This is a genomic window from Amycolatopsis sp. NPDC089917 (assembly GCF_040684635.1).
In the GTDB taxonomy this organism is placed as follows: domain Bacteria; phylum Actinomycetota; class Actinomycetes; order Mycobacteriales; family Pseudonocardiaceae; genus Amycolatopsis.
The window spans coordinates 64,306-113,463 of sequence record NZ_JBFBGL010000025.1 but is presented as its reverse complement, the minus strand read 5'-3'; the positions used below and the strand labels follow the sequence as shown (position 1 = coordinate 113,463).

The 49,158-nt window shown below is 68.7% G+C and carries 44 protein-coding genes, 2 tRNA genes and 1 pseudogene (1 of these 47 only partly in view); 23 read left to right on the top strand and 24 right to left on the bottom strand.

Annotated elements, in window-relative coordinates:
* Positions 1-194: 194 nt before the first annotated feature.
* The 3 genes from AB0N89_RS19960 to AB0N89_RS19950 are packed head-to-tail and all read right to left on the bottom strand — an operon-like array spanning position 195 to position 2,876.
* Positions 195-1,151, bottom strand: coding sequence for an ankyrin repeat domain-containing protein (locus AB0N89_RS19960; protein WP_364206450.1), 957 nt, complete (start codon positions 1,149-1,151; stop codon positions 195-197).
* Complete coding sequence (locus AB0N89_RS19955; RefSeq protein ID WP_364206448.1) at positions 1,135-1,971, bottom strand: TIGR03620 family F420-dependent LLM class oxidoreductase; 837 nt, start codon at positions 1,969-1,971, stop codon at positions 1,135-1,137. The genes AB0N89_RS19960 and AB0N89_RS19955 overlap by 17 nt, the downstream gene beginning before the upstream one ends.
* Complete coding sequence (locus tag AB0N89_RS19950; protein ID WP_364206446.1) at positions 1,968-2,876, bottom strand: TIGR03620 family F420-dependent LLM class oxidoreductase; 909 nt, start codon at positions 2,874-2,876, stop codon at positions 1,968-1,970. Before AB0N89_RS19950 ends, AB0N89_RS19955 begins: the two co-directional genes overlap by 4 nt.
* 95 nt (positions 2,877-2,971) lie before the next feature.
* On the opposite strand from AB0N89_RS19950, the gene AB0N89_RS19945 reads away from it, so the two are divergent.
* The 6 genes from AB0N89_RS19945 (at position 2,972) to AB0N89_RS19920 (ending at position 12,973) form a co-directional block, all read left to right on the top strand.
* On the top strand, positions 2,972-3,538 hold the full coding sequence (locus AB0N89_RS19945; protein ID WP_364206444.1) for a helix-turn-helix domain-containing protein: 567 nt from the start codon (positions 2,972-2,974) through the stop codon (positions 3,536-3,538).
* 101 nt (positions 3,539-3,639) lie between these two features.
* A complete protein-coding gene (gene serA, locus AB0N89_RS19940; protein WP_364206442.1) occupies positions 3,640-5,238 on the top strand; it encodes a phosphoglycerate dehydrogenase in 1,599 nt (532 codons plus the stop codon).
* Between the two features lie 294 nt (positions 5,239-5,532).
* Entirely contained in the window at positions 5,533-8,937 is a 3,405-nt protein-coding gene (locus AB0N89_RS19935; RefSeq protein ID WP_364206440.1) for a S8 family serine peptidase, read from the top strand.
* A gap of 236 nt (positions 8,938-9,173) precedes the next feature.
* Positions 9,174-10,217, top strand: a complete 1,044-nt coding sequence (locus AB0N89_RS19930; protein WP_364206438.1) for a 3-isopropylmalate dehydrogenase — start codon at positions 9,174-9,176, stop codon at positions 10,215-10,217.
* A gap of 337 nt (positions 10,218-10,554) precedes the next feature.
* Positions 10,555-12,180, top strand: coding sequence for a citramalate synthase (cimA, locus tag AB0N89_RS19925; RefSeq protein WP_364206436.1), 1,626 nt, complete (start codon positions 10,555-10,557; stop codon positions 12,178-12,180).
* A 19-nt stretch (positions 12,181-12,199) separates the two neighbouring features.
* The gene (locus AB0N89_RS19920) at positions 12,200-12,973 is read left to right on the top strand and encodes a fumarylacetoacetate hydrolase family protein (RefSeq protein WP_364206434.1); all 774 of its coding nucleotides are present in this window, start codon (positions 12,200-12,202) and stop codon (positions 12,971-12,973) included.
* Between the two features lie 72 nt (positions 12,974-13,045).
* Here the strand turns inward: AB0N89_RS19920 and AB0N89_RS19915 are convergent, their stop codons facing one another.
* A complete protein-coding gene (locus tag AB0N89_RS19915; RefSeq protein WP_364206432.1) occupies positions 13,046-14,284 on the bottom strand; it encodes an FAD-dependent oxidoreductase in 1,239 nt (412 codons plus the stop codon).
* Between the two features lie 543 nt (positions 14,285-14,827).
* Here AB0N89_RS19915 and AB0N89_RS19910 point away from each other — a divergent pair.
* From AB0N89_RS19910 to AB0N89_RS19895, 4 genes are all read left to right on the top strand, one after another.
* Positions 14,828-15,562, top strand: coding sequence for an HAD family hydrolase (locus tag AB0N89_RS19910; RefSeq protein ID WP_364206452.1), 735 nt, complete (start codon positions 14,828-14,830; stop codon positions 15,560-15,562).
* A gap of 51 nt (positions 15,563-15,613) precedes the next feature.
* A tRNA-Gln gene (locus tag AB0N89_RS19905) sits at positions 15,614-15,685 on the top strand.
* Positions 15,686-15,817: 132 nt separating this feature from the next.
* Positions 15,818-15,890, top strand: a tRNA-Glu gene (locus tag AB0N89_RS19900).
* A gap of 410 nt (positions 15,891-16,300) precedes the next feature.
* Complete coding sequence (locus AB0N89_RS19895; RefSeq protein ID WP_364206430.1) at positions 16,301-16,594, top strand: hypothetical protein; 294 nt, start codon at positions 16,301-16,303, stop codon at positions 16,592-16,594.
* A 60-nt stretch (positions 16,595-16,654) separates the two neighbouring features.
* Here AB0N89_RS19895 and AB0N89_RS19890 read toward each other — a convergent pair.
* The 6 genes and pseudogenes from AB0N89_RS19890 to AB0N89_RS19865 form a co-directional block, all read right to left on the bottom strand.
* Positions 16,655-16,759 (bottom strand): annotated as a pseudogene (locus tag AB0N89_RS19890) (hypothetical protein); the annotation flags it as partial.
* A 349-nt stretch (positions 16,760-17,108) separates the two neighbouring features.
* Entirely contained in the window at positions 17,109-18,788 is a 1,680-nt protein-coding gene (locus AB0N89_RS19885) for a hypothetical protein (RefSeq protein WP_364206428.1), read from the bottom strand.
* Positions 18,789-18,844: 56 nt separating this feature from the next.
* On the bottom strand, positions 18,845-19,717 hold the full coding sequence (locus tag AB0N89_RS19880; protein ID WP_364206426.1) for a hypothetical protein: 873 nt from the start codon (positions 19,715-19,717) through the stop codon (positions 18,845-18,847).
* 201 nt (positions 19,718-19,918) lie between these two features.
* Positions 19,919-20,920: a ferritin-like domain-containing protein gene (locus AB0N89_RS19875; protein ID WP_364206425.1), complete on the bottom strand. Its 1,002-nt coding sequence runs from the start codon at positions 20,918-20,920 to the stop codon at positions 19,919-19,921.
* A 312-nt stretch (positions 20,921-21,232) separates the two neighbouring features.
* A complete protein-coding gene (locus tag AB0N89_RS19870) occupies positions 21,233-21,448 on the bottom strand; it encodes a hypothetical protein (protein WP_364206423.1) in 216 nt (71 codons plus the stop codon).
* 10 nt (positions 21,449-21,458) lie between these two features.
* Positions 21,459-21,971, bottom strand: coding sequence for a hypothetical protein (locus tag AB0N89_RS19865; protein WP_364206421.1), 513 nt, complete (start codon positions 21,969-21,971; stop codon positions 21,459-21,461).
* 53 nt (positions 21,972-22,024) lie between these two features.
* Between AB0N89_RS19865 and AB0N89_RS19860 the strand changes: the two genes are divergently transcribed.
* The 3 genes from AB0N89_RS19860 (at position 22,025) to AB0N89_RS19850 (ending at position 24,000) form a co-directional block, all read left to right on the top strand.
* Positions 22,025-22,228 (top strand): hypothetical protein, encoded by a 204-nt coding sequence (locus tag AB0N89_RS19860; protein ID WP_364206419.1) that lies wholly within the window; start codon positions 22,025-22,027, stop codon positions 22,226-22,228.
* Between the two features lie 784 nt (positions 22,229-23,012).
* On the top strand, positions 23,013-23,459 hold the full coding sequence (locus tag AB0N89_RS19855; protein ID WP_364206417.1) for an SRPBCC family protein: 447 nt from the start codon (positions 23,013-23,015) through the stop codon (positions 23,457-23,459).
* A gap of 187 nt (positions 23,460-23,646) precedes the next feature.
* Positions 23,647-24,000, top strand: coding sequence for a hypothetical protein (locus AB0N89_RS19850; protein ID WP_364206415.1), 354 nt, complete (start codon positions 23,647-23,649; stop codon positions 23,998-24,000).
* 44 nt (positions 24,001-24,044) lie between these two features.
* Here the strand turns inward: AB0N89_RS19850 and AB0N89_RS19845 are convergent, their stop codons facing one another.
* The 3 genes from AB0N89_RS19845 to AB0N89_RS19835 form a co-directional block, all read right to left on the bottom strand.
* Positions 24,045-24,260 (bottom strand): hypothetical protein, encoded by a 216-nt coding sequence (locus AB0N89_RS19845; protein WP_364206413.1) that lies wholly within the window; start codon positions 24,258-24,260, stop codon positions 24,045-24,047.
* Between the two features lie 243 nt (positions 24,261-24,503).
* Positions 24,504-25,892: an ATP-binding protein gene (locus tag AB0N89_RS19840; protein ID WP_364206411.1), complete on the bottom strand. Its 1,389-nt coding sequence runs from the start codon at positions 25,890-25,892 to the stop codon at positions 24,504-24,506.
* On the bottom strand, positions 25,889-26,569 hold the full coding sequence (locus tag AB0N89_RS19835) for a response regulator transcription factor (protein ID WP_364206409.1): 681 nt from the start codon (positions 26,567-26,569) through the stop codon (positions 25,889-25,891). Before AB0N89_RS19835 ends, AB0N89_RS19840 begins: the two co-directional genes overlap by 4 nt.
* Positions 26,570-26,691: 122 nt before the next feature.
* Here AB0N89_RS19835 and AB0N89_RS19830 point away from each other — a divergent pair, with 122 nt between their 5' ends.
* The 3 genes from AB0N89_RS19830 (at position 26,692) to AB0N89_RS19820 (ending at position 28,051) form a co-directional block, all read left to right on the top strand.
* Positions 26,692-27,156, top strand: coding sequence for a hypothetical protein (locus AB0N89_RS19830; RefSeq protein ID WP_364206407.1), 465 nt, complete (start codon positions 26,692-26,694; stop codon positions 27,154-27,156).
* Between the two features lie 107 nt (positions 27,157-27,263).
* Positions 27,264-27,818 carry a hypothetical protein gene (locus AB0N89_RS19825; protein ID WP_364206405.1) on the top strand — a complete coding sequence of 185 codons (555 nt, stop codon included), beginning with the start codon at positions 27,264-27,266 and terminating at the stop codon, positions 27,816-27,818.
* Positions 27,815-28,051 (top strand): hypothetical protein, encoded by a 237-nt coding sequence (locus tag AB0N89_RS19820; RefSeq protein WP_364206403.1) that lies wholly within the window; start codon positions 27,815-27,817, stop codon positions 28,049-28,051. The genes AB0N89_RS19825 and AB0N89_RS19820 overlap by 4 nt, the downstream gene beginning before the upstream one ends.
* Here AB0N89_RS19820 and AB0N89_RS19815 read toward each other — a convergent pair.
* The 8 genes from AB0N89_RS19815 to AB0N89_RS19780 form a co-directional block, all read right to left on the bottom strand.
* The gene (locus AB0N89_RS19815) at positions 28,046-28,726 is read right to left on the bottom strand and encodes a helix-turn-helix domain-containing protein (RefSeq protein WP_364206401.1); all 681 of its coding nucleotides are present in this window, start codon (positions 28,724-28,726) and stop codon (positions 28,046-28,048) included. The two genes, AB0N89_RS19820 and AB0N89_RS19815, sit on opposite strands and share 6 nt — an antisense overlap.
* Positions 28,726-28,941, bottom strand: coding sequence for a hypothetical protein (locus AB0N89_RS19810; RefSeq protein WP_364206399.1), 216 nt, complete (start codon positions 28,939-28,941; stop codon positions 28,726-28,728). Before AB0N89_RS19810 ends, AB0N89_RS19815 begins: the two co-directional genes overlap by 1 nt.
* Before the next feature lie 1,406 nt (positions 28,942-30,347).
* Positions 30,348-31,145 (bottom strand): hypothetical protein, encoded by a 798-nt coding sequence (locus AB0N89_RS19805; RefSeq protein WP_364206397.1) that lies wholly within the window; start codon positions 31,143-31,145, stop codon positions 30,348-30,350.
* A 14-nt stretch (positions 31,146-31,159) separates the two neighbouring features.
* Positions 31,160-31,438: an acyl carrier protein gene (locus AB0N89_RS19800; RefSeq protein WP_364206396.1), complete on the bottom strand. Its 279-nt coding sequence runs from the start codon at positions 31,436-31,438 to the stop codon at positions 31,160-31,162.
* A complete protein-coding gene (locus AB0N89_RS19795) occupies positions 31,435-33,180 on the bottom strand; it encodes a fatty acyl-AMP ligase (protein WP_364206394.1) in 1,746 nt (581 codons plus the stop codon). The genes AB0N89_RS19800 and AB0N89_RS19795 overlap by 4 nt, the downstream gene beginning before the upstream one ends.
* Before the next feature lie 65 nt (positions 33,181-33,245).
* Entirely contained in the window at positions 33,246-34,040 is a 795-nt protein-coding gene (locus tag AB0N89_RS19790) for a hypothetical protein (protein WP_364206392.1), read from the bottom strand.
* A gap of 465 nt (positions 34,041-34,505) precedes the next feature.
* Positions 34,506-34,916 carry a hypothetical protein gene (locus tag AB0N89_RS19785; protein ID WP_364206390.1) on the bottom strand — a complete coding sequence of 137 codons (411 nt, stop codon included), beginning with the start codon at positions 34,914-34,916 and terminating at the stop codon, positions 34,506-34,508.
* Between the two features lie 122 nt (positions 34,917-35,038).
* Positions 35,039-38,281 carry a CHAT domain-containing protein gene (locus AB0N89_RS19780; RefSeq protein ID WP_364206388.1) on the bottom strand — a complete coding sequence of 1,081 codons (3,243 nt, stop codon included), beginning with the start codon at positions 38,279-38,281 and terminating at the stop codon, positions 35,039-35,041.
* A gap of 45 nt (positions 38,282-38,326) precedes the next feature.
* On the opposite strand from AB0N89_RS19780, the gene AB0N89_RS19775 reads away from it, so the two are divergent.
* Genes AB0N89_RS19775 through AB0N89_RS19765 form a run of 3 tightly spaced genes read left to right on the top strand, consistent with a single transcriptional unit; the run spans position 38,327 to position 41,825 of the window.
* A complete protein-coding gene (locus tag AB0N89_RS19775) occupies positions 38,327-38,677 on the top strand; it encodes a hypothetical protein (RefSeq protein ID WP_364206386.1) in 351 nt (116 codons plus the stop codon).
* Complete coding sequence (locus AB0N89_RS19770) at positions 38,674-39,567, top strand: hypothetical protein (RefSeq protein ID WP_364206384.1); 894 nt, start codon at positions 38,674-38,676, stop codon at positions 39,565-39,567. Before AB0N89_RS19775 ends, AB0N89_RS19770 begins: the two co-directional genes overlap by 4 nt.
* Positions 39,564-41,825: a LuxR C-terminal-related transcriptional regulator gene (locus tag AB0N89_RS19765; RefSeq protein ID WP_364206382.1), complete on the top strand. Its 2,262-nt coding sequence runs from the start codon at positions 39,564-39,566 to the stop codon at positions 41,823-41,825. Before AB0N89_RS19770 ends, AB0N89_RS19765 begins: the two co-directional genes overlap by 4 nt.
* A 27-nt stretch (positions 41,826-41,852) precedes the next feature.
* On the opposite strand, the gene AB0N89_RS19760 is transcribed toward AB0N89_RS19765, so the two are convergent.
* Together AB0N89_RS19760 and AB0N89_RS19755 are read right to left on the bottom strand one after the other, a co-directional pair.
* The gene (locus AB0N89_RS19760) at positions 41,853-42,725 is read right to left on the bottom strand and encodes a dienelactone hydrolase family protein (RefSeq protein ID WP_364206380.1); all 873 of its coding nucleotides are present in this window, start codon (positions 42,723-42,725) and stop codon (positions 41,853-41,855) included.
* A 486-nt stretch (positions 42,726-43,211) separates the two neighbouring features.
* A complete protein-coding gene (locus tag AB0N89_RS19755; protein ID WP_364206378.1) occupies positions 43,212-43,646 on the bottom strand; it encodes a cysteine dioxygenase family protein in 435 nt (144 codons plus the stop codon).
* Between the two features lie 198 nt (positions 43,647-43,844).
* Here AB0N89_RS19755 and AB0N89_RS19750 point away from each other — a divergent pair, with 198 nt between their 5' ends.
* On the top strand, positions 43,845-44,714 hold the full coding sequence (locus AB0N89_RS19750) for a LysR family transcriptional regulator (protein ID WP_364206376.1): 870 nt from the start codon (positions 43,845-43,847) through the stop codon (positions 44,712-44,714).
* On the opposite strand, the gene AB0N89_RS19745 is transcribed toward AB0N89_RS19750, so the two are convergent.
* Positions 44,690-46,006, bottom strand: a complete 1,317-nt coding sequence (locus tag AB0N89_RS19745) for an amidase family protein (protein WP_364206374.1) — start codon at positions 46,004-46,006, stop codon at positions 44,690-44,692. The two genes, AB0N89_RS19750 and AB0N89_RS19745, sit on opposite strands and share 25 nt — an antisense overlap.
* A 99-nt stretch (positions 46,007-46,105) precedes the next feature.
* Here AB0N89_RS19745 and AB0N89_RS19740 point away from each other — a divergent pair, with 99 nt between their 5' ends.
* The 3 genes in view from AB0N89_RS19740 to AB0N89_RS19730 are tightly spaced (each overlapping or abutting the next) and all read left to right on the top strand, a layout consistent with a single transcriptional unit that may run on beyond the window.
* The gene (locus AB0N89_RS19740) at positions 46,106-47,089 is read left to right on the top strand and encodes an ornithine cyclodeaminase (protein WP_364206372.1); all 984 of its coding nucleotides are present in this window, start codon (positions 46,106-46,108) and stop codon (positions 47,087-47,089) included.
* Positions 47,080-48,426: a Y4yA family PLP-dependent enzyme gene (locus tag AB0N89_RS19735; protein WP_364206370.1), complete on the top strand. Its 1,347-nt coding sequence runs from the start codon at positions 47,080-47,082 to the stop codon at positions 48,424-48,426. The genes AB0N89_RS19740 and AB0N89_RS19735 overlap by 10 nt, the downstream gene beginning before the upstream one ends.
* A protein-coding gene (locus tag AB0N89_RS19730) for a cysteine synthase family protein (RefSeq protein WP_364206368.1) crosses the window boundary here: on the top strand, positions 48,423-49,158 show its 5' portion. The gene runs 317 nt beyond the window's last position; the window shows 736 of its 1,053 coding nt (coding positions 1-736); it begins with the start codon at positions 48,423-48,425; its stop codon lies off the right edge, out of view. The genes AB0N89_RS19735 and AB0N89_RS19730 overlap by 4 nt, the downstream gene beginning before the upstream one ends.

Here is a 49,158-nt window from a genome sequence, read left to right as displayed (position 1 = left end):
GAGGCGGGTGTCATGAAAGGGTCGTTCAGGACGTTTTTCGTCCTGAACGACCCTTTCATGACATTCGGGGCGCTGCTGAGACTCGCGCTCCCGCCGCGACCCGGCCCGCGACCCCGCCGCGCCCCCTCCGGGATGGCATGAGGGGTCCCCATGGGACGAAATCCGTCCTATGGGGACCCCTCATGACACGACGCTCAGGCGCCCCGCAGCACCGCCGAGATCTCCGCCTGCCCGAAATGCTCGGCCCACCCCAAAGCCGACGACGAGTACAGGGAATCCTCCAGTGAGGGATCCGCTCCCGCCGCCAGCAACGCGCGCACCGCGTCCACGTGCCCGCCCTGCACCGCCAAGTGCAGCGCCGTGACGCCTTCCCCGTGCGAAAGCCCGCCGAAAGTCCCCTGACGGTCGACCGAAGCGCCCAGCTCGGCCAAGGTGCTGATCGCCGAAGCCTTCCCCTGCGCGGCGGCCCACGTCAACGCCGTACCCCGGTAGACGTCGGCGTCCACCTCCGCGCCGCGGGTCACCAACGTCCGCACCGCCGACGATCGGTCGTTCCGCGCGGCCCACGACAGCGCCTCGTTGACGATCTCGGCAGGGGTGTCGCTCGGCCGCCATTCCGGGAAACCGCTGTGCGGCCGGTGGAACTCGCGATGCGCGCCCGCCGCCGGGGAGAGCGTGCCGTCCGGCGCGAGCAGCTCGTCCAGGAGCTCGGCCCGGCCGAGTCCCGCCGCCACCCGGAGGTTGCCGGGGGAGAGGTCACGAGCGGCCAGGACTTCGGCGGCCTCGCTGTGGCCCCAGAAAAGCGCGACCACCAGCGGTGTCCCGCCGTCGCCGCGCGCGGGCACGTCGACCGGCGCGCCCGCGTCGAGCAGCATCGTGACCAGCGACGGCAGCCCGACGTACCCGGCCTGGTGCAACGCCGTCCAGCCGTGCACGTTGGCCGAAGCCGGATCGGCCCCGTGGTCGAGCAGGATCCGGCACAGCCGTTCGTCGCGGGTGGCCGCGGCCATGCCGAGCAGATCGTTCCCGTTCTTCCCGTGCGCGTGGACGAGTGTGGGCAGGTCGCCGATCAGGCGCGCGAGACCGGCGAGGTCCCGCGCGTCGATCAATTCCCGTGCCTGCTCGAAAGCGAGTTCAGCCGGTGACGTCACGCTTCCGCACGCTACCGCCCACCCCCGACAAAAGCCGCCATTCGGCCAGCGGGATCCGCTCGTCCTCGGTCAGGACCTGCAGGCAGACATGGTCGGCGCCGGCGTCCAGATGCTCTTGCACCCGCGCCGAAATCGCGTCCTCCCCGACGGCGACCAGCGCGTCCACGAGCCGGTCGGAGCCGTAATCCTCTTCGGTGAAACCGAATCGCCGCAGATTCGCCCGGTGATGTGCCGCCAGTTCCAGATACATCGAAACGTGCTTCCGCGCGATCTCCCGATCCGAGCCCAGTACGACGGCCTGCTCGACGGCGAGGAAAGCCAAAGGTCCCATGACCTCCCGCGCCTGTGCGGTGTGCTCGACGGGGACGAAGTACGGATGCGCCCCGTCGGCGCGTTCCGCGGCCAAAGAGAGCATCTTCGGTCCCAGTGCGGCCAGCAGCCGCCGGTGCGGGGAGTCCGGTGTGGACAGTTCGGCCGCGTCCATGGCGTCGAGGTAGCCGCGCAGGGCTTCCAGCGGTTTCGTGCCCTCACGGTGCCCGCCCAGCCCGAGGATGAACCGGCCCGGATAGGCCTCGGCCAAGGTCCGTCCGGCGGCCGCGGCGGTGGCCGGTTCGCGCTGGTCGAACCGCGCGATCCCGGTGGCGACCTTCAAGTGGGACGTCGCCGCCAGCAGCAGTCCGGCCTGGGTGAAAGCCTCGCGCCCCAGGTGCTCCCCGGACCACAAGGTGTCGTATCCCAGCTCTTCGATTTCCGCGGCGGCGTCCCGGACTTCGCCGATTTCCTTGCCGTCGAAGGAGAACGTCCAGATCCCGACGCTCATCGCGTCACCTCCGACAGTGCCGGTGCCAGCCGCTCCAGCTGATCCACGATGGCAGTCAGGTCGTCCCCGTCCGGAGTGACGAGCACGGTGTCCGCGCCGGCGTCGACGAGTTCCTGGATCCGCCCGGCGATCCTCTCCTCGTCACCCCAGGCTGTCAGCGCGTCCACGAGCCGGTCGCTGACGCCGTCGATGTCGGCGTCCGTGTAGCCCAGCCGTTTCCAGCCGTTGAAGTAGTGCGGGACGTCGTACCGTTTCATCATTTCGATGTTCCCGGCCACGTTCCGCCGCGCCTGCTCGCGGTCGCCGAGCAGGACCGAGTGGGTGGGGATGAGCAGCTTGTCCGGGCCGAGGATCTCCCGGGAGTACGGCGTGTGCTCGAAGGGCTGGGCGAACGGATGCGCGCCGTCCGCCCGGTCCCGCGCGAGTTCGAGCATCTTCGGGCCGACGGCGGCGAGGATCCGCGGGAACGGCACGGGCGCCGGGAATTCGGCCGCGGCCTCGTCCATCTCCGTGAGGTACGCGCGGGTCTGGTCGAGCGGCCGGTAGTCCACGCCGGATTTCGCGGCCTGGAAGGCGTGCCCGATCCCGATCCCCAGCACGAACCGGCCGGGGAAGGCGTGCGCGAGCGTCCGCGCGCCGCTGTGGGCGGTGCGCCCGGGGCGCGACCAGATGTTGGCGATCCCGGTTCCGATCACGACATTTCCGGTGGACGCGAGCGTGATGCCGCCGTGCGCGAACAGCTCCCGGCTTCCGGGGCCTTCGCCTGCCCACACGGTGCGATAGCCCAGCTCTTCCAGCCGCCGGATCGCCGCCAGTTCCTCGTCGGGTGGCGGATGGGCCATGCCGAGCGGTAGCCAGACGCCGACCGGTCCCAGCCGGTCACGGGTCTCTTCGATCAGGGTCATGCGGTTCTCCCCAGCTAACATGAGGCAGCCTCCGTTTACCGTCGCGACTATACGGAGGCCGCCTCCGATTTGTCGAGGATAGGCTCGGGAACGCGATGGACACCGAGAAGAAGCCGCTGCGGGCGGACGCCCGGCGCAATTACGAGCGCCTCCTCGAAGAGGCCAGGCGAGCCTTCGCCGCGCACGGGGTCGAGGCTTCGCTGGAAGAGATCGCCCGCCGGGCCGGTGTCGGCATCGGGACGCTCTACCGGCACTTCCCGACGCGGGAGGCCTTGGTCGAGACGGTGCTCCGCGACAGGTTCGACGGGCAGGCCGCCGCGGCCCGCGAACTCCTGGACTCGCCGGAGCCCCTCGCCGCGCTGAAGAGCTGGCTCACCGGGATGGGTGAGCAGTCGGCGCGCTATCGCGGGCTGCCCGAACTGATGGTCGACGTCCTCGACGACGAGACCTCGCCGCTGTACGCGTCGTGTCACGCCATGCGGGACGGCGTATCCCATCTAGTGGAACGGGCGAAGGCGTCGGGCGGGCTCCGGGCGGACGTCACAGTGGACGAACTGCTGGTGCTGCTGCACGCGCTTTCCTGGGCCAGTGAACACCTTTCGGGTGACAAGGGCCTCGAACGCCTCGTCGATCTCGTTTTCGCGGGATTACGGGCGAGTTAACAATCCCCTGTCACCAGGTCTAAACTGCGGCGCAACCGGGCACAACGGCGTGACCGTCAACAGTGAGTCGCAGGCACAGACCAGATAGTGGGAGCCGTATCGTGACCAAGCCGAACAAGCCCGTCGTCCTCATCGCCGAGAAGCTCGCGCCCTCCGTGCTGAGTGTCTTCTCCGACGAGGTCGAGGTCCAGCATGTGGACGGTACGGACCGCCCCGCGCTGCTCGAAGCCGTGAAGACGGCGGACGCGCTGCTCGTGCGGTCCGCGACGAAGGTCGACGCCGAGGTCCTCGCCGCCACCACCACGCTCAAGGTGGTCGCCCGCGCCGGCGTCGGGCTGGACAACGTCGAGGTCCCCGCCGCCACCGAACGCGGTGTCCTCGTGGTCAACGCGCCGACGTCGAACATCGTCTCCGCCGCCGAGCACGCCGTCGCGCTGCTGCTCGCGGTCGCCCGCAGGGTCCCGGCCGCGGACCAGAGTCTCCAGGGCGGCGCGTGGAAGCGCAGCGCCTACTCCGGCGTCGAGATCCAGGGCAAGACCGTCGGCGTGGTCGGCCTCGGCAAGATCGGCCAGCTGTTCGCGCAGCGGCTCGCCGCGTTCGACACCAAGATCATCGCCTACGACCCCTACGTCTCGGCCGCCCGCGCCGCGCAGCTCGGCATCGAGCTGGTCACGCTGGACGAGCTGCTGGAGCGCGCCGACGCGATCTCCATCCACCTGCCGAAGACCCCGGAGACCAAGGGCCTGATCGGCGCCGAGGCGCTCAAGAAGACCAAGCAGGGCGTCATCATCGTCAACGCCGCCCGCGGCGGCCTGATCGACGAGCAGGCGCTGGCGGACGCGGTGAGCTCCGGCCACGTCGGCGGCGCCGGCATAGACGTCTTCGTCACCGAGCCCACCACCGAGAGCCCGCTGTTCGGCCTGCCGAACGTCGTCGTCACCCCGCACCTGGGCGCGTCGACCGCCGAGGCGCAGGACCGCGCGGGCACCGACGTCGCGAAGTCCGTGCTGCTCGCGCTGCGCGGCGACTTCGTGCCGGACGCGGTGAACGTCGCCGGCGGCGGCACGGTCGGCGAGCACGTCCGGCCGTACCTCTCGCTCACCCAGAAGCTCGGCACCGTGCTGACCGCGCTCAACCCGAAGGCGCCCGCCTCGGTCACCGTCGTGGTCAAGGGCGAGCTGTCCACCGAAGACGTCAGCGTGCTGCCGCTCGCGGCCGAGCGCGGCGTGTTCTCCGGCGTCGTCGAGGACCAGGTCACCTTCGTGAACGCGCCGCGCGTGGCGGAGGAACTGGGCGTCCAGGTCGATCTGGTCACCGAGACCGAAAGCCCCAAGTTCCGCAGCCTGGTCACCGTCCGCGCGGTGCACGCCGACGGCACCACGCTTTCGGTGTCCGGCTCGGTCACCGGCAAGGACGAGGTCGAGAAGCTGGTCGAGGTCAACGGCCGCCACTTCGACCTGCGCGCCGAGGGCAACGTGCTGCTGCTGGAGTACCCGGACCGCCCCGGCATCATGGGCCGCGTCGGCACGCTCCTCGGCGAGGCGGGCATCAACATCGAGGCCGCGCAGATCAGCCAGACCACCGACGGCGCGGACGCGGTCATGCTGTTGCGTGTGGACCGTTCGGTGGACTCGCACCTGCTTGAGCCGATCGGCGCCACCGTCGGCGCGCACACGATCCGCGCGGTCAACTTCGGCTGACCTGCAAGCAATCTGACGAAAGCCGCGTCCACGGACGCGGCTTTCGTTATGTGGCAACACGTTGCCCGCGTTACAGGAATACTTTTCCCCGGTAGTCAGGGCGTTGCGAAGAGCAAGATTCAATAACGGTGAAAAATGCCTACTGAAGTCGGGCTGGTCCCCGGATAGGTTCTTCCGGCGAGGCCGAACCATCGCGCCGTCAAGGGCACGGCGCGGCGCCGGGGCTCACCGTCGGGGGTGTGTTCGAGCGGCAGGCAGGTTCCGAGTCGAGGCCTCGAGTGAGGGCACTAACTCATGAACAGATCCCGCGTACCCCGATGGGCCATCCGCTCGTCGGCCGCGGTCTTCGCCGCGTTGCTCGCGACGTCCGTCACCGGGGCGACCGCGGCCGCGCAGGATGTCCCGCTCGCGGACGGCATCACGCCGGCGAAGATCGACCGTAACGCGTTCCAGGGCAAGGTCGAGCCGAAGCTCAAGGCCGCCCAGGGCCAGATCACCGCTTTCGTCGAGCTGGCCAAGCAGCCCGCCGTCGACGCCTTCAACGCCGAGCAGAACAAGGGCGCGGGCAAGGAGAAGGCGAAGAAGGCCGCGAAGGACGCCAAGGCCGACGCCGCCGCGACGGTGAACTCCGTCGTCGGCCAGCTCAAGGCCGCCGACGCCGGCACCCAGCTGGTCACCCAGACCGCCAACGCGGTCGCGGGCGCGGTCGTCACGGCCGACGCGGCGAAGATCCGCGATCTGGCGAAGCGTCCGGACGTCGTCTCGGTCAAGAAGGTCGTGCCGAAGACCCGCACGAACTCCAGCGCGGTCCAGCTGACCAACACGCTCGCGTCGTGGCAGCAGACCGGCCGCTACGGCGACGGCATCCGCGTCGGCGTGATCGACGACGGCATCGACTACACCCACGCCGACTTCGGCGGCCCGGGCACGCCCGAGGCGTACAAGGCGATCAACCGCGACCAGGCCACCCCGGCCTTCCCGACCGACAAGGTCGTCGGCGGTGTCGACCTGGTCGGCGACGCCTACGACTCGGGCAGCAGCGACCCGGCCCTCAAGATCCCGAAGCCGGACCCCAACCCGCTCGCCTGCGGCCACCACGGCACGCACGTCGCGGGCACGGTCGCCGGTTTCGGTGTGGACGAAGCGGGCAAGACGTTCACGGGCGACTACAAGAAGCTCAACAAGAAGAAGCTCGAAGCGATGCAGATCGGCCCGGGCACCGCGCCCAAGGCCCTGCTGTACGCGATCAAGGTCTTCGGCTGCGCCGGTTCGACCAACGTCACCTCGCAGGCGCTCGACTGGTCGCTCGACCCGGACGGCGACGGCGACTTCACCGACCACCTCGACGTGGTCAACCTGTCGCTGGGCGGCGACTTCGCCACCCCGGACGACCCGGACTCGCTGTTCGTGCGCAAGATCGCCGCGAACAACGTCGTCCCGGTGTTCTCCGCGGGCAACGGCGGTGACCTCAACGACGTCGGCGGCGCGCCGGGCAACACGCCCGAGGCGCTGACCGTCGCCAGCAGCCGTGACGCGTCCGTCCTGCGCGACGCCGTCGAGGCCGTGGCCCCCGCCGGGGTCAAGGGCACGAAGACCGGCCAGTTCAGCCAGAACTACGCCACCTACGACACGCTCGACGTCACCGCGCCGGTCGTCGCGCTGTCCGCGGCCAACGCGGCGGGCTGCAACCCGTACTCCGAGGCCGACAAGGCCAAGGTCGCGGGCAAGATCGTCTGGCTCGAATGGGACGACAACGACGCGACCCGCGCCTGCGGTTCGGGCGCCCGTTCGAACAACGCGCAGGCCGCCGGTGCCAAGGGCGCGCTGTTCTCGTCCACGCTGGAGCACTTCTCGGCCGGTATCGCGGGCAACGCGGCCACGCCGACGTTCCAGCTGACCGGCAGCGCGACCGCCTCGGTGCGCCCGGCCCTGGCCGCCGGCACGCTGCAGGTCCGCATGACCGGCAAGGGCCGCGTGTCCGTGCCGACCTTCGACCAGTCCATTGTGGACACCCCGAGCTCGTTCACCTCGCGTGGCGGGCGCGGCCCGGCCGTCAAGCCGGACGTCTCGGCGCCCGGTGACACGATCTCGTCCGCGCTGGCGGGCAGCGGAGCGGGCCGTCTGGTCATCTCCGGGACGTCGATGGCGGCTCCGCACACCTCGGGTATCACCGCCCTGATCCGTCAGGCGCACCCGGACTGGTCGGTCGAGGAGGTCAAGGCCGCGGTCATCAACACCGCCGGGCACGACATCCGCGACGCGTCGGGCCGCACCTACGCGCCGCAGCGCGTCGGCAGTGGCCGGATCGACGCGAAGGCCGCGCTGGACAACCAGGTCCTGGCCTACGTCGTCGACAACCCCGGCTCCGTCACCGTCAACTTCGGCGTCGTCGAAGCGGGCGGCCCGGTCACCCTGACCAAGACGGTCAAGGTGGTCAACAAGGGCATCAAGCCGGTCGAGTACTCGGTGGGCTACGAAGCCGTGAACGCGCTCCCCGGTGTCGAGTACACAGTGGACAAGCCGACCGTCAAGCTGAGCCCGCGCGGTATCGCCACGGTGAAGGTGACCCTGAAGATCGCCGACCCCAAGGCGCTCCGCAAGGTCATCGACCCGACCATGGCGACCACGCAGGTCGGCCTCGCCCGGCAGTTCGTGGCGGACGCCTCCGGCCGGATCGCGTTCACCCCGAAGAGCGGCACGACCGTTCCGCTGCGGCTTTCGGTGTACTCCGCGCCGAAGCCCGTCTCGTCCATCAACACCCCGGGCAACGTCAACTTCGGCGCCGGCCAGAACCAGGCCGTGCTGAACCTGACCGGCAAGGGCGTGGACCAGGGCACCGGTTCGCAGCGGTACCGCTCGCTGATCAGCGTGCTCGAACTGCAGGCGGAATCCCCGCAGCTGCCCGAGTGCGACGGCAGTGTCACCACCGACTGCACGCTGAACCAGACCGCGAAGGGCGCCGACCTGCGCTACGTCGGCGCGGCGTCGACGGCCCCGCTGGCCAAGGCGCAGGGTGAGCCGGAGAACGCGCTGCTGGCGTTCGGTCTCACCACCTGGAGCGACCTGGCCAACCTGGGCAGCAACACCTCGCCGTTCGTGGACATCGACACCACGGGCGACGGGAACCCGGACTTCGAGACCTATGTCACCAAGGTGACCGCGACCGACGTCCTGGTCGCCGTCACGGTGGCGCTGAAGCCGGGCTTCCCGCAGGTGGACATCCAGCCGGTCAACGGCCAGCTCGGCGACGTCGACACGAACGTGTACGACACCAACGTCGTCGTGCTGCCGGTGAGCATCGCCGCGCTGGGCATCGACCCGAACGCCGCGTCGCACAAGATCACCTACACGGTCGGGACCTCCGGGTTCTACGCCGCGCCGGGTGCGGGCTCGTCGACGATCGACTACGTCGGCACGCCGCTCTCGTTCGACGCCCTGGCTCCCGCGTACACGGTCCAGGGTGGCGGCGACGCCGCGCTGGGCTACGTCGCGAAGCCGGGCACGGCGCTGGTGGTCAACCGCAACACGGCCGCGCAGGACACCGTCCTGGGCCTGCTGGCGATCGATCACCACAACGCCTCGGGCAACCGGGCGAACGTGGTGAAGATCCAGGCGAACAACGGCAACGGCGATTCGGGTGTCGACCGGCCGGGCAACGCCGGGCGGCACACCGGACGTCAGCCGATCGGTGTGGGCTGACGCGATAGTGCGATAACCCGCGTTCGATGAGGTGAGGGACGCCCTGGCGGCATGCTTTACGCCAGGGCGTCCCTTCTTGTATTCACCCTTTCGGCTGTCTCGCTCTGTGGGAGGCTCCGGCATAAGGGTGGTGCGGCTACGGCTACCGGGCTACAGCCGGTAACCTTCCGCTGCTGGCGTTTTCTTGCGGATGGGCCATCCGGACTGCCGGTGGCCTGGTCTACGGAGGTGTGTGGATGCGGCTCGCGGTGATCCCAGGAGACGGGATCGGGCCCGAAGTGGTCTCCGAGGCGCTCAAAGTGCTCGGTGAGGTCGTACCGACGGCGGAGATCACGAACTACGACCTCGGCGCCGCCCGGTGGCACTCCACCGGTGAGCTGCTCCCGGAGTCGGTACTCGGTGAACTCCGTCAGCACGACGCGATCCTGCTGGGCGCGGTGGGCGACCCGACGGTGCCGAGCGGCATTCTGGAGCGCGGGCTGCTGCTGCGCCTCCGGTTCGAGCTCGACCACCATGTGAACCTGCGCCCCGCCCGGTTGTACCCGGGTGTGCGCGGACCGCTCGCCGACGCGGGCGAGATCGACATGGTCGTCGTGCGTGAGGGCACCGAGGGTCCTTACGCCGGCAACGGTGGCCTGCTGCGCAAGGACACCGACCACGAGATCGCGACGGAGGTCAGCGTCAACACGGCGTTCGGCGTCCGGCGGGTGGTGACCGACGCGTTCAACCGTGCCGAGGCGCGGCCGCGCAAGCACCTGACGCTCCTGCACAAGACGAACGTGCTGGAGTACGCGGGCTCGCTGTGGTCGCGGATCGTCGAAGAGGTCTCGCTGGAGCACCCGGAGGTGACGGTCGCTTACTCCCATGTGGACGCGGCGACGATCCACCTGGTGACCGACCCGTCCCGGTTCGACGTCGTGGTGACCGACAACCTGTTCGGCGACATCATCACCGACCTCGCGGCGGCGGTGACCGGCGGCATCGGGCTGGCGGCGAGCGGGAACCTCGACATCACGCGGCGGAACCCGAGCATGTTCGAGCCGGTGCACGGCAGCGCGCCGGACATCGCGGGCCAGGGTCTCGCCGACCCGACCGCCGCGGTGCTGTCGGTCTCGCTGCTGCTGGACCACTTGGGGCAGAAGGAAGCGGCGCGGCGGATCGAGGCCTCGGTGGCCTTCGACCTCGCGACCCGCGACCAGGCGTCGCCCGGCGCGACGCACGCGATCGGCGACCGGCTGGCGGCACTCGTGTCGTCGAACGTGCGCCCGGTCACTCAGTAGTTCTCACGACGGGCTGAAGGGGCCCTTCGCCGCATCTCACGCGGTGAAGGGCCCTTTTCGTCGCTTCCGACGCGGGGAAAGTCGTCCCGTTTCCAGTCACGCGAGAGCCGACTTGGGGCACCCGGCGCCACTCCCAGAAAGTGGGAACTCTCGCCCGGCCTGTGGACGCCCGGTGGAGCGTGTGCCATGATGCGTCCGTGACCTCCTGCACCATCATTATCGCCGAGCGCGCCGGATAACCGCTCCACAAGAGCCCTCGGCGCGCAACCTCTCGCACCCATGCGGGAGGTTTTTTTGTTGCCTGAACACGTTTTGCCACCACCATGAGGAGTCCCCAGTGACCCGCAAGGAGCCCGCCGATACTCCGCTCGGCGACGCCTTCCACCTGTACGACACGACGTTGCGCGACGGCGCGCAGCGTGAGGGCATCTCCTACTCCGTCGCGGACAAACTGGCGGTGGCGAGGCTGCTCGACGATCTCGGGGTCGGGTTCATCGAAGGCGGATGGCCGGGCGCGCTGCCCAAGGACACGGAATTCTTCGCCCGCGCGGCTTCGGGTGAATTGAAACTGAACCACGCGGCCCTCGTCGCCTTCGGCGCGACGAGGAAGGCGGGCACCAAGGCGGAGCAGGACGCGCAGGTGCGGGCCCTGCTCGATTCCCAGGCCCCGGTGATCACGCTGGTGGCCAAATCGGACCTTCGTCACATCGAACGCGCGCTGCGGGTCGACGTCGACGAGGCGTGCGAGATGGTGCGGGACACCGTCGCGTTCCTCGTCGGCGAAGGACGTCGCGTCTTCCTTGACGCGGAACACTTTTTCGACGGCTACGCGTTCTCCCCGGACACCGCCCTGAAGGTGCTCGACGCGGGAATGAACGCCGGAGCCGACGTCGCCGTGCTGTGCGACACCAACGGCGGCCAGCTGCCGCTCGGCCTCGCGGAAACCGTCCGCGAGGTCAAGGAAAGGACCGGATTCCGGCTCGGAATCCATTGCCAGGACGACACTTCCTGCGCGGTGGCGAATTCCGTCGCCGCCGTGCAGGCCGGCGTGACGCACGTCCAGTGCACCGCCAATGGTTACGGCGAACGGGCGGGTAACGCCGATCTGTTCGCCGTGACAGGGAACCTCGTGACCAAGCTCGGAATGGAGGTCCTCCCGACCGGAGGCGCCGCCGAGCTCACCCGGGTCTCCCATGCCCTTGCCGAAATCGCCAACCTCGCCCCCTACACCCACCAGGCTTACGTAGGGGCGTCGGCCTTCGCCCACAAGGCGGGACTGCACGCGAGCGCGATCAAGGTGGATCCGTTGTTGTACAACCACATCGATCCGGCTTCCATCGGCAACGACATGCGGGTACTGGTCACCGAGATGGCCGGCAGGGCCAGCCTGGAGCTCAAGGGACGTGAGCTCGGGGTCGACCTTGCCGGCCAGCCCGAGGCGCTGACGAGCGCCGTCCGGAAGGTGAAGCGGCTCGAATCCGAAGGCTGGTCCTTCGAGGCCGCGGACGCTTCACTGGAACTGCTGCTGCGGCGGGAGGTCGACGGCCCGCAGAGCGACGTCCTCGACGAACCGCCGTTCGAACTCGAGTCGTACCGCGTCGTGCTGGACCACCGTTCCGACGGCGAGGTCGTCTCGGAAGCGACCGTGAAGGTGCACGTCGGCGGGCAGCGCGTGATCGCGACCGCCGAGGGCAACGGCCCGGTGCACGCGCTCGACGCCGCGCTGCGCGAGGCGCTCAGCCCGCATCTGTCCTGGTTGGACAGTGTCGAGCTGGCCGACTACAAGGTGCGGATCCTGCCCGGCCATCCGGGCACCGACGCCGTCACGCGCGTGCTGGTCGAGACCAGCGACGGCGAGCGGGAATGGACCACCGTCGGGGTGCACGGCAACATCGTCGAAGCGAGCTGGCTCGCGCTGTGCGACGCGCTCGTGCACAAGTCCCTCAGCGAGGGCCCGGCGTGAGGAGTCGTACAGTGGGGGAGTGCGTCTAGCCCGAATTGCTCATCCCGGTGGTGTCGCGTTCGCTTCGATCGAAGGGGACGGCGACGACGCCCAGGTACTGGAAATCGCCGAGCACCCCTTCGGCAACAACCCCAACTTCACCGGCAAGCGCTGGCCGCTCGCCGACGTCCGGCTGCTCGCGCCGATCCTGCCGTCGAAGGTGATCGCGGTCGGCCGGAACTACGTGAAGCACGCGGCCGAGTTCGGCAACGAGGTCCCCAAGGACCCGATGCTGTTCATCAAGCCGTCGACCACGGTGATCGGCCCGAACGTGCCCATCCGCCGCCCGCGCGGTGTCGGCAGGGTCGACTTCGAGGGCGAACTGGCGATCGTCATCGGCCAGCCGGTGAAGAACGTGCCCGCCGCCCGCGCGGCGAGCGCGATCCTCGGCTACACCGTGGCGAACGACGTCAGCGCGCGTGAGCTGCAGAAGTCCGACGGCCAGTGGGGCCGCGCGAAGGGCTTCGACACCTTCTGCCCGCTCGGCCCGTGGATCGAGACCTCGCTCGACGCCGCCGACCTCGCGCTCAAGTCCGAGGTGGACGGTGTGCTCAAGCAGGACGGCCGGACGTCGGACCTGGTGCACAAGATCCCCGAGCTGGTCGAGTTCGTGTCCGGCGTGATGACCCTGCTGCCCGGCGACGTCATCCTGACCGGCACCCCCGAGGGCGTCGGCCCGATCGAGGACGGCGAGTCGGTTTCGATCACCATCGAAGGCATCGGCACCCTGACCAACCCGGTGCAGGATGTCTGATCCTCAAGTGTCATGAAAGGGTCGTTCAGGACGTTTTCTGTCCTGAACGACCCTTTCATGACATCGGGACCGTCAGCTACCGGCCGGCTCCATCGCCCGCCGCGCGAAGGCCGGGGCGTGCTCGGGCCGCAGCCCCAGGCCCAGCAGCCGTGCGGGGACGTAGGACAGCACGGGGAAACGGCTGAACAGCTTCACCATCACCGGGGGCGGGCCGTTGCGCTTGCCCTCCATGACCGGCCGCATGACGTTCTTGTGCAACAGCCGTTGCAGCCCCTGCACCAGCATCGTGGGCGCGAGACGGCGTTTGCGGACCTTCGCGAGGTCCGCCACCGACGGCCTGCCCCGCCGCAGCGGCTCGGCGAGCAGGGTGGCGGCCGCGACCGCGTCCTGCACCGCGAGGTTGATGCCGACCCCGCCGACCGGTGACATCGCGTGTGCCGCGTCACCGATGCACAGCAGCCCGTCGAGGTGCCACTTCCGCAGCAGGTTCATCTTGACGTCGAGGAACTTGACGTCGTCGGTCGTCTTGAGCTCGTCCACGCGGTCGGCGAATTCGGGGCAGACCTCGGCGACGTTCTCCCGGAACCATTCGATGCCCTTGGTCCGCAGGTCGTCGCCCTTCGGGCCGAGATAGGCGACCTGGAAATAGCCCTTGCGCGGCAGCGGCACGGCGAAGCGGCGGTTGCGCATCTTCGGGGTCAGCCTGCCTTCGAGCTCGCCGTCCCGGCGCGAGATCCGGAACCACCACGCGTCGAACGGGGTGTCGTACTCCTTCGGGATCAACCCGGCCTCGCGGCGGGCCAGCGACCAGCGGCCGTCGGCGGCTATCACCAGGTCGGCGCGCAGTTCGCCGGTGGCGCCCTCGGCGGTGCGATAGCGGACCCCGCTCACTTTGCCCCGCTCCATGATCAGCCTGGTCATCTCGGTGCTCTGCCGCAGCGTGAACGTGGGTTCCTTCGCGCCGGCGTCGGCGAGCAGGTCCAGGAAGTCCCACTGCGGGACCATCGCGATGTACGGATGCGCCACCTTGAGCCTGGACAGGTCGGCCAGGCGCATCATCGTGCCGTCCTCGGCGGGGAAGCCGGCGTAGGAGATCTCGCTGTGCGGCAGGCTGAGGAACTTGTCGCCGAGGCCCAGTTCGTCGAGCAACGTCAAGGTCGACGGGTGCACGGTGTCGCCGCGGAAGTCCCGCAGGAAGTCCTTGTGCTTCTCCAGCACCGTGACCTCGACACCCGCCCTGGCCAGCAGCAGCCCGGCGACCATCCCGGCGGGGCCACCGCCGACGACCACGCAGTTCGTGCGTTCGTTCATCCGTCCCACCCCTTAGAACCCTTATTCATCACTTGTTGAATAAGGTCAGCATGCACCCGGCCGCCCGGCGCGTCAAGCGCCATCCGGGCGGATGCGCCGATCGGTCCATGACCCGGGTCTCACCGGTTCGCGTGCTCTCTCCGGTGACCGAAGCGACTGTCCGAAAAGGACTCGGACGGTCCTCGAAGGACGTCTGTCCGGGAATCGCCCATGTGGACGGTCGGTACTTCAAGGCGCGCAAGGATTTTCGCTGTCGTCACAGGGTGTGCGCGCCTGGAAGCGCGCCGGGTGCCGGGTAACGGGTTTTCACCCGGCTGGCCGCGTTAGCCGTTGGCCGGTAACTAAAACACGTCATCTCACCAACTGGGAGTAGAGTGCCCGCGCCGGAACAGACCAGCCTTAATCACCTCATCGGCAGAGTCGCGATCGCGCTGGGTGCCCTAGCCTCACTTGGTGGATTTCGCTCTCGTGCCCCGGACCTCGTCACGAACCACGCCGGACGCTCCCGATGGAGCCCCTTGGGAGCCCCCGGAGTTACGGTTGGTGTGCCTCGACATCGATGACACGCTGATCGACTGCACGGCCGCGATCCGGCTCAGCCTCCGCGCGCTCACCGGCCAGAACGACCTTTGGCCCCTGTGGGATCTCATCACCGAAGAGCACGTCGCACTGGTGATCGCGGGTGAAATCGATTACGCGACCATGCATCACAGGCGTACTGAATGTTTCCTCGCCGAGATCGGCATTCTCGCCGACGAAGAGCAGGTCAGCGGCTTCGAAAGACGTCGCCGTGAAATTCTCACCCGTTCGTGGCAATTGTTTGAAGATGTCCTCCCGTGCCTGGAATGGCTGCGGGCCGCCGGCGTCCTCGTCGCGGCCGTCACGAACGCCTCCGGCACTCATCAGCGCAAGAAGATCGCCGATCTCGGCCTCGCCCGCTTCTTCGACCACGTGGCCATCGCCGGTGAACTCGGAGTAGCCAAACCCGACCCGGCGATGTTCCGCTCGGTCTGCCTCGGACTCGGCTGTGATCCGGCGCAGGCCGTCCACGTCGGCGACAAACTCGACACCGACGCCATCGGCGCCCGCGACGCCGGTCTGGGGGCCGTCTGGCTCGATCGGGACGGCATCGCCGAGCGCGCCCCGGCGGGCGTGCACACGATCTCCGGCCTCGACGAGCTCCCTGAGCTGCTCGTTTCCGAGTTCGCGAAGCTCGGCGTCCCTGCCCAGCGCGCTACGGAGACCCCCGCTTTCACGGTACGGAACGGCGTGCTCTAGTATTTCTTCTCGTGCGGTGCTGAGCCGGTCAAGATCGGAACGGCACCTCACTGGGGTATGGTGTAATTGGCAGCACGACTGGTTCTGGTCCAGTTAGTCTAGGTTCGAGTCCTGGTACCCCAGCTGGAGAACTCTCCGGAGTGAAACACAGAGTGACCCCCCTGCGAAGGCGGGAAACCCGGTCTGGTAAGTTTCTCCACAGCAACGCAGCAGGTGAACAACTGAAAAACCTCCTCTCGCAGGAGAAAGATCCTAGCCCCCGTCGTCTAGCGGCCTAGGACGCCGGCCTCTCACGCCGGTAGCGTGGGTTCGAATCCCATCGGGGGTACTCGTAAGTACCACGCAAAGAGCGTCGATCATTTTGATCGGCGTTCTTTGCTATTTCGGGAGCCGACATAACTTCGGTGATCCTTTCTCCTGCTTCCGCTATTGCGGGAACTTGATCTGCTGGCAGTTTAACCCCGATCGTCACTTCGTCGCCGCGGCCGTTCAAATGCACGGTGAGCTGTGTCACTTCGAAGAGCGCCTGAAGCAGGGCTGCGGCGCCCTGGCCAAGTTGACCCGTAGATAGGGAACAGCGTCCAGGAGGCTCATGTCCGATGGTGTGGGTGGTGCTGGAGTCTCGGTGTCTTGCGCGTCCAGTTGGGCCACTTCGGCTTGTACGGTGTTCTTGCTTGCGGCCAGCTCGTTGAAGTTCTGTCTCAGTGCCTTCGCGAACGGGTCCTCGGGTGCGCCGTCTTGGGCTTGTCGGAGCAGGGCTTCCTGTTTTCGTTCGATATCGGCGGTCTGTCGTTGAAGGCGATCTCGATCTTGTATGCGTGCAAGCGCGGCGGCGTCGTCCACAGTGGCCAGGTCGGCGTGTGGATCGGCGCCGCCGCGGTTGTTCTTCCGGGGCCAGCACAGGTGGTACGTCGGGCGCCCCTTGCGCGAATCCCCGATCATGCGGCGTCCGCAGCTGTGGACGACCCTCCCGCGGAACAGGTAGGTGCGTTCAGCCTGGGGATGCGGATTGATGGTCCCATCGGCTCGTGAACCGCGCCTTGCTGCTCGGCGGTTGAAGACTTGGTAGCCGGTGTACTTGGGGTTGGTGCTGATGTTGTCGACCGCACTTCGTCCCCAGAAACCACGGGTCCGCGCCTTACTGGGCGCGGTCGGCGGTGGGTAGCGCTCGAGATCGGCGTTGAGCAGGTCCGCGATGGTCTCGCAGCCGAGACCGTCGTAGTACCGCCAGTGGAAGATCTGCGTGACGGTCTCGGCCCGTAGCCCGTCCGGTTCGAGACGAGACTTGGTCTTGCCCTTGTCGGCCTTCGTCGGGTTCGGGTGCGGAAGTACCTTGGCCTTGTATCCGTGTGGCGGTTTGCCGATGTTCCAGCCGTCTCGGACGTGGGTGCAGAGCCCGCCCCAGGATCGCTCCAGGGCTCGCGACGGTCACGAGGTCGGTGCCGTGCGGGTACTTCCGCCGAGCGCCTGGCGCAGGTTTCCTTGGCAGATGAGAAGCGGGGGCACCGGATTCCGGTGCCCCCGCTCGTGTTCTCGCCTGTGCCCGTCAGACGGTGTTCAGGGCGTGCCCGATGGTGTTCCAGCCGGTGGCGAGGACGGTGGCGTCGCCGCCGTTGCCTGCCGGGCCGGAGTTTCCGCCGGTGGTGACGCTGTGGTTCATCGCGTCGCCGGTCGCACCGGTGGTGCCGGTGCTGCCGGAGTTCCCCGAGGTGACCGTCGTGTTCGAGTGGTCACCCTGGTTCTTCCAGCCGCCGTGGTGACGGCCCTGGTCCTGGCCCCGGGCGGACTGGACGGCGGTGTTGCCGCCGGTCGAGCCCGAGTTCCCGGAGTCGCCGGAGCCACCGGTCGTGGCGTTGTTCTCGCTGGTGGCGTTTCCGGCGTCGCCGGAGTCGCCACCGTTGCCGCCGACGGCCTTGCCGGTGACGAAGCCGAGGACGCCGGTCTTGCCACCCTTGTGGTGACGCGACCACGTGCCGCCCTCGTGGTTCATCGCGGAGTTACGCCCCGAAGCGAGGACCGCGGCGTCGCCGCCGTGCCCGGCCGGGCCGGAGTTCCCGCCGGTGGTGACGCTGTGGTTCATCGCGTTCCCGGTCGCACCGGTGGCGCCGGTGCTGCCTGAGTCGCCCGAGGTGACCGTCGTGTTCGAGTGGTCACCTTCGTGCTTCGAACCGTGGTGCTTCCAGCCGCCGTGACCGAAGTCCCGGCCGCCGATCGTCCACGTCACCGCACTGTTTCCGCCGGTCGAGCCGGAGTTGCCCGAGTCACCGGAGTTCCCGGAGACGGCGTTGTTCTTGCTGGTGGCGTTTCCGGCGTCGCCGGAGTCGCCGCCGTTGCCGCCCTTCGCGGCCCCGCTCACGAAACCGAGCACACCGGTGCCGCTGTTTCCGTGGTGACGGTTCCAGCCACCGTTGTTCGTGGCGGAGTTCTGGCCGGACGTGGCGGTGGTGGCGTCGCCACCGTTGCCTGCCTGGCCGGAGTTCCCGCCGGTGGTGGTGCTCCGGTTGTGCGCGTCGCCGGTGGCGCCGGTGCTGCCGGTGTCCCCGGAGTCGCCCGAGGTCACCGTGGTCTCGCAGCGGGCGAGCACGCAGAGCCCGTAGGCGCTGTTTCCGCCGGTCGCCCCGGAGTTGCCCGAGTCACCGGAGTTTCCGCTGACGGCGTTGTTCTTGCTGGAGGCGTTCCCGGCGTCACCGGAGTCACCACCGTTGCCGCCCTTCGCGGTCCCGGTCACGGTGCCGAGCACGCCGGTCTTGCCGCCGCGGGCGCCCCGCGAGTCCGCGGTGTTGTGGCCGGTCGAACCGGCGACGGCGTCACCGCCGTTGCCCGCGGAGCCGGAGTGGCCACCGCTGGTGGTGCTGGTGTTGGAGGCGTTGCCGGTCGCACCGGTGGAGCCGGTGTTGCCGGAGTCGCCCGAGGACACCGAGGTGGAGCAGCTCGCCAGGACACAGAGCCCGTAGGCGCTGTTCCCGCCGGTCGAACCCGAGTTCCCGGACTTGCCGGAGTTCCCGGAGACGGCGCTGTTCTTGCTGGAGGCGTTCCCGGCATCACCGGAATCACCGCCGTTGCCGCCCTGGGCGTTCGCCGACGAAACACCGGCCACCACTGAGTTCACCGTGTCACCGAGCGGGCCCGAACTTCCAGTGTCCGCACTCGCCACCGCGGTGCCCAGCAGGACGAACCCGCCGGACAGCACTGCGGCTGTCAATCCGCGTCGCACGTACTTGTGCATGACTTTCCCTTTCCTTACCTTCTGTCCACTGTGGAATTGAGGATGGAAAGGAGTCGTCAACTGGGATGATCGAGGCCGTACTCGTCCGGCCATGGAGCTTCCGGCCGGGCGTCTGGCGGTGCACGCCATGATCGGTCCGTCCCGGGCACGCCGGTACCGGTTTCGGTGACCGCGTGCTCGCCACCGTGCGAACTGGACGCCCCGGCCGTCATCGTGCCGCCGGTGTGCGCCGTGCCCGGCCCGGCGGGCAATGCCGGACCACCACCGCCGCGACCGTGCCCGGATGTGGCGCTCAGATCCGGTGTCGGCGTGGCCGCGGTCAGGTGCCGTGCGGAATCCGGCGTGGGTAGCCCGCCCGGTAACGACGTCTCCCGAGCGCTGTCCGATGCCGCAAGTCCAGGATGGACATCCGTGGCAGGTCCGGCTGGTTGTGCGGGCGCCGGGCTCACGTCGGCACGCGGCGCCGGAACGGACCTCTTGTCCGGCTGGGTTCCGGCGATGATGTCGATCGCCGGGTCAGCTCCCACCGCGCGCGTGACCGGCTCGGTGACCGGTGCCAGCGCGCGGACTACCGGACGCGTGACCGGCTCGGTGATCGGTGCGGCCACGTGCAGTACCGGCTCGGCCGCTTTCACGACCGGCCGGACCACCGGCGCCACCACGGGTTGGACCGGCTCGGTCACCTGTTCCACCACCGGCGCCGTCTCGGCGGCCACCTGGTGAACGGGTCGCAGAAGACGATCCGCCTGCGTGATGGTGCCGAGGATCCCGTGATCGCCGGGTTCGGCGGATCGGTCGGTCGCGTCCGCTCTTCCTGCCAGGAGTACTGCCAGGACCGCGAACCCGATCACCGCTCCGGCCATGACAAGTACTCGTGCCAAGGCCGTGCCGCCTTCTCCCGGGATCGCGGGTGACGGGGAAGTGTTCATTCGTCTCACCCCCTTTCCGAGCTTCGCCTGTCATGAGGTTTTCGGACTGGAGAAGGTCACCGGATTGGGTGAACGACGATCTTTTTTTATTCCCTCACAAGGGTTTTCTACTGGCTGGTACCGGGTACATCCACCGTCGCGTTCGGACATGGAGAAGGGCCGGCGCGCACGCGCACCGGCCCTTCTCTGCCTGTCGGGTGATCAGCCGTTGGGATCGCTGGTGTTGACGTCGCCGTTGACACCCTTGGGGAAGAAACCGCCGGAGGTGACGGCCTTCGGGTTCAGGTAGACGATGTTGAGCACCTGGCCAGGAGAACGGCTGAAGGCGATGCCGTTGCCGTCGGTCGGCACGATGTTCGCCCTGCCCTGCCCGTCGACCACGCCCTGGTCCAGATCAGTCGTGCCGTCGAGGCTGTCGCGGGCGTTGGACAGCTTGACGCTGGCCTCGCGCAGGTCCCGGCCGAGGAGATTGAGGCCGAGCAGCCCGCCGGTGTGCTGGTAGAGCGCGGTGCGGATGTTCGCGGCGTGATACGCCTCCACCGCGAGGATCCCGGCGGCGGCCTCGAGGTAGGTCTTGTTGGTGATCAGCGGCGCGGCGCCTTTGTAGGCGGTGACCCCGACGTCCTCGAACAGATACGCCGCCAGCAGGAAGTTCTCCTCGCACGCGAACGCGTCGAAGCTCTGCCCCTTCCGGACCAGACCGGCTGCCTGCGCCGCGGCCGTGAAGCTGGACTGCAGGTCGATCGCCGGACGGCTCACCGCCGCCGAACCGAGCGCGGTGCGCAGGAACTCGACGTGCGCCTTCTCGTCGCCGGCGATCTCCTGGGCGTACTGCTTCGCGGCCTTGGTCTTGAACTTCACCGCCCGCCCGCCGGTGACACCGCCCCGGGTCCCCGTCCCGGTGGTCGAGGAGTCGGCGAGGCCTTTTCCGGTGACGGCGTGCAGGTAGAACTCGGCTTCGAGGTATTCGAGGTTGAGCGCGAAGTTGAGCACCGCGGCGTCGCTGACGCCCTCGGCCGCGGCCTCCGTAGCCGAGGACCGCGTGGTGGCCGCGGAGGCGGCCGGACCCGCCAGGCCGCCGAGGGCACCGGCACCGACGACTCCAAGGCCGGTCACCCCCGCGGCACGCAGGAAACGACGGCGGTCCTGTTCGTTCTCCGCACTCCGGTTGATCATGGAGGCGGCATAGCGCTTGCCGAACACGAGCGATCTCCTTCCCGCCCGTGCCCTGACGCACGACACCGGGCGTGCCAGCCCACCGATCCGGCGAACTGGGTCGAAATTCGCGGACTACTGGTTTCGTGCCCGCGGCACCGCCGGCTTGGTCACGCCACCCAGACGAGCGGAAACGCCCGCCCGCCTGCCGCCTGGCACACCTCGCGACAGCAGCCCCGCCGCAGGCCATGCGATCCACCACACCAGTCCGGACCGGTGTGGTGGATCGCGGGGCGCCACCACCTTGACTGCTCCCACCGTCCGTGAGCGGCGGGACGTGTTCCCGGGCGCGGCTGATGATCAGCGGGCAACGATGGTGAGGGCGATCCGCCGCCCACCAGCCCGCAGCAGCACCCAGCCGTCGGAGGCGCGTTCGATGTCGTAGCCGTCGGCGAGATAGTCGTCGATCGCCTGGCTCATCGCGGCACCGTCGGCGACCCGCGCGATCGGGCACGGCTGACCGGCGGGCAGGCCGGTCAGTATCGGCATGGTTGCCGCGCCGAGCGTGGTAGTCATCGTGGACCTTTCAGAGTCGGGCGTGTGTGGTCACAGTGCGCAGGGCCGCCCTGACGAGGTGGGCGATTTGCCGTGGGGTCCAGCCGGTCCGGATCTCGAGATCGTCGGCGGTGCACGAGGCCAGCGTCGTGGCCCACAGCGCGAAGCGCTGCCGTGGTGGCAGCAGCGCCAGCTCGTCCAGGAGCACCGCGCCACGCAGCACCGTGGTGAGGCGTTCGTCATCGGCCCGGCGGCCCAAGTCCGCGCGCAGGAACGTCACTACTTGGGATCGCAGCGCCCGAGCAGGATTCCGCCACTCCCCGAGTCCAGGGGCTGAAGCCAGGGCCTGCGCGACAGCGGGGAGCTCAGTGGCCTGCCGGCACAGCCGCTCGCGCTCCGTCTGGGAGTACCCGGCGCCGGTCGCGACACGGTAGGCCAAAGTCAGCATTCGGTCCGGCACGCTGGCCTCGGCCGACACCCAAGCCGGAGCCGCGACCGCCGATACCTGCGGGGCGGGGTGCGTCGTCACCTCACCGGCGGTCATGACAAGCCTGAATAGGACTGCGGCGACGTCGGAACAGCTAGAGAAGACGGAAGATGATCGAGCAGCCAGATGAGCTCGGCAGCGTCGATGATTTCGGTGCGGGCGGCACGGATCCTCGCCTGCGCCGCGCGGCACGTGAACTCCGGCGGTCGTTCCGTATTCTCGGCGATGGCCACAACGTTCCCCCGGGTGCGAATGTGAATGACCACCCAAGCGAAGCGATCATCCTTACAAGTTCCCCTCCCGGCCTGTCGTAAACGTTCGCAGATGTCACTCGTTCGAGGTCGACCGTGCTCGGTCGTAGGCGGCTCTCGCGTCTGCAGGATGACCAGCAGCGGGAACTGGGGGAGCGTCGCCGACCGACTCGATGGAGTCGGCGGAGATCGCAACCAGCAGCCGCGAGGCGGTCAGCGCGGCGTCGATGCTGGCGGTTCGCGTAGTTGGAAGGCGACGGAGGCGAGGTCTGGACACACCGGCGCCAAGGCGCGGTCTGCCTGCTTCGAACCCCGCACAGGTGGATTGTCCGCGATGTTCACACCGTCGGACGCGCCGAATCAAAAACCTACTGCACCGGGCAACTAGTGCAGTCAGGTTCACAGGGCGATCGCCCTGCTCGGCAGGCGGGCCTTATCGGAAGCGGAGGTGGATGAAGAAGTCGTGATCGCCGGTGCCGGGCTCGCGCTCGCTCGTCAGCTCACCGCGCGTGGAGTTGAGGCGGTGGTGCCGGAGAAGGCGTCGGGGCCGCGGCCACTCGGGTGCCGCCCATCTGGGGGTGACGGCCCGGCCACTGGGTGAATCATCCTTGACCGTGGGGCCGGGTACCTGTGTTTCCGCTCTGTTCGCACACAATCACGCTTGCCCTCTGCGGCAGCTGATCAGGGTGACGGGTTGGCATAGGCCGCGAGTCTTTGGGCATGCCCAATCTAAATAAATGTCCATTATGGACTTACTGAGTCCGGTAGTTCAATTGGCTTACCGGCAGGCGCGACCTGTGGCACGATCCGGAGTCGTCATCACAGTCGCTTTCCTGGAGGGCCTGCAGTGCGGTCGTATGACGTTTTGGCTGAATCGACGGCACCGCCTGTGGTCGTGTGGGCATTGCTGCTGGACCCGCGGACGTGGCCCGTCTGGTCGGGGACCGGTGAGCTGGACGTCAGCCGCTCGGACGGCCTCCCGCCGGAAGGACGTGACGAGGTGGGTGCCACCCGTGCTTTCCGGGCGGGCCGGGCTGTCATCCGGGAACGGATAACGGGCCTCACGCCTGGGAAGCGGTTCGCCTATGAGACCGTGGAGAGCCCGCAGCTGGCGGATCACCAGGCAACGATCGACCTCCACGAGATCCCCGGCGGCGGCACTCGAATTCGTTGGCAGGGAACGTATTCCGCGCGCGGGATGGGGCTCCGTTCCTCGGAAAGGCAAGTGTGGCGCTCGATGACGAGAGCGGCCACGGGGCTCGCCGAGTACGCGGCCGGTCAAATCGTAAGGTGATTGTCAGGTTCGGACGCGTCGATGTGCGGGACGCTGATCACCGTCCGGTGCATGCCGGAGGACGTGACGCGGCAGCCCGACGATACGGGCTATGACAGATCGGCGAGGCCCAGGCATGAACCGTGAGACGGTCGGATCTTGAGCCCGGGCACGGAAAGTTCCTGCACGGGATCGTGAAGCGGTAGCCGTGGACGCGCTGGCAGGTCTGGAGCGGGACGCCTGGCAAGTGCTCACCGACGAACCGGCCGCCGCACGGTCGTTCTACGAGAACGTGCTCCATGACCGTGTCGTGGTTCTCCTGATCGACAGAACACCGATCCAGGAAAGGGAAACCGCGCTGGCCGCGTTGTGCGGGGCGAGGTGGACGGCGCACAGCCTCGCCGACCTGAGCGCGGCAAGGCTCAGCAGCAGGGTCGGCGCGGTCAACTACCGGGTCGCCGCCATCAAGGACGGGATTCCGTACTCGGCCCGGGTGAGCAGCGTCTACGTTCATCGGGACGACGGCTGGAAACTGACCTTTCATCAGCATGTCAGCTGGTAAGAACAGAGCCCGCGGCGGCACTGCGGGAACGTAGGGGTGACGCTTCACCGGCTCGCGAGTGTCCGGAGCACGCGGAACCGGGCGAGCCGGTGCAGCATTTCTCCCATCGCGTCGGGCCGGATCTGGCCTTCGAGATCGGCGTGGGCGGAGCACACGATCTCGCTGACGGCGGACTCGGTCAAGGACGAGGCGAACTCGCGGGAGAGCCATTGGCGGACTTCGTCGGTGATGTCGTCGGTGTGGTGGTCGTGGACGGTCATGTCCTCTCCTCCTCGTCGACGACTTTCTTCATTGTGTCGGCGAGACGGAGGTCTGCACCTGACGAGTGTCTGACGATCCCGTCGTGACCGGTGGAGATGTGCTGGGCGGCGCGGTTCGGCTGGACACCGTCGGGGTCGTGCTCGGTGCGAGAGTGGTGATCGGTTCGGGTTCGTCCTGATCGGTCACGCCGCAGCCGCCGAGGAACAGGGCGGCTGCCGTGAACACGAGGATCGGCCAGGGTTTCACGCGGTCGCCTCCGGGAGTTCGACGATGAAGCGGGCACCGCCGCCTGGCCGGTCCTCGACCCAGACGGTGCCGCCGTGGCGGTGGACGTGGTCGGCGACGATGGCCAGCCCGAGCCCGCTGCCGGTGTCGCGGTCACGCCGACCGGCGTGCAGACCGCGGGCGAAGCGTTCGAAGATGCGCTCCCGCAGAGCGGGTGGAACGCCACTGCCGGCGTCGTCCACTTCGATCCTCGCGTGGTCACCCCGTCTTCGCAGGGTCACGGCGACGGGGCCTCCGCCGTAGCGGTCGGCGTTGTCGAGCAGGTTGGTGACGACCCGGTCGATGCGGCGGCGGTCGGCGAAGACGAGCGGGGTGTCGTGATCGGTGTGGAGAAGCGATTCGGAAGTTCCTCTGCTGTCGAGGACATTGCGCAGAAGGTCGTCGAGGTCCACGAGTTCGGCGGACTCGGTGACGTCGTCCTGGTCGGCACGGGAGATCTCGAGCAGGTCGACGACCATGCCCTGGAAGCGGTGCAGTTCCGCGTCGAGCAGCCCCAGGGCTTTGCGGGCGGTCGGGTCCATCGTGTCCTGGCGGCGGGTCATGACCTGGGTGACGTTGACCATCGTGGTGAGCGGGGAGCGGAGTTCGTGGCTGACGTCCGCGGCGAAGCGTTTGTCACGGCTCACTCGTTGTTCGAGTTGTTCGGTCGTGGTGTTGAAACTCGTGGCGAGCGGGGCGAGGTCCGGGTCGTCCTGATGCGGGAGCCGGGTCTTCAGATCCCCGCGTGCCACCCTGGCGGCGGCTCCGCGGAGCACCGAGAGCGGGCGCAGGGCGCGTTTGGTGGTCCAGGCGCCGAGAGCCACCCCGAACAGCGCCGCCACGACGGTGCCGGTGATCAGCAGGATGCTGAGATAGCGGAAGGTCCGGTCCAGCTCCAGCAGCGGGTACAGCTCGACGTAGATGCTTTCGCCATTTCCCACCGGGGTCGCGATGGCGAGCACGGGGATGCCGTCGGCGGTGAACCTCTGCCGTGCGGCCACGCCTTCACGTGCGCTCTTCAGCAGGGCGGCCGGAATGACGCGGGGCTCGATCTGCCGTCCGCTGGTGAGCCAGCCGTCGGGCCGGGACAGGAGGATGGACGAGTCCGGGCCACTGGCGAGACCGGTCAGGAGCTCGGTGAGGTTGTCGGAATGCTCGGCGAGTGCCTTGTCGACCAGGCCGACGTTGACCTCCGACTGCCGCAAGGTGCTCTGCTCGCGCTGGTCGAGCATGTAGCCGGTGGTCAGGTTCCAGGTGGCGACTCCGAGCACGGTCATCACCACCGCCAGGCAGAGACCGAACGCGCCTGCCACGCGCCAACGCAGGGAAAGCCGCCGTAGCGCGGACCGGAGCTCCGCGCGAGTCATGATCCCGCGGCGATTTGATAGCCGCGTCCGCGCACGGTGAGCACGAGACTGGGATTGTCGGGATCGGGTTCGACCTTGCGGCGTAACCGTCTGATGTGGACATCCAGCAGCCGCGTGTCGCCGAAGTAATCGTGCCCCCACACCCTCTGCAGCAATTGTTCCCTGGTGACGACCCTGCCCTCGGCACCGGCGAGTTCGGTGAGGAGACGGAACTCGGTGCGGGTCAGGTGTACCGGGTTCCCATCGCGCCGCACACTCTCTTCGTCGGGCTGGATTTCCAGGCCGCCCACGGTGAACCTGGTCGGGGGAGGTGGTGTGGTGCGGCGGAGGAGAGCACGGATCCGTGCCGCGAGTTCGCCGGCTACCAGTGGCTTGGTGACGTAGTCGTCCGCGCCGGCTTCGAGGCCCGCGATCACGTCCTGCGTGTCCGCGCGGGCGGTGATCACGATGATCGGCAGTGCTCCTTGCTCACGCACGGACCGGCAGACGGTGAGGCCGTCGATGCCCGGCAGCATGAGGTCCAGGAGAATGACGTCGAACTGTCCGCCTGCGAGCAGTTCGAGCCCGTCCTCGCCGGTTTCCGAACAGGCGACGTCGAAGCCTTCGTCGGCCAGCGCGAGGCTCAAGGCCTCACTGATCATCACGTCGTCCTCGACGAGGAGAACACGGGTGGACACAGTCGGTATCTCCTTCCGCCGGCCAGGCTAACAGCCTTCGATCGTAAGGCACTCGTCAGTTTCAAAGGGTCAGGCTCGTGTCAGGGTGAAATCACGCTCACCGAAACACGGGAGGAACACCCATGACCACCGACGTTCTCACGCCACGAGCCGAAGTCGCTCTCAATACGGGAATCCCTCCCAAGGTGCGACGGCTGCGCGATGACGCGGACCGGTCTTGGGCTGTCGCGGACGGGCATCGGACGTTGGCCGCGGAGATCGAATCGGGTGGAGAGCCGGACGCGTTCGCGCGTGCCAAGTCGCAGCGCCTGCTCGGTGAGGTGGCCGCTCACCACGGGTTCGCCTATCACGAGCTCGCCAACGCCGCGGAAGCCCGTGCGGGGGCGAAAGTCCAGCCCCGTGACTCTCCACAATGGAAGCTCCTGCTCGATCGTTCGTTCACGGCGATCCGCCGCGCCGAGGCACATCACGAACGCGCCGCGGCGTACTCGGCCAGAACGGCCGGTGACGAGGCGGCTGCCCAGAGGCACGAACTCGCCGCCAAGGAAGCGGACAGGCGTTCGGCGGAGTCGCTCACGGGAATGTGACTCTTCGTCTCAGGTCGGCTGATCGTAAGGATTTCGTCAGGTCGGCCCTCCCGGTTCCATGACACGCTCAGCGAGCGCACCGTATCCGCAGACGCCGAGGACGAACGATGGCTCTCTCCGTCAGGTTGCGTAGCAGGGCCCTGACCGAACTGTCGTACGTGGGGCTGAGGGCACACTCGGTGGCATCCGATGGCGCGCCGGCCCTGGGGGACGGCGTCGACAACGGGATCCGGCGAGCCAAGCACTTGCGTGCCGAGGCAGCTCGGGTGCGCAGGGAAGCGGGGGAGCGCCTCGAGCGGGCGGCCGAGTCGCTGGCCGCCGGGCAAACCGCTGTGGCGCACCGCCAGCGAGATCTGGCGGAAGTAACCATGTGTCATTACCTGGCCTACGAAGAGCTTGCCGCAGCGGCGGAACATCGAGGTAAGGCCACGCGGTTCGTGCGGGGTATGACGGCCCGTGAGGTCGAGATCCATCGTGCTTACGCCGCCATCCGGAGGGCCGAGGGCCATCGCGAACGAGGGGAGGCGATCCGGTGCCGCGACGATGCGTTCGCGGCGTTGCGACACCGAGAACTCGCGGGGGAAGCCGAGGAGAAGGCGAGAGTCGCGGAGCTCCGCGCCTTCGAGATTCTCGAGGCCGGAGCGAACGAGAGGAAGCCATGAGTTCCGAAAACAACGGGCGAAAGGCTTTCGGCAGGCCGGATCCGTTCTGCCTGTTCGCGGTCGTTCCCGCGTTCTTGGCCGGGATACTCATGTCTGCCCTGGGAGTGTGGTCGCTCGCGGGCGCCGGTTTCGCGATCGCCGGTCTTGTCCTGATCTTCGATTCCTGGGTCAACCGGCCGGTGCGACGGTTTCCTTGGCGGCGTCGCGACGGCACGGGACAAGTCGTCCTATGAGGACAGTAGCGGCGCATCGGGTCCGATAGTGGTGTCGCCGGCGAAGCGGCTGGTGCCGATCCAGGTGATGGCCTGGCGTACGGCGGTCCTCGGTCCGGTGATGATGATCGCTTTGTCCCGCAGGGCGTCGAGCCACTCGGTGCGCCCGAGCCAGACGCGCGCGAGGGCGCCGAGCGTGCACTCGATGCGCATTGCCGAGGGAAGTCTCGGATCGTGCACGGTCGGCGCGGCGACGGTTTGTGAGAGCACCAGCCACCACCAGCGCGATCCGGGGGATTCCGTGAACCGGAAGTGGATCGACACAGCCTCCGCGGGCAGCAGGGTGCGGTCGATTTCCCGGCAAATGTCACGAAGGACCAGGGCGGGGTTGAGATCGCCGTATCGCGGCGGCGGGAGTCGCCGTGCGCCCCAGTGGCCGAGCTGTTCGATGACCCCGGCCAGTTCGTGACCCGAGGCGGTCAACTCGGCGCGGCGCGTTCCGAGTACCACCAGGCCCGCCGAGTCGAGCTTGCGGAGCCGCTTGGTCAGCAGCCCGGCGGACATACCCGGAACGCCGGCCGCGATGTCGTCGATCGCGGTACTGCCGTTCAGCAACTCGCGGATGACCAGCAGCGTCCAGGGCTCACCGACCACCTCGGCCGCGAGCGCGATCGGGCAGTGCTGCTCGTAGCGCATCACAGAACCCGCACAAGCCGCGCGATGCGGTGATGCGCGAGGCGGTGCAGCATGTCCCCGAGCGCCTCCGGGACGACCTGCTCCTGGAGATCGCGATAGGCGGCGCGGACGATGACGCCCACCGCCACAGACGACAGCTTCGTCGAGAACTCGTTGACAAGCCGAACGGTCACGTTGCGCACGACGTCCTGTGCCTGCGGGGTCTCTACGCTCATCAGTCTCCTAGCCACTCCGGGTTCCCCGACATTCTTCCGGCTCGGGGCCTGGACGAACCTGACGACTACCTGACGATTGAGTGGTGCGGGTCGGTCGGCGAGCAATCCGGCACCTCCGTCGACGCCTCCAGCGCGGGTGGCGGATTGCTTTCCTGGCTAGTGCCGGTTTTGTCGAGTCTTAGTGCCAGCCGAGTCAACGTGGCGCGGCTCCGCTCTTTTCACCCGACGAAGTCCTTACCGCCACGACGCATCGCAAGGGGATCGTCAGGTCAAGCACTCGTCGGATCGGACAGACTTCCAGAGAAAGGTCCCCATCGGGCTGCTGGGGACACTCGACCCCGAAGGGAAGCCAGGCACGGTATGAAGCCGCGCTCGTCCACGACAGCCTCAAGCCGAAAAACCGACGATGAACCCGGCGACAACGGTCAGCTGGCGGCCGGTGTCGCCGGTGCGTGCGTGTTTCTCGCCGGGACGTGGCTGATACTTTCACTGTTCGTGCTCGACCATGAAAGACGGGGAGCGCGTTCGACGGGTACTGGAACGACGTAATCACCGGTATCGCCCTGGTCGCTTCGGGCGCCACCTCTCTGGTCGAACCTCGTGGTGATCAACGGTGGGCATTGGTGCGGCCCATACTCGGAGCGTGGTTGCTCGCTGCCTCGGCCATTGCTTACAGCAGAACCGACCCCGCCTGCGCATGGACGGCTCCCGCAGCCCTCATGTCGGTCGTAGACGAGCGGCTCAACCCCCACTTGCGCAGGAGGACACGCTGGACGAGTCCGGGAACAAGACGAACGTGGGACCAGCCCCGCTCGCGCGGGGACGACTTCGACCGCCAGCGGCAGGGCGAGCGGTGGGCATGCTGTGACGGCGACGCCGAAGGCGCTGGTCACGGCTGCCGAGGCGATGTTCGCGCAGAGGGATAGTGAGATGCCGAAGATGAACGCGGACCCGGCTGGCCATCGACTGGGGAGCCGTCGCGGCTTGATTTCCAGAGTTCGACGGTGGCTGTGGTGAGGAGGCCGTCGATGATGAGTGGCCAGATGGAGGAGGTCATCGTGTCGGCGCGAATCGGAGTCCGTGGATGCAGGAGGCTAGGCAGCGACGAGGGCGGTGCAGCCTCAGCTCAGGAGCTAGATCAGCCTGGGGGAAGCTGCTCGTACCTCGTCGGGGGTACTCGCTAAAAGCGTCGATCGATTTGATCGGCGCTTTTAGCATTTCAGGGGAAGTCTTCGTGTCGCCGATCCTTTCTGGGGCTGAAGCCGTGTCCGGATCCGCGCCGTGGACCTTCGGGGTTTCAAGACAGTCCGGATCGGACGAGGTGGGCTCCGCCGACTTGGTCCTGATGCGACGGCCGCGGTCCATATAGGACATACGGCAGCCGCGTGAAGCCCGCCCGCGGTGACTCAGCTGCCCCAAGCCGGGCTGGTGTTGGGGGGATAGGAGGAACTGGAGGCGGTCCTCACCCAGCGGTCCACGTCCTGCCCGTCCCACTTCAGCAGTGTCTCGGCGTTGCGGATGCACTTGTCGTAGTCGAGGCTCCCGAAAAGACGGCTGACGGTGATCTGCTGATTGAGCTGCTGGTATCCCTTGCCGGTCCGGTATTGCATCCGCACCGTGGTGCGGAGCAGCCCGAGGCGCAGGTCCCCGTTCACGATGGTCAGGACCCCCTGCTGCACATTGCTGTTCTTCTCTTCGTGGCCCTTGTTCTCGACCGCCAGCTGGCCGATCTTCTTGAGAGAGTTGATGATGCCGGTGAGCGCGTCCGGCGTCACCAGCCCGCCGACCAGAGCGGTCACCGCCGAGATGGCCGGCGACAGGGAAAGGGACGAGATGGACACACTCCGGCTGTCGCTGATGATGTTGGCGAGAAACGGCATCGTCATGAACTGGTGCTCGAAGATGATCCACCGGATGACGGCGAACAGCGTGGAAGACTGATCGAAACCGGCGGAATCGTCGGTCTTGCGCAGGATGGTGGCGGCCACGGACTGCCAGGAGCCGAAGGACGCCAACGGCCCCAGCCCGGGCAGCCTGCTGCCGTCTCCTTCGTAGGCATTGCCGACGCCTGTCTCCTGGTCGCCGTCGGAGCCGAGCAGTTCGAGCTTCGCCAGCACGTCCTGTGGAAGCACCTGCTCACCCTCGGCCCAGAGGGCGATCTCCAGCGCTTCCCGTCGCAGCTGCTCCTGATTCAGCGTTCTCACGTCGCCCTCCGTGCTCAGGACTCGCGCGAGGCGTACCGCTCGCGCGAGTCGCAGATCAGGTGCTCGATGTCCCGCACCGTTCGTACCTGGGGGATGGCCTCGAAACCCAGGTTGACCTGGAAGCCCAGTTCGACCGCACCCAAGAGGCCGAGGAGTTTCATGGAGTCGACCCCCGGCAGTTCCCTCACCAACGTGGTGTCCTCGATCTCCTCCGCGCCGCCGAGGTCCAACTTCTCGCGGATCAGCGAGTGCAGCTGCTCTCGTTCCTGAGGGGTCATCAACTGGGTGCTCATGGCTGCTCCTCGTCGGGTTGGTTCGTTCGGTGGAGCGCTCCGTCGCGGAGAACTCCTTCGAGATACAGCTGCCGCGTCTTGCTTCGCTTCACCTTGCCGCTGGAGGTCTTGGGCAGCTCGCCCGGCGCCAGCAGGAGGACCTCCGCCACGGGCAGCGACAGCGTCGCCTGGATGTGGCCGCGGACCTGTCGTGCCACCGCGGCCGCGTCCCCGTCGCGGAGTTCGGCGACGAGCACGACCTCTTCCGTGGCCGGGCCTGGCCGGGTGAAGGCCACGACGTTGCCCTTGCGGAGGCCGGGCACCTCGGCCGCCGCCCACTCCACCGTCTGGGGATCGTGATTGCGCCCATTGACGATCAGAAGGTCCTTCTTGCGGCTCGTCACGTAAAGGACGCCGTCCGCCAGGTATCCGCAATCCCCTGTGCGCAGGCCCTGGGCCGTGAAGTTCTCTCGCGTCGCCTCCGGGTCACCGTGGTAGCCCGCGGCCACGCTCGGCCCCTGGAAGACCACTTCCCCGATGTGCCGCTCGGGGAGCGGAGTCCCCTCGTCGTCCACGATGAGGATTCGATGACCCTCGATGGGACGTCCGCACGGCACGAACGCCACCCGAGCGCCGGGGCCATCCGCGTTCGAGGCCCGCCGGGCGAGGCCGCTCGCGTGGTACTCCTCGCTCCGGACGACATCCGGGGCGAACGGAACCCCGGTCTCGCTCAACGAGATCGCGAGCGTCGCCTCCGCCATGCCGTAGCACGGCGCCACCGCCCCCGGCCGCAGTCCCGCCGCCGCGAAGTGCGCCGCGAAGGAACGCAGCGTCTCCGGATGGTTGGGCTCGGCGCCGCAGCCCACGACCCGCAAACAGGACAGGTCCAGCCGCCGGAGATCCTCCGCCGAGGTGTGTTTGACGGCCAGCGCCAGGCCGAAGTTGGGCGCGAAGGTCACCGTCGCACGGTGGCGGCTCACGGTTTCCAGCCAGATCCTCGGCGAGAACGCGAAGCTCAGCGCCGGGAGGAAGCTCACCGGGCACCGCGTGGTCAGCGGTGCCAGCACGAAACCGACCAGCCCCATGTCGTGATACAGGGGCAGCCAGCTCACGCCCCGGTCTCGCCCGCGATCGAGGCGAAGGGCGCCGGTGATGGCCGCGCAGTTCGCGAGCACGCTCGCGTGCGTGACCCGCACTCCCTTGGGGGCCGCCGTGCTCCCCGAGGTGAACTGCAGGAACATCACGTCCTCCGGTCCGATCGCCTCGGGCTGGGGCGCGCCCTCCACGAGAGACCCGGCGAAGAACTCCTCCGAGACGACGGCCCGCAAGCCCTCGACCGCCTGGAGGAGCGGATCCAGCAGATCCGCCAGTTTCCGGGGCAGCCAGATCGCGCGGGCCCCCGCCGAGCGCAGGATATGGGCGGCGTCCTCGCAGTACGCCTCGAACTTGCCGAAGCCCAGGGGCGGGTACAGGGGAACAGGAACGATGCCCACCGAAACCGCGCCCAGGAAGGTGAAGACGAACTCCCGCTCCTCGGGGAGGATCAACGCGATGCGCTCTCCCTTGCGCAGGCCGCTCTGAAGCAGCAGGCGCCCCCGGCGGAGAGCCTCCCGCGACAGCGCCGACCAGCTCACGAAGTGCTCGTGCCCGTCCTCCTGGATGAAGGTGTAGCCACTGTCCGAGTGGCCGAGATTCTCGACGAGCACCTGGGTGAACGTCGAGGCGACCGCTCCCTCGGAAGGCGGCGCTGCTGGGGCGAACATGGGACCTGCCTGGGGTGAAGGCTCCCGGGGCGCCGCCCCGGGAGCCGGATGGACGGCGCGGCGGCTTACTGGTTCCAGGCAGGGCTGCCGTTGGGCGGTTTCGCGGCGCTGGCCGTGTCCTTCTCCCAGTCGTCGACGTCCTGCCCGTCCCATTTCAGCAGTGTCTCGGCGTTGCGCTTGCACTTGTCGAAGTCGAGTACGCCGTAGCCGCGGTAGACGTTGATGTCCTGGCGCAGCTGCTCGTATCCCTTGCCCGACTTGTACTCCATCTGCACGTCGGTGCGGACGGCCCCGAGGTAGAGGGAACTGTGGTGGCGAGACAGGACTCCGACCTGCTGGTTGGAGTTCTTCTGCTTCTGCCCCTCGTTCTCGAGTGCCAGCGTGGCGATCTTCTTGATGGTCGTCACGATGCCTTGGAAGTTTTCCGGCGTCATGATGTTCTCGACCAGGTCCGACACCGCGCTGACCCCCTTTTCCAGCGAGATCTTGCTGATGGAGGCATACCGGTTGTCGAAGGTGTAGGTCAGGAAGAACGGGATCGTGGAGAACTTCTGGAGGAAGTTGTTCCAGGCGACCGGGTCGAAGGTCGCGCTCCCCGGGTTGAACTTGCTGAGGGTCACGGCCTTGTGCACGATGGTGCTGCCGACGGACTCCCATGAGTTGAACTTGGCCAGTGGTCCCAGATCGGGTAGTAAGCTGCCGTCTCCGCCCGCCTTGTTTCCCACCGCTTGGTCGTTGTCCCCGGCCTCGACGTCCGAGATCAAGGCCATCGTGGCGGCGTCCGACTCGGGGGAGGGCATCTGCCACAACGCGACCTCGACGGCTTCTCGGCGCGACTGGGACTGGCTGATCGTGGACATGACTGCTCCTTGTCTGAGGGGTTGAGCACCGCACGGCGATCCGGGACCCGATGCGAATTCCGGTGTTCTCGGCGCGGCTCGCTTGGGCATGATTCCCTTTCGGGAGATACCGGGATGGATTGCCGCCGCGAATGCCGCTCGTTCCGAGGCTAGCCAACGTCCAAACCGCGCACCAGCCGCGTTCCCCGCCCTTACCCGGTTTTCATCAGATCGAGCTCGTAGCTGGTTTCTCGTGGCGACACAGTGTGTTTCGTGTCAGGCGAGAATCGGCCGTGTGGACGAAAATCCTGGCATTGAGATGGTTGTTCCCGAAGCCGGGCTCGAAGAGCGGCGGGAGTGAATCGGGGCAGCGGCTTATTGTCATCGGGATAGAAGGTGTGCACCATTGATAATCCGGAAAAGGGCGACCGGTATTGTCGTTTGCGCATGGAATATCGAGCGCCTCGGGCGCCGGTGCTTTCCCCGCTACGACGCGATCCCGCGATAGGGGCGCACGACGGCTTCGACGAACGCGGCGACCTGCTCGTCGACGTGCGCCTTCCCCTCGTCGGACACTTCGAGCGCGATCGACTGGCCTGCCACCGAGATCTTCGGCGGCTCGCCCCGCCTGGCCAGCCGGGTGGCGCGTTCGGCGTCGGAGGCGCGGACGTGGACGATCTGCGACGCCGCCAGGACCTCGTCGCCGAACACCTTGAGCGCCCCGATCGTGTCGGCCCTGGTGAACTCGACGATCGTGATCGGGTTGCTCCGGCGGTTTTCCCAGACGCGATGGCCGAGTGTGTGCAGGGCGGGCCGGAGATCATCCTCGCGCTCCACCTGGAACGCGCCGCCCTGCTGGGCGCTGAAGCCCGCGCCGCGGCCGTCGCCGAGGAGCATCAGGGCATGCAAGTGGGACACCGGTGACCTGACGAGGAGGCGATGGTGGCGCTGCCCAAGTCTTCGGTGGTGGACAGCGGTTTCACCGCCGCGGACCTCGGCCCCAGGGCGGTGCGGCTCCGTCAGGGACCGTTGTGGACGAGTGAGGCCCACAGGTCCGGGCGGTCCGGGTGCGCCGCGCGCAGGTCGAGGGTGGCCTGCCGGACGGCGTGGGCGGCCGAATCGGCGGAAGACGTGCCGTCGAGGTGCCGGTAGATCTCGCGGGCGGTGGTGGCGGCGATGTCGTCGGCGATCGGCCACAGGGTCGCGATGACGTGGCGGAAGCCCGCCAGCTGGAACGCCGACGCCAGATGCAGCGACTCGTCGGCCTGGGTGATGCCGGGATTCGCGGTCGAGCAGGCGGACAGGTAGGCGAGTTCGGCGTCGGCCAGCCGGAGCCGGCTGATCTCGGACAGCGTCAGGATCTCGTCGTGGAGCTGAATTCCACTGCGGGACGGAACGAGCAGATCGGCGTCGGCGTGACAGGCGAAATGGGCCCACGTCGCCTTCCGCAATTCGGTGAGGACGGCGACGGCCGTGGCGTGTTCGTCGATCAGCAGCGGCAGGTCCGGGTGGGCGCCGTGGAGGTGTTCCGCTTCGACGGCGGTGGCGGGCAACGGTGTCGCGCCCGGGGCGTCGCGGACGGCGACGGTGAGCTGCCGCCGTTCGGCCGACGGCGGACGGGACCGGGCGTGGGACAACGTGCGCAGGGTCGCCGTGTAGGAGGAGACGACGGCGTCCAGCGCGCCCGGTTCGCCCGGACGTCCGGCGGCGTGCCACGGGAGCAGGCCGAGCAGGTCGGTCGGCATCCACCAGACCCGCTGCACGGCGGGCAGCGCGGCCAGGATCGGGGCGACGGCGACGTCCCACAGCCAGCCGGTGATGTCCGGGATGACCCGCCGCCGGTGCATCCCGGCGGAGAGCCCGCTTCGCTGGTTGACGTCGATGAGGTGCTGGATCCGCTCGTGCAGGCCGGGGCCGCCGAGACCGGGCAGGCGGACGAGGATCGGGTCGCCGGTGGCCGTGACGATGATCGCTTCGCCCTGGCGGAGATTCGTGTTGACCAGGACCACCGCGCCGTCGGCCGCCGCCGTCCGCAGTTCGGGGAACGTCGACGCGGTGACGGTGTCCGTCCGGACGTCGAGTTCGGCGGCCAGCAGGATGCCCCGGCCGCGCTCGGCCGCCTCGACGGCGCCCGCCGGGTCGTCGACCGCGCAGTGCGCGGCGATGCTTTCCCGCACCAGTCCCGTGTACTGGCCGATCCGGTACTCGCGGTCGCGCCAGTCCGCGCCCGACTGCGGCAGCGACGACACCAGCGCGACGGCCGTGTCCAGCAGAGCCGCGGCACGGCGGTGGTCACCGAGCACGGTCGCCACCCGCCCCGCCACGTGATAAGAGCGCACCCGCTGCGTCGTCGAAGCCGTGGCGGCCGCTTCGACGATCACGCCGATGAGCGGGCCGAGGCGGTCCGCGTCCACCGGATGGCCCGTGGTGTCGGCGAAATGGTGGTGCGCCTGGCCGAGATTCGCGGACACCATGGCCAGTTCGGGATGACCGGCGGGCAGGGACGCCAGCGCCTGTTCCTGGAACCCGATGCCGCGCCGGATGTCCGCCGCGTCGGCGGAATGCCGGTGCCGGAGCTGGTAGACGGTGTTGAGTTCGGACAGGCACCGATGCCGCGTCGGGTGATCGGGCGGCAGCGTGTCCAGTGCCAGATGGGCGAGTTCGACGGCCCGGTTCAGATCGGCGATGTCGCCGTGGTGCCGGTACTGGTCCCGGTACGCGGCGGACACCGTCCGGACGGTGACGATCCGCGTCGGGTCTTCCGCCGGGATGGCGGCCAGCGCCTGCTCACCCAGTTCGATGGCGTGCGCGCGGTCGGCGGACGCCTCGGTGTGCTCGGCCCGGCTCCGATAGGCGACGCAAAGGTTGGACAGCGACGTGACGCGGGTCGGATGACCTTCCGGCAGCAGCGAAAGGGCTTCTTCGTCGACGTCGATGGCCTGCTGGAGATCCGGCAGCAGCCCGGTGTGCTCGTAGAGCCGTTGCAGCGCGGGGCTGAGATTGCCCAGCGCGCTCGCCCGGTCCGGCGAACCGGCCGGGCTCGCCGCCACCGCCTTCCTGCCGTGGTCGATCGCGCGCCGCAGCTGAGACAAGTCCCGCGTCGCTTCGTAGAGGTGGCGAAAGGCCAGGTTGAGCATCGACGCAGGCATACCCCGGCGTGCGTCGCCGTCGGGCAGCAGCATCAGCGCCTGCTCACCCGACCCGACGGCTCGGTGCAGGTCGGCGACGTCGCCGAACCGCTGGTACCGCTCGCGATACAGCACGCACAGATCGGTCAGCGGCTTGAACAGATCCGGTTTCGCCGCGTGGGCCCGCTCCTCGAAGTCGATCGCGTGCCGCAGATCGGCGACGTCGCCCAAGCGTTCGTACCGGCGGAAATGGATCGCGCCGACACTGGCCAGGCAACTCGCGTGCTCCGGGTCTCCGGCGGACGTGCGGGCCAGGGCCTGTTCGGCGCAGTCGATCGCGACGTTCAGATCCCCGGGATCGCCGGTTCTGATCGACCGTTCGCAATAGGTGTCGGCGAGATTGGACAGGCTCGCCGCGCCCTGGGGATCGCCGGCGGGACACGCCGCCACCGCGCGCGTCGTCAGTTCGATCGAGCGGGTCAGATCCGGTATCGCGTCGGTCCGCCCGTAGCGGGCGCGATACGCCACGCCGAGGTTCGACAGGATTCCCGCGAGTTCCCGGTGATCCGCGGGCAGGATCCGGATCGCGCGTTCCCCGGTTTCGAGGGCGCGCTCCAGATCGTCCATCCGGTGCGTGCGCCGGTAACGCCACTGGAGACCCACGATCAGCAGCGCGATGCGGCTGCCGGCGCGAGGATCGCCGACGTCGGTCGCCGCCGACAGCAGCATGATCCCGGCGTCGAGCACCTGCGGCTCGGGGGAGCGCGAGCCGGCGAGCAGCAGATCGCGTCCGATCTCGGCCTGCGCGTTCGCCTCGGCCGCCGGGCCGATCAGCGACCGCACCGGCTCGGGCAGCGCCGCGGGTCGATCCGCCAGCCGGGTGAGGAAGACGAGCGCGTTGGCCAGCTCCGCGTATTTGGCGTCCGTCCCCAGAACGGAGCAACGGAAGAAACGCCACCAGCCGAGGATCTGGCAGGCCGCGGCCTGCTGATCGTCCGTGCCGGACAACGCGATCGGCGTCAAATCCTCCGCGTCGGCGAGTGCCTCCGTCGTGAACAATGGTCCCGGCTCGCGTGACCGTTGGAATTCGGCCAACCGCGCGGACATGCGATTCAGCGCCTCATAATGTGCCACCAGCCGATACCGTACCCAACACGGGAGAGAGCGGGGAAGAACCGGATGGACGACGCCGAACGGCAAGTGGTGGCACGGTTCTGCCTCGATCTGCCGAATCTGCGTGCCGAGGTCGCGCGGCTCGACGAAACGAAGCTCGCGCACTTGGCCCGGATAGAGCGGGCGGCGGCCGAGGGCCGGCCGATTTCCGGCCTGCTCAGCCGGTATTTCGGCATCGACCCGGTCACCGGGAACCGTTCCCTGCACGGTGGACTGCCCGGCGCCGGTGCCGGACGGGCACACGAGGAACTGTTCGGATGCCCGCTCGGCCATTGTTCGCGTGAGGAACGGCCGGTCCCCGCCGGGCCGGTTCCCCGGTGCAGGCTGACCGACTCGGCGATGAAACGCCTTCGATGAGCGATTTCTTCAAGGAACTGGCGAAAACCCTCGCGCAGCGATGGGTCGGCCTGCTTTTCGTACCCGGCGCGCTGTTCGTCGCCGGCGCGCTCGTCGGAGTCCGGCTGGGGCACGCGCACGCGCTGGACCTGTCGATGGCGTCGCAGGCGTTCACGACGGCGGCGGCGTCCGTCGCGGGCCGGGCGGGCACCGTGCAGGCTGTCGTGCTCGTCGTCGCGCTGCTCGCGTCCGCCGGTGCCGGCCTGCTCGTCCAGGCCATGGCGGGCGTCACCCGCGGACTGTGGCTGGGGCGGTGGCCGGGCGGGATCCTGACCGCCCGGCGCGTCCGGAGGTGGGAACGTCGCCTGCGGCGACGGCAAGAGCTGGAGGACGCGGAGCCGTCGGCGACCCGGAGCGCCTCGGTGCAGGACAAGATCGATCGTGCCTCCGCGCGGATGAACGCGGTCGCGATGGCGCGACCGGGCAGGCCGACGTGGATGGGTGACCGGATCCACGCCGTGGAAGCGATCGCGGCCGGACGGTACGGCCTGGACCTTCCGTTCGCGTGGCCCCGCCTGTGGCTCACCATGCCGGAGACCGCGCGCGCCGAGATCTCCGCCGCCAACGGGGCGTTCGCGGCCGCGGTCACGGTCGCCAGCTGGGCCTGGCCGACGCTGCTGCTCGGCGCGTTCTGGTGGCCCGCGATCGTGGCGGCGGTGGTGATCGGCACGACGGGCTGGGTCCGCGGCCGGGCCGCGATCACCGATCTGACCGCGCTGGCCGAGTCCGCGCTCGATCTGTACGGCCGCGCCCTGGCGACCGCCGTCGGTGTCGAAACCCGGCGGCGGGCCGGGCCGATGGAGGTCGACGAGGGCGCGCAGGTGACCGCGATCTTCCGCAAGGGGCGATGAAACGCGTGGACGGCGGTGAGGTCCGGCGGCCCCTGACGAGCTACGTCGGCCGCGTGGCGGACGAGAACGAGGTTCGACGGCTGCTCGGCGTCGGACGTCTGGTCACGTTGACCGGCGCGGGCGGGGTGGGCAAGACGCGGTTGGCCGCCCAGGTCGCCAGTTCGCTCACCCGGGCTTTCCCGGGCGGGGTGGCGGTCGCCGGACTGAGCGAGCTGCGGGACGACCGTCTCGTCGCGCGCACGGTCGCCGACAGCCTGGGCCTGCACGACACGGCGGCGCGCACGGACCTGGAGGCCGTGGTCTCGTACCTGCGTCCTCGCCGGTCGTTGCTGGTGCTGGACAACTGCGAACATCTCCTCGACGGCAGCGCGGAGCTGGTGACGGCGTCGCTGCGCGACTGCCCGGACCTCGTGGTCCTGGCCACCAGCCGCTGCTCGCTGGGGATCGCCGGTGAGCACGTGCTGGCGATCCCGCCGCTGTCCTTGCCGTCCGAAGAGGCCAGGACCCCGCAGGAGGCGCTCGCGTCCGGCGCGGTGCGGCTGTTCGCGGAGCGGGCGGGCAGCGTCCTGCCGTCGTTCGAGGTCACCGAGGACAACGTCGCCGACGTCGTCCGTCTCTGCCGCCGGCTCGACGGGTTGCCGCTGGCGATCGAACTCGCGGCGTCACGGATCCGCGTCCTGTCGCCGTCGCAGATCGCGGAACGGGTCGAGCGGAATTCGGCCGTGCTGGCCACCGGTCTCCGGCTGCCGGTCGAGCGGCACCGGACGTTGCGCGCCACCCTCGACTGGAGTCATTCCCTGTGCACCGCGGACGAACAGGCCGTCTGGGCACGCTGTTCGGTGTTCGCCGGGCAGTTCGATCTGGCCACCGCCGAGGACGTCTGCGGCTCGTCCGCGCCGGCCGTGCTGGACGCCGTGGACGGCCTGGTCGACAAATCGGTATTGATCCGCGTCGACGGCGCGGACAGGGTCCACTACCGGATGCTGCGGCTCCTTCGCGAATACGGCGCACAGCGGCTCGCCGATGCCGATGACGAGCTCGCCGTGGCGAGAAAACATCGTGACCACTACGCGCGGCTGATCGGGCAGGCGTCCGGGACCTGGTTCGGACCCGGTCAGGACGAGGCGTACGAGCGTTTGACCGCCGCCCACGCCGATCTGCGTGAAGCGCTGTCGTGGTCGCTCCGCACTCCTGGGGAAAGCCCGGTGGCGCTGGAGATGGCGGTCGGCGTGATCGAGTATTGGCTGGCTCGCGGCGCGGCCTGGGAAGCCCGTGACTGGATCGACCGCGCGCTCGCCGAGATGCCGCCGGATGCCCCGGGGCGGGCGCGCGGTCTGGCGATCGCGTCCCTCTGCTCGGCGCTGCACGCGGATCTGCCGCGTGCCCGCGAGCGGCTGACCGCCGCCGAGGCGATCGAGGACGACGACGCCGTGCCGTACGTCGCCCACGCGCGGGCGTTCGTGATGATGCTGGCCACCGAACCGAATTCGCTGGCCCCTGCGGCGGAGGCCGTGCGGATCTTCGGTGAGCGCGGCGATGTCCGGCGTCAGATGCATCCGATGTTCCTGCAGGGAGTCGCCTTGGCCTACCGCGGGGACCTGTCGGGCGCGCGGGCGTTGCTGGGCTCGATGCGGTCGCTGTGCGAAGAGGCGGGCGAGAGCCGGTATCGCTCGATGGCGCTGTTCGGGTCGGGGGTCGCCGAGGTGTGCTTCGGCGGCGATCTCGACGACGGCGAACGGTTCATCCGGACCGCGCTGGAGATCGACCTCCGCACTTCCGACGTCCTGTCGGCGGCGTACCGCGTGGACGGCCTGGCCTGGGTGTCCGCGCGGCGCGAGGACTGGGGCCGCGCCGCGGAACTCTTCGGCACCGCCGCGACACTCTGGGAGCGCTGCAACGCCGAGCCCGACGTCGCCGTCTCGGCGACCCACCGGACGTTTCACGAGGCCACGCGGAAAGCCCTGGGGGAGAAGAAGTTCGACGCCGCTTTCGCCGAAGGGCAGCGGCGGAACCCGCACGAGGTCCTGCACCGGGAAGCCGTACCCGGCGGCGAACAGGGTGTCCTGCCGCCGCTGACGCAGCGGGAGTCGGAGATCGCGCGGCTGGTCGCGGCCGGGCTGGCCAACCGGGAGATCGCGGCGCGGCTGGTCATCGCCCGCCGCACGGTCGAGACGCATCTCCAGCACATCTCGCACAAGCTCGGTTTCACCAACCGGACGCAGCTGGCCGTCTGGGTCGCCGGGCACGAGCCGCTGTGACCCCGGAGGTCACAGCGGGCCGTGTGCTCAGCCGATCGGGCAAGTTCCCTTGTAGACGGCGATCTTCGGATCGTTCGCCGGAAGCGGGCACAGGAACTGGTCGTACCTGGTGTCCTCGTCCACGAACCGTTTCATCCACGAGATGCTGTACTTGGCGATGGTCACGTTCGCCTGTGTCGGCGCCATGTGGCCGGCGCCCGCCAGGAGCAGGTACGCCTTGTCCAACGACGCCGGGAGGCTTTCGTAGAACGGGCGGGAATGCGCGCCGTCCGGCGCGATCGCGTCGTTCTGGGCGCTGACGACGAACGTGGGAACCTTCAGGTCGGAGAACGTCGTGTTCGGGTTCCAGCCCGTCAACGGGATGGCCGCCTTCAACGTCGGCGCCTTCTGGGCCGCGATCAGGGAACCGCCGCCGCCCATCGAATGCCCCATGACGGCGAGCCGGTTCGGGTCGACGCGGCTTTTGGCCTGACTCTTGTCGGTGACGTACCGCAGCGCCGCGAGCAGCTGGTCGGACCGGTTGTCCGGGGTGTCCCAGGCGCTCTTCGTCGAAAAGGTGATGACGACGAAACCCTGGGACGCCAGCCGAGGGCCGTACCAGGCGATCGCCGCCTCCGATTCCAGGAAACCGGGCGCGACCGCGATCACGCCGAAGGTGCCCTCGCCGGTTTCGGTCGGATAATGGATCGTGCCGCCACCGAATCCCTGTCCCGCCGGAACCTTCTCGGTGGCGGTCCGGAACGGCCCGCGGTCCGCCTCGATAGCGGATTTCGTCGGCGCCGGGCCGCGGGCATAAGGACTTTCTTCGGCGACGGCGGCACTCGACGTCCCCGGTAAAGCCACCAGAAGTGCGGTCACCGCACCGAGAACTCCGGCGACCCACTGTGGTCCACGCTTCATCGCGCATGTCCTCTCGGGAAAACCGTTCCGGGGTGGAACGGGTTCCCAGATATAACGAACCGCGAGAGGGCACGCGTCGTGGAAAATACGGAGAGGCCCGAGCCTTGTTCGAAACTGTCACGGGGAAGGGGATTCTTCGGGGCGCGGGTGTCGCCATGGTGACAAAAGAGCTGTCGTGATGCCTCCGATGGGGGTCCTGTCCGGTGCCAGGTCCGTGAAGGCCTCCTTGAGGGACTCTGGGTCCCTCAAGGGGGCCTTCACGGACCGGGGCTCGGTGGCGAGAGCGAGGCGAGGGCGGGCGCGCGAGCGGTGAGCGCGACACCTTTGCCTTACCCGTCGAATAAACCCGAATCCCCGCGTGCGGGCACCTCTGCCCGCTTCTCAAAGATCGGTCGGATACCACAGTGCCGGGCTCGAATGCGTCCGGCGATCAGGCGAAGAATTGGTCGACCCGAATCGAGCGCCTTGGTCGAAATGGAGCAACGCTCACGAACTGTAGGTCGGCGCGCTGCGCACCTGGTAATTGCGGCGCACGCTGGTTCCCTTGCTCAGATCGGCGCCGTAGACGTGCAGGGTGATGGCGACGGTGTCGCCCGCGTTGAACACCTGGTGGATGTCGTCGGGCGGCGCGACGCCGCTGACCGAGCCGATGGGACGCTGCCGCTGGGCTGTCCGGACCAGCCGGTCGCCGTCGATGTCGAAGATGTTCTCCGTCTCGGTTCCTTGCAGGACAAGGAAAGTGCACCACACCAGATGGTCGTGGATCTCGGTGCGCTGGCCGGGCCGCCAGACCAGGGCGGTGATCGAGAAGCCGGCTTCGGCGTGCAAGGTGTTGCGGGTGTACCCGGCCGCGGACCCTTCCCGTTCCGCCGCGGTGAGCAGTTCGGTGGTCGGCCGGAGTTCGGTGAGAACGGAAGCCACGGCCTGTGCGGTGACAAGGGGTTCACGTGTTCTTCCGGTGCACAGGCGAAGCCGTTTTATCAGCTCCGAGAGGCCGGGTCTCACAGTGGTGGAAGCGGCGGTCATCGTGTTCTCCTTCCGGTCGCTTCCCATCGTGGTCCGGTGTTCGCCGGGCGTCCAATGCCGACGTTCTTTCCCTTTCATAGGTACTCTTTATGTATGCTGAATCTGGTCCAGCTCACGGTGCTGGCGGCTGTCGCCAGACACGGTTCGATGACCGCGGCGGCGAAGGAACTGCATTACACCCAACCGGCGGTGAGCCACCATCTCGCGAGGTTGGAAGCCGCCACCGGCGCGAAACTGATCCAGCGGATCGGCCGGGGAATCCGGCTCACCCCGGAAGGGAAGCTGCTCGCCGCCCGCGCGGCCGAGATCGTCGGCCGGGTCGAGGGCGCCGAGGCCGAACTGGCCGCGCAGGTCGGGTTGCGCGCCGGGCGGGTCCGGCTGGCCGGGTTCCAGTCGATCCTGAGCACGATCGTTCCCGGGGCGGCCGCCGCGCTGGCCCTCGCCCATCCCGGGATCGAACTGGGGCTGATCGACGAACATCCGGGCGAAGCGCTGCGCATGCTGCGGGAAGGCCAGATCGACGTCGCCCTGATCTTCCGGTACGCCGACACCCCGCGCGAGGAACAGGGGCTGCGACTGGTCCATCTGCTCGAAGACCCGGTCTACCTGATCTCCAGCGAACCCGGGCAGACCGTCGCCGACCATCGCGACTCGACCTGGATCGGCGGCTGCGGCCGGTGCCAGGACGAGCTCGTCACGATCTGCGGCCGCGCCGGGTTCGCGCCGCGCATTTCCCTTGTCAGCGACGACATGGTCGTCATGCAGGCGCTGGTCGCCGCCCGGATGGGCGTCACGACGCTGCCTCGGCTGGCCCTTCGCGCGCACCGGGTGGCGGGTATCCACGCCACCGAACTGGCCGAGGACCCGCGCCAGATCTACGCCGTCACGTACGGCGATCCGCCGGATCCGCCCGCCGCCGCGGCGCTCATTCACGCGCTTCAGGCCAGTATCGGATCCTGCTGATTCGCCAGGGCGCTCTCGACGGAAGCCCCGATGGCCAGCAGTTTCCGGTCTTGGCCGAGCGCGCCGTCGAGCGCCAGTCCGGCGGGCAGGCCGTTCCGGTCAAGCCCCATCGGGACGGTCAAGCCGGGGAAGCCCGCGATGCTGCCGTTCTGGCAGTTGCGGATGAAGGTCGCGGACGTCGGGACCGTCCGCCCGCGCAGCACGAAACTCTCGACGGCCGAGAACTCCTTGGCCGTCGCCGGTGTGGTGGGAAAGGCCAGCGCGTCGATGCCGGTCTCGCGGAAGATCCTCGCGTAGGTGCCGCGCAAGGTCGCGCGAGTGGCGAGGGCCGTTTCGTAGACGGCCGGATCGACACCCGGTACGACCGAGCCGGCGAAGATCTCGCGGACGTCGGCCGCGGCGACTTCTTCGACGAGCCGCTCGAACGAGACCCCGGGAACGTACTCCTCGAGATAGGCCCGGAGTCCGACGCCCGCTTCGTGGATCACCAGGGGCATGCCCTGATCGGCGCTGAGCTCGGCGAGCGCGGTGTCGTCGATCGGCACCATCGCGACGCCTTCCGCGCGCAGACGGGCCAGCGCGGACTCCCACAGTTCTTCGACGTCGTCCTCCAGGCCGCCGGTCAGGAAGCCGTGTGGCACGCCCAGCCGGACCGCCGACGGCGGGATCCCGTCCAGGGGTTCCGGCCGCTCCGCCGCGAGGACCGAGTCGAGGAGCGCGAGATCGGTGACGGTGCGGGCGATCGGCCCGGCCGTGTCCCGGGTGCTGCTCAGCGGGGTCAGGCCGTCGGACGGGTAGCGGCCCGTGGTGGGCCGGAAACCGCAAACGCCGTTGAGCGCGGCGGGGACGCGCACCGAGCCTCCGGTGTCGGTGCCCAGGCCCGCCGGGACGATGCCCGCCGCGACGGCGACCGCGGTCCCGCCACTGCTGCCCCCGGCGAAGCGGAACGGGTCGCGGGCGTTGCGGACCGGGCCCGCCGGCGTCGTGTCGCAGGTGATGCCGAACGCGAGTTCGTGCATGGTCGCCTTGCCGACGACGACGGCGCCCGCGTCGATCAGCCGCCGGACCACGCTCGCGTGCTCGCGCGGGACGTGGTCCGCCAGGGCCGGAGTGCCCGCGGTGCTCGGCATGCCCGCGACGTGGATGTTGTCCTTGACGACCATCGGGACACCCGCCAGCGGGCCCGCCGGTCCCGGTGGGCGGTCATCCGGCGCGAGATGGGCGATGGCGTGGAGATCGTGGGCTTTTTCCGCTCGTGAGCGGCTTTCCGAGGCGCTCCAAGATCTCTTCACGGCGCCAGCTTAGCGTGACAAGGGACACAGTTAGCGATAAAGACAATCATTTTCATTAAGCTCCGGCCGGATCCCGCCCACCAGAAAGGTCCAGCGTTCATGAACTCCGGCCCCTCGCTGCACATCCTCACCCGCACGGATCTGCACAGCCTCGAACTCACCCCGCACGAGGCGATCACCATGGTCGAAGACGGCTACCTGGCCTACGCGTCCGGAGCTTCGCGCAACCCGGCGAAGCTGATGGTGCCGATGCCGGATCCCGCGCGGGACGCCGTCGCGTACTCGATGCTCGGGTACGACGGTTCCCTCGAACAGGCCGCGTTCAAGACGAGCTACCGGCAGGGAAGCACGTCGGCGGAGAAGTACTACACGACGATCACGCTCTACGACGACACCACCGGCCTGCCGTTCGCGCTGATGGACTGCCATCGCGTCGGCGCGACCCGCACGCCCGCCAGCACCGCGCTGATCGCGCGTTCCTGTGCCCGCCCGGGCGCTCGCTCCGCGCTCATGGTCGGCACCGGCGCGCAGGGGATCCGGACGCTGCCGTACCTGCTCACCGCGTTGCCGGACCTCGAACGGCTGCGGCTGTTCGGCACGCATCCGGACGGCCTGCGGGACAGCGTCGCCGCGTTCAAGGACCGGTTCCCGGACCGCGAGATCGAACTCGTCGACGACGTCGAGGCCGCGGCGCGCGAGTCCGACATCGTGGTCGCCGCCTCCGGCAGGGCCGCGCATCCGAAGATCCGGCTCGGCTGGCTGCCGCCGGGCGGGCTGCTGATCTCGGTCGCCAGCAAGGGAGTCCAGGAGGGAACGCTCGCCGAGGCGGACCACACCGTGGCCACCCACGGCGCGCAGGTCGAGGTGACCGGGCAGCGGATGGCGGGTCCGGACGGCGTCTTCCGGATCGACGCCGAACTCCCCGAGATCCTCGCCGGCCGCGCCCCCGGCCGCCGCGGCGACGAAGACCGGGTGTTCGCCTTCAGCAGCGGCATGATCATCACCGACATCCCGGTGGCACACGCGCTCGCCGCCCGCGCCATCGCGGCGGGCCGCGGCCGCGAGGTGGCCCTGTGGACCTGATCGACACCCTGTCCCCGCCGCTGCCCGCGCTCGAACGTCCTTGGGCGCACCAGTTGCGTGACTCGGAGATCCTCTGGGAGATCGCCCGCGGTGTCGGCGGCGGCCCGTTCCACGTCGTCCATCCGGCCACTTTCGCCGAAAACCTGGGGGAAATGGTCGCGGCGCTCGCCGCCGAGCGCGTCGACGGCACCGTCTACTACGGGAAGAAGGCGAACAAGGCGGCCGCGTGGCTGCGGGAATGCGTCCGGCCCGGCACGGGCGTCGACGTCGCGAGCGTGCCCGAACTGGTGCACGCCTTGGGCAACGGCGTGCGCGGCGAGGCGATCGGGGTGACCGGCGCGGCCAAGCCGGACGGTCTCCTCTGGCTCGCCCTGCGGCATCGCTGTCTCATCGCGGTGGACGCGGCCGACGAACTGGAACGCGTCGCGCGACTGGCCACCGAACTCGGCGAGACGGCCGAAGTGCTGCTGCGCGTGCGACCGCCATCCGCGCCGGAGAGCCGCTTCGGTTTCGCTCCCGACGCCCTGAGCGCGGCCGTTCGAAGGTGTGACTCCCCGGTCGTCCTGCGCGGTTTCTCGTTCCACCTGGACGGCTACGACCCCGTGCCGCGAGCGGAACTCGCCGCGTCCCTGATCGAGCTGTGCCGGGACGCCCGCGCGTCCGGGCATCCCGCGTCGAAGATCAGTATCGGCGGCGGGATCGCCGTGTCCTATGTGGACGCCGATGCCTGGGCGCGCTTCGAGTCCGGCAGGCACGACGGCTGGTTCCACGCCGGCCGCAACCCGGCCCGGACCTATCCGTACCACCAGGCGCCGACCGGCGCGGCCATGGTCACCGCCGTCCTGCGGCACGAGATCGCCGGGAAACCGCTCGCGGAACGCCTGCGCGACGCCGGGATCGAGCTGCTGCTGGAACCCGGCCGGGCACTCGTCGACGGCGCCGGGTTCTCGGTTTTCCCGGTGCTGGGCTGCAAAACCGCCGACGACCACCTGATCACCACGGTCGCGGGCCTGTCCATGAGCCTGTCCGAACAATGGAAGGGCAGTGAATTCCTGCCCGATCCGGTCCTCGTGCGCCAGGACGGCCCTGGCGGAACGCCGGTGCGCACCATCGTCGCGGGGTCGAGCTGCATGGAGTACGACGTGCTGACCTGGCGCGTGGTCGGGCTGCCCGCGCGGCCGAGGACCGGCGACCTGCTCGTGTACCCCGGCACGGCCGGCTACCAGATGGACAAGAACGAGAGCGGTTTCCACCAGCTGCCGTTGCCGCCGAAGGTGGTGGTCGACGGCGACCGCTGGCACGCCGACACCGACTATCCGATCCAGGAGATCCGATGACGATCGTCCAGCGCGCGTCCGACCTGATCGGGGAGACGCCGTTGCTGGAGCTCGCGCGCACCGGCACCGGGACGCGGCTCCTGCTGAAACTCGACCACTTGAACCCGACCGGTTCGTGCAAGGTGCGCATGGCCCGGCAGATGATCGACGACGCCGAACTCGAAGGCAGGCTGCGGCCCGGCGGGCACATCGTCGAGCCCACCTCCGGCAACACCGGGAACGGGCTCGCGCTCGTCGCGCTGGAACGCGGCTACCGGTTCACCGCCGTCGTCGATCATCACGCGGCCCGCGAAAAGCTCCGGATGCTGCGCGCGCTGGGCGCGGACCTGGTGTTCGTCGAATGCCCGTCGGACGGCGGGGTCAGCTCGGTGCGGCGGCGGCGGGTCGCGGCCCGGATCGCCGCCGAGACCGGGGCCTATCACCCCGATCAGCACAACCATCCCGGCAACGGCGGCGGTTACGCCGGGCTGGCGCGGGAACTGGTGCGGCAGCTGGGTTCCGTCGACGTGCTCGTCGCCGCCATCGGCACCGGTGGCTCGCTGTGCGGGACGGCCCGCGCCCTGCGCGCGGCGGGAGCGGGCACGCACGCGGTGGCCGTCGAACCCGTCGGATCCATCATTTTCGGTGGCGCGCCGGGGATCTATCACCAGACCGGCGCGGGCAGCCCCGCCGGGTTCCCGATCGGGGACAACGTGGACCGGTCGGTGATCGGCGAAGCCCACCGCGTGTCCG

Excerpts from the sequence above, each read along its gene's own strand:
- AB0N89_RS19830 (WP_364206407.1), top strand. The coding sequence starts at position 26,692 with ATGACCACCGACGTTCTCACGCCACGAGCCGAAGTCGCTCTCAATACG.
- AB0N89_RS19810 (WP_364206399.1), bottom strand. The coding sequence starts at position 28,941 with ATGAGCGTAGAGACCCCGCAGGCACAGGACGTCGTGCGCAACGTGACC.
- AB0N89_RS19885 (WP_364206428.1), bottom strand. The coding sequence starts at position 18,788 with ATGCACAAGTACGTGCGACGCGGATTGACAGCCGCAGTGCTGTCCGGC.
- AB0N89_RS19840 (WP_364206411.1), bottom strand. The coding sequence starts at position 25,892 with ATGACTCGCGCGGAGCTCCGGTCCGCGCTACGGCGGCTTTCCCTGCGT.
- AB0N89_RS19955 (WP_364206448.1), bottom strand. The coding sequence starts at position 1,971 with ATGAGCGTCGGGATCTGGACGTTCTCCTTCGACGGCAAGGAAATCGGC.
- AB0N89_RS19800 (WP_364206396.1), bottom strand. The coding sequence starts at position 31,438 with ATGAGCACCCAGTTGATGACCCCTCAGGAACGAGAGCAGCTGCACTCG.
- AB0N89_RS19915 (WP_364206432.1), bottom strand. The coding sequence starts at position 14,284 with ATGAACGAACGCACGAACTGCGTGGTCGTCGGCGGTGGCCCCGCCGGG.
- AB0N89_RS19740 (WP_364206372.1), top strand. The coding sequence starts at position 46,106 with ATGAACTCCGGCCCCTCGCTGCACATCCTCACCCGCACGGATCTGCAC.
- AB0N89_RS19750 (WP_364206376.1), top strand. The coding sequence starts at position 43,845 with ATGCTGAATCTGGTCCAGCTCACGGTGCTGGCGGCTGTCGCCAGACAC.
- AB0N89_RS19775 (WP_364206386.1), top strand. The coding sequence starts at position 38,327 with ATGGACGACGCCGAACGGCAAGTGGTGGCACGGTTCTGCCTCGATCTG.
- AB0N89_RS19950 (WP_364206446.1), bottom strand. The coding sequence starts at position 2,876 with ATGACCCTGATCGAAGAGACCCGTGACCGGCTGGGACCGGTCGGCGTC.
- AB0N89_RS19770 (WP_364206384.1), top strand. The coding sequence starts at position 38,674 with ATGAGCGATTTCTTCAAGGAACTGGCGAAAACCCTCGCGCAGCGATGG.
- AB0N89_RS19790 (WP_364206392.1), bottom strand. The coding sequence starts at position 34,040 with ATGTCCACGATCAGCCAGTCCCAGTCGCGCCGAGAAGCCGTCGAGGTC.
- AB0N89_RS19765 (WP_364206382.1), top strand. The coding sequence starts at position 39,564 with ATGAAACGCGTGGACGGCGGTGAGGTCCGGCGGCCCCTGACGAGCTAC.
- AB0N89_RS19815 (WP_364206401.1), bottom strand. The coding sequence starts at position 28,726 with ATGCGCTACGAGCAGCACTGCCCGATCGCGCTCGCGGCCGAGGTGGTC.
- AB0N89_RS19760 (WP_364206380.1), bottom strand. The coding sequence starts at position 42,725 with ATGAAGCGTGGACCACAGTGGGTCGCCGGAGTTCTCGGTGCGGTGACC.
- AB0N89_RS19795 (WP_364206394.1), bottom strand. The coding sequence starts at position 33,180 with ATGTTCGCCCCAGCAGCGCCGCCTTCCGAGGGAGCGGTCGCCTCGACG.
- AB0N89_RS19945 (WP_364206444.1), top strand. The coding sequence starts at position 2,972 with ATGGACACCGAGAAGAAGCCGCTGCGGGCGGACGCCCGGCGCAATTAC.
- AB0N89_RS19785 (WP_364206390.1), bottom strand. The coding sequence starts at position 34,916 with ATGCTCCTCGGCGACGGCCGCGGCGCGGGCTTCAGCGCCCAGCAGGGC.
- AB0N89_RS19865 (WP_364206421.1), bottom strand. The coding sequence starts at position 21,971 with ATGACCGCCGGTGAGGTGACGACGCACCCCGCCCCGCAGGTATCGGCG.
- AB0N89_RS19825 (WP_364206405.1), top strand. The coding sequence starts at position 27,264 with ATGGCTCTCTCCGTCAGGTTGCGTAGCAGGGCCCTGACCGAACTGTCG.
- AB0N89_RS19935 (WP_364206440.1), top strand. The coding sequence starts at position 5,533 with ATGAACAGATCCCGCGTACCCCGATGGGCCATCCGCTCGTCGGCCGCG.
- AB0N89_RS19845 (WP_364206413.1), bottom strand. The coding sequence starts at position 24,260 with ATGACCGTCCACGACCACCACACCGACGACATCACCGACGAAGTCCGC.
- AB0N89_RS19820 (WP_364206403.1), top strand. The coding sequence starts at position 27,815 with ATGAGTTCCGAAAACAACGGGCGAAAGGCTTTCGGCAGGCCGGATCCG.
- AB0N89_RS19860 (WP_364206419.1), top strand. The coding sequence starts at position 22,025 with ATGATCGAGCAGCCAGATGAGCTCGGCAGCGTCGATGATTTCGGTGCG.
- AB0N89_RS19930 (WP_364206438.1), top strand. The coding sequence starts at position 9,174 with ATGCGGCTCGCGGTGATCCCAGGAGACGGGATCGGGCCCGAAGTGGTC.
- AB0N89_RS19880 (WP_364206426.1), bottom strand. The coding sequence starts at position 19,717 with ATGAACACTTCCCCGTCACCCGCGATCCCGGGAGAAGGCGGCACGGCC.
- AB0N89_RS19870 (WP_364206423.1), bottom strand. The coding sequence starts at position 21,448 with ATGACTACCACGCTCGGCGCGGCAACCATGCCGATACTGACCGGCCTG.